The following is a 55,357-nucleotide window of genomic DNA, read 5'->3' as shown; positions in this document are numbered from 1 at the left end:
GTCAGCCTGGACAAGGAGTTCGCCCGCCTGCGCACCGGGCGGGCCACGACCTCCCTGCTCGACGGCGTGCGCGTGGACTACTACGGCACGCTCACGCCCATCGACCAGATCGCCTCCGTGTCCACCCCCGATTCCCGGACCATCACCATCCAGCCCTGGGACCGCAAGGCGTTTTCCGTCGTAGAGAAGGCCATCCTCAAATCCGACCTGGGACTTACCCCGGTCAACGACGGCAAGATCATCCGCATCGGCATCCCTCCCCTGACCGAGGAGCGGCGCAAGGATCTGGCCAAGGTGGCCAAGAAGTACACCGAGGAGGCCAAGGTGGCCGTGCGCAACGTGCGCCGCGACGCCAACGAGGTTCTCAAAAAGCTCAAAAGCGACAAAAAGATTTCCGAGGACGAGCAGCACAAGGGCCAGGAGGAGATCCAAAAGCTCACCGACGCCTACGTGGCCAAGACCGACGCCGCCCTGGCGAAAAAAGAAAAAGAGATCATGGAGATTTGACCCTGAGAGGCGACGACCTGCCCCGCCACGTGGCCATCATCATGGACGGCAACGGCCGGTGGGCGCAAAAACGCGGGCTGCCTCGCAGCGAAGGCCACAAGGCCGGGACCGACGCGGCCAAGGCCGTGGTCACCCGGTGCCGGGAGCGTGGCGTCGGGCATCTCACCCTGTATACCTTCTCCAAGGAAAACTGGGGACGGCCCAAGGAGGAGATCAGCTTCCTTTTCGACCTCCTGACCCGGTTCGTGACCCGCGAGGTCGGCGCCCTGCTTGAACGCGACATCCGGCTTTCGGTGTTCGGGGAGTTGTCCGGCCTGCCCCTGGCCCCGCGCCAGGCCCTGTCCCATGTCATCAAAAAAACCGCCGCCTGCCAGACCATGCGCCTCAACCTGGCCCTCAATTATTCCGGTCGCGAGGAGATCCTGCGCGCCTGTCGGACGCTTGCGGCCAAGGGCCTGCCCCCGGAGGAGATCACGGCGGAGCGGTTCGCCGCCGAACTGTACACCGCCGGGCAGCCCGATCCGGACCTCGTCGTCCGCACCAGCGGCGAATTGCGCCTGAGCAACTACCTTTTGTGGCAGTCGGCCTACAGCGAGTTCAGCTTTCCGGATGTCCTGTGGCCGGACTTCACGGCCTTGGAATTGGACAAGGCCATCGAGGACTACCGGTCGCGACGCCGACGCTTCGGCCTGACCGAAGAACAACTCACGGACGAGTGACGCCCGTGACCCACAAAAGGACGATCCGGCGCGACGGGCCACGCCAGCGAGCGGGCCGCCGGTTGCGATCCTCACCGGCGTGCCGCCCAATCCCAGGGCACGATGCGAGCGGCTTCGGCGTTCTTAAAAAATACGGCCGGACGTGTTCCGGGTCGCCATGCTAGCGGTCGATGAAGTGGGTCATGACCCGGATGAACTTTTCCAGGGATTCACGGCTGTCGCCCTCCACATCATCCAAGGCCTCGCCGTGGCAGCGCACCAGATACCTTTTGAGGATCAGCCCGCTGGCCGCCGTGAGCGCCGAGCGCACGGCCCGCACCTGCACCAGGATGTCCTCGCACTCCTTGCCGTCCTCGATCATCTTCTGGATGCCCCGGATCTGTCCCTCGATCCGCTTCATGCGGGCCAGGACGTTTTTTCGCAGGGCATCCTGCTCTTCCTTGTTGTGCATCGCGTTTCCACCTCATGCCTGAAGGGGGTAAGGGTACTTGTCCAACCCAGGTATCTACCCCCGACGCCACCCTATCCGCAACAGGAGATGTGCCGATGATTCCTCTCGAGCCGATATCCCTTGAAACCAAACTTTTTTTCCTAAGCGCCGTGGAATTCGGCAGCCGCCTCTTTCGCGGGCCGGTGGCCCCAGGCGGTCAGGCCATGGACGACTGGCTGGAGCTGGTCACCCTGGCCCCGGCCGAACTGGTGAACATGCTTCCCGACGACCGCCCCGTCCTCCCCGGCATGGAACCGGACTTCGCCCTGCCCGCGCTCCTGGCCCGGTTGACGGAGATGGACGACGCCACCCAGGCGGGCCAACTGCCCGAGGCCTTCACCCGCCTGTTCGGCCCGGCCACGAGCGCGGCACCTTGCGCGGCGGACGAGGCGGACGGGGCCATGTCGGCCATGGCCCATCAACTCGCCCTGGATCTCGAATACCTGATCGCGCTTCTGGCCAAGGGATTTCTCAGCGGTGCGCCGGACATGGCCTCTCAGGCAGGGAAGCAGTGCCGCGAGGGGCTGGCCCCCCGACTTGCCGATCTGACGGGGCATCTCGCCGCAGCGGATCCCACCGGCGTGTTCGCGGCGGCCGCCGCCGTCATGCTGCATGTTGTCCGCGACCTGGGGCAAAAGCTCTAGCCCGCCGTCCCCGAAACGCCCGCCTGACGACCGATCCGGACAGGCCGACCAGGCGTTATTTGGAGAAACGCGCCGTGAGAACGGCGCACCATGCCCACATCCCGGCCCGTGTCCGCCCCAACCGGCGGGGCGGGCCTTTTTCTGTCTGCTTTCAGGGTAGGCGTCGGACAACCGCTTAACGATATAAAATTATTGTTGCACGATAATTTTTTATTGTTTACATCCTCCTTGCCGTCGGTTTCCAGCCCGCGCGATCCGGACGCGACGGACCGGACACCCCCGTCGGCCACAAGCGCCAACACCTTGGAGGAGACATGAAAACCCTTCTGCTGCTTTTTCTGGCGGGTCTTTTGACCCTGTATTCGTCGGGCTGCGCCACCGTGAAAAAAGGCTCCGACGTGACCGGCCTGGCCCGGACCACATCCCTGTCCGGGCGCGATCTGGGACGCCTGATCATCCTGGCCCGGGTGGCCAATGGAGAAGACACCCCCAACGCAGCGGAAAAGGAGATCACGGCCTTGGCCGCCGCCACCGCCGTCCTGACCTCCCTGGCCACGGCCGTGCCGGTTTCCCGGGATGGCCTGCTGACCGCCCTCGGCGAGCGGTCCTGGCCCGACGCCGGAGATATGGAGCTTACGGCCGCCGCACGGGCCTGCGGCGCGGATACCGTGGCCGTGTTGACCGTCACGGAATATGTGGGGAAACTGCAGATCGGCCTGCCGACCCTGTGGGGGACCGAGACGGCCTTTCGCTACCAGTTGCGGGTGCTCGACGCCGCAACCGGTACCCTTTTGCTCGACGCCAACCGCTTCCGGCTGCGCGGCGGCCCCTTTTTGTGCCGGGGACTTGACGATTTGAACGCCGACTTTCAAAACGACCTGATCGAACTCGTGCGCGGCGACGTCGCCGCCTCGTGACGCTGGGGGACAGCATGGACAACCTTGTTCGCATCCGCAGCGCAAGCCGGGCCTTCAACGCCCTGTGTCTGGCGCTCATGGGCCTTGTGCCCCTTTGCCTTGCGGCCTACTGGTTCTTTCTCAACGAGCTGCCCCACTCCACGTACGCCCCGTTGCCTGTGGCCCCGTCTACGGAACTCGGACACGGCCTGCGCCTGCTGGGCTTTTTCGTCACCATGATCCCCTGCGGCGTTTTGCTCTACGCCCTGTCGCGGCTGCGGCGGCTTTTCGCCCTGTACCGGAAGGGGATCATCTTCGACGCACAAAACGTGGCCTGCTACCGCGACCTGGGCAAGTCCCTCCTGTGGTGGGCCGGGGCGGCATTCGTCCAGACGCCCCTTCTGTCCATGATCATCACCCTGCCCAACCCGCCGGGCACGCGGCTGTTCATGCTCGGCATCGGCTCCGGGGAACTCGACTGCCTGTTTCTGGGCGGACTGGTTCTGCTCATCTCCTGGGTCATGGACGAAGGCCGCAGGCTCGACGAGGAACAGGCCCTCACCGTCTGAAGCGGCGCGCCCATCACCCGCAACGCATCCGCGTTCCCCGGCGCAAACCGACATCCCCGGGGAACGCGGCACGAGCCCACGCCATGTCCATCATCGTCAATCTGGATGTCATGCTGGCCCGCCGCAAAATCTCCTCCAAGGAGCTGGCCGAGGCCGTGGGCATCACCGCCCAGAACCTGTCCATCCTCAAAACGGGCAAGGCCAAGGCCATCCGCTTTTCCACGCTTTCGGCCATCTGCCGGACCCTCGACTGCACCCCGGGGGATATCCTGGAGTTCCAGAAAGACGACGCCGGGCCAGATTGACCGCAACCTGGGCTGTGCTTTCCTTTGTTCCGGGAAAGGCATATGAATCCACCTATGCCGGTCGTCTTGCCCCTCCGCGCGGCCCAGCTTGCAGGCCTTTTTCTCGCCCTTTTCGGGCTTTTGGCCGCCCCCTGTCCCCTGGTTGCGGCCCAGGAGCTCAAAAAGGCCGTGCTCATCCCCCAATGGGAGCCCCAGGCCCAGTTCGCGGGCTACTATGTCGCCCTGGCCAAGGGCTTCTACCGGCAACGCGGCGTGGACATGACCATCCTGCGCGGCGGCCCCAAAAGCCCGCCGTCCAGGCTCCTGGCCGACGGCCGGGCCACCTTCGGCACCTTTTTTCTGGCCACGGCCCTGAGGCTGCGCGCCGAGGGCCTGCCCCTGGTCAACATCTGCCAGATCGTGCGCCGCTCCTCGCTTCTGCTCATCGCCAAAAAAGACAGCGGCATCCGCGACCCCAAAGACCTGGACGGCCGCAAGGTCAGCATGTGGGGGCCGGAGTTTCGGCTCCAGCAGGAGACGTTTTTCCGGGACTGCGGGGTGCGCGTCATCCCCAAGCCCCAGGGATTCACCGTGGATCTGTTTTTGCGCGGCGGCGTGGAGGTGGTCTCGGGCATGCTGTACAACGAATACCACACCATCCTGAACACCGGCCTCGACCCGGACGAGCTCACGGTCTTCCCCATGGACGAGCACGGCCTGAATTTTCCCGAGGACGGCGTCTACTGCCTGGAAAAAACCTGGCATGAAGACCCGGCCCTGTGCCGGGCCGTGGCCGCAGCCTCCCTGGAAGGCTGGAAATGGGCCTTCGAAAACCCGGACAAGGCCCTGGACATCGTCATGAGCCACGTCAACGCCGCCAACCTGCCCACCAACCGCATGCACCAGAAATGGATGCTGGCCCGCATGCAGGACATCATCATGCCTCCGGGCGTGACCGCCGCGCCGGGCTCCCTGTCGCGGGTCGAATTCGACGCCGTGACCCAGGCCATGCACCGGGCCAGGCTCATCACCGACATCCCCTCCTACGAGGCGTTTTATGCCGACCCCGCACAGTAGCGCCAGACGCTTCGGACTCGGGTTCAAGCTGGCCCTTTTCATCCTCACCAGCACCACGCTTATCTTCGCGGCGGCCTTCACCTACAATTATTACAGTTCCCGCCAGCTCATCCTCAAAAACGTGGCCGAGAGCGCCAAGAACCTGGCCCACGACTCCGTGCAGCGCATGGAGACGGTCTTTGCCGGGGTGGCCCGCATCCCCACCTTCTTGGCCTTCAACCTGGACGAATCCTTTCCGCCCATCGGTGACCTCAGGGAATTTCTGCGCGATTTCCTGCACGCCATGCCCGAGGTCTATGGCGCCACCGTGGCCTTTGAGCCCTATGCCTTCGAACCCCGCACCCGGTACTTCGCCCCCTACGCTTTCAAGGACAAAAACGACCTGTCCTTCACCATGCTCGGCGGCGAGGGCTACGATTATTTTCTCCAAGACTGGTACCTGATCCCCAAGGAACTGGGAAAACCCATGTGGAGCGAGCCCTACTTCGACGAGGGCGGCGGCGACATCCTCATGACCACGCTGAGCGTCCCCTTCTTCCGCGACGGCGGCAAGACCTTCTCGGGCGTGGTCACGGCGGACATCTCCCTGGACTGGCTCAAATCCCTGGTGGCCAAAATCTCGGTCTACAATTCGGGCTATGCCTTCCTTTTGAGCAAAAACGGCGTGTTCGTGGCCCACCCGGAAAACCGCTATCTCATGCGCGAAAGCATCTTCAGCCTGGCCGAGGACATGGGCAGCGTGGAACTGCGCGACATCGGCAAGGCCATGGTCCGGGGCGCGGAGGGCTATGCCCGGCTGCCCGAGGCCTTTTTCGGCAAACCGGCCTGGGTCTATTACGCCCCGGCGCCCGCCACCGGCTGGTCCATGGGCATCATCGTGCCGGAAAACGAGCTTCTGGCCGACCTGCACACCTTAAGCCGGGAGATCCTGACCCTGGGGGCCGTCGGCTTCGCCCTGCTTTTCGCGGTCATCGCCGTCATCTCCATCCGCATCACCCGGCCCTTGCGCACCCTGGCCGAAAAAAGCTCCGAGATCGCCAAGGGCAACCTGGACGTGGACCTGCCCACGGTCAAAGGCAGCGACGAGGTCGGGGAGCTGTCGCGCTCCTTCCACAACATGCGCAACGCCCTCAAGGACTACATCGCCAACCTGACCGAGACCACCAAGGCCAAGGAGCGCATGGAGTCGGAATTAAAGATCGCCAAGAACATCCAGATGAGCTTTCTGCCCAAGCGCTTCCCGCCCTTCCCGGACATCAGCCGCTTCGACCTGCATGCGGCCCTGGAACCGGCCCGGGAGGTGGGCGGCGACCTCTACGACTTCTTTTTGCTCGACGAGACCCACCTCTTTTTCTCCGTGGGCGACGTGTCGGGCAAAGGCGTTCCGGCGGCGCTGTTCATGGCCGTGACCAAGACCCTCGTCAAGGGCAACGCCGAGCCGGACATGGACCCGGCGGCCATCCTGTCCAAGGTCAACACGGAACTGTGCGTGGACAACGAGCAATTGCTCTTCGTGACCATGTTCTGCGGCATCCTCGACTTCACCACCGGGGAGCTGGTCTTCTCCAACGCCGGGCACAACCCGCCGGTGCTCCTGCGCGCGGACGGGACCACGCAGTTCCTCGACGTGCCGCGCGGCCTGTTTCTGGGCATCATGGCCGATACGGCCTACCGCACCGGCCGCATCGTCCTGGGCCCGGGGGACGCCCTGGTGGTCTACACCGACGGCGTCACCGAGGCCATGAACGAGGCCGAGGAGCTGTATTCCAGCCCGCGGTTGCTTGAACTTTTGCGGGCGGCCACGGACAAAAGCGCCGTCGCCCTGACCGACACGGTCATGGAGTCGGTCATCACCTATGAAGGCGACGCGCCCCAGGCCGACGACATCACCGTCCTGGCCCTGACCTACACGGGATGACCACGGACGCCGCCCACCTGGCCACGGGCCGACGCGGCGAAGACCTGGCCGCCGACCATCTGGCCGCCGCCGGATATCGCATCCTGGCCCGCAACTGGCGCTGCCGGGCGGGCGAGGTGGATTTCATCTGCGCCTTTGGCGACACGCTGGTCTTCGTGGAGGTCAAGACCCGGGCCGTCTCCCCCCAGGCCGACCCGGCCGGGGCGGTCACCGCCTCCAAACGCTCCCGCATCATCAAGGCCGCCAGCGCCTACCTCACGGCCAAGGACCTGTGGGACACGCCCTGCCGCTTCGATGTGGTGGCCATCATCGAGTCCCCGCACGGGACGGACATCCGGCGCTTCGAAAACGCCTTCGACGCCTCCGAGGTCTCGGGGACGTCGGGGCGGCTCTATCAGCCGTTTTGATGCTGGAAATGGACGGCGACGCCTGTCCTGGCGGCGCAAAGCCCCGGTTTCGAAAAACCGGGGCCTCGTCATCGGTCCAAGGAACGTACCCGCGTATTTCGTCCCGCAAACAATGCGTTACGAGGGGAGAATATTTTCCCGGCGCAGGGTTGCGGCCAGGGTATTGAAGGAAACGGGTTTGGCGACGAAGCAGGTCGCCTGGGCCTGGAAAAACGAAGCGCTCACGTTTTTCACGTCGTCATGGCAGGTGACCATGACCGCCTTGGCCTCGCGGCCGGGAACAATCCCCGCCGTACGCTCCATGTCGCGCATCCGCGCCAAGGCGTCGATGCCGCACAGCCCCGGCATCTGAATATCCATACAGATCAGATCGAAGGGCTCTCCTCCCTCCAGAGCCCCCTTGAACAGATCCACCCCCTCAAAGCCGTCCGTCGCGACGGCGCAGTTTCCATGGTCTGAGAAAAAGCGGAGTAGCGTGATCCTGGACACGACATCATCGTCGACGATGAGGATTTTCATGGACGAAACCTCCCATGGCCGCTTTTCGAATGGCCACATGTCAAAATCTTCCCGATGCAGATTCCAGCCATGCTCTCTATGCAAATATTTTTCATTCCCTGCAACCGGGCAGACCCCTGGGGGGCGATCCTGACCGCGTCCGGAGAACCCTCACAAGGCAGATGACGCCGTCCGGGACTTGACCCTTGGCTTCGGCTCACATCACGAGCCCGCCCGGGACAACACCTTGTCCAGGCAGGCGGCCAGCCGCCGCATGCCGACGTCGATGCGCTCCTCGTCGGAATTGGAGAAATTGAGCCGCATGGTGTTGGCGCCCGTGCCGTCCACGAAAAACGGCCCGCCCGGCACAAAAGCCACCTTTTCCTTGATGGCCGCGTCAAAGACGTCGAAGGCCGAGACGCCCTCCGGCAGGGTGATCCACAAAAACATGCCGCCCTCGGGCCGGGTGCACCGCGCCTCGGGGGGAAACAGCTCCTCGATGCGGGCCACCATCAGGTCGCGCTGCCGCCGATAGGCGGCCTTGATGCGCTCCACATGGGCGCTCAGGTCGTTATCGGCCAGATAGCGCACGAGGATGCGCTGGGCCAGGGTGGAGGTGTGCAGATCCGAGGCCTGCTTGGCCGTGACCAGCTTGACGCGCGACTGGGGGTCGGCCACCAGCCAGCCCACGCGCAGCCCCGGGGAGACGACCTTGGAAAACGAGCCCAGAAGGAAGGTGCGATCCGGGCGCAGGGCGTACAGGGGGGTCTGGTGTTCGCCCAGAAACCGCAGTTCGCCATACGGGTCGTCCTCGATGAGGATGGTCGGGGAATCGGCCAGAAGCCCGGCGGCCAGTTCCCGACGTTCCCGCGACCAGGTGATGCCCGAGGGGTTCTGGAAATTGGGCACGCTGTAAAAGAGCTTCGGCGCACGCCCGGAAAGCGCCGCGCCAAGGGCCTCGGGGTCCGGGCCGTCGTCGTCCAGGGGAACGGAGGCGAATTCGGCCTGGAACAGGGAAAAAAGCTGGATGGCCCCGATATATCCCGGCCGCTCCACGAGCACCCCGTCGCCCGGATCGAGAAACGCCTTGGCCAGAAGATCCAAGGCCTGCTGGGAGCCCGTGGTGATGATGATCCAGTCGGGGTCCACGTCCATGCCGAAGCGCGATTGATAGCGCCCGGCAATGAATCGCCGCAGCTCGGGATCGCCTTCGGTGGTGGAATATTGCAGGCTTTCCGAACCCGACTCGGCGATGACCGCTTCGGCGGCCCGGGCCAGGGCGGGCGCCGGAAACAGGCCCGGCTGGGGCAGGCCGCCGGCGAAGGAGATGATGGAGGGGTCGGCGGTGACCTTGAGAATTTCCCGAATAAACGAACGGCGCACGTTGTCCATGCGCGAAGCGAAAACCCACGGCGTCTGCGGCATAGTCATGACCTTTTTTACGGCCCCGGCGAACGGCTGGATTTTTTCCGCCACCGGGTCTACAAGCACCAATGAAGGCGCGGGCGACGTATGGCCCACCACGCCCAAAATACACACCGACAAAGGGGCTTTTTAGTGGAAAACCTGTCCGATCCTCAAGAACTTTTACTGGACAACGCCTTCAAACTGGCGGCCCGAGCCAGCGAGCTGCTGGACAACCCCTCGCGATTGAGCGCTTCGGACTTAAATCATCTGTCCAGCGCCCTGCTCAATGTCATGGAACTTCTGGCCGCCCTGGAACCCCAGGAGGAGATGGGCGAGATGCAGGGCGATTACTATTGACCCTGCCGCAACGCCCCCTCCGTGGGCGCGGGACCGGTCCCGGCCTGCGCCCGCAGAAGGGAGCACGCCCCGATCAGCCGTTTTCCATGCCCCGACGCCGCCAGTGCGGCGCTCCCTGGAGCGGGGAGGCATAGAGACGTGATGCGAAATAGTCTTTTCAGGCTGTGCCTTTTCCCCCTGACCCTGTTTTTCAGCTCCCTGTGCTGGCTGGCCGTGGGGCTTGGGAAAAACAACAGCTTCTCCCACCGCATGGAATGTCTGTGGGGCAAGTCGCTGATGCGCTGCGGCGGCGTGCGTGTCGAGGCCGACCTGCGCGCCCTGACCCCGGGAAGCACCTATGTCTTTTTGGCCAACCACCAAAGCCATCTGGACATCCCGGCCCTTTTTTCGGTGTTGTCCGACTATAATTTCCGCTTTCTGGCCAAGGACAGCCTGTTTCGCATCCCGTTTTTCGGCCCGGCCATGGCCCGGATGGGACATGTGGCCATCGAGCGGGAGAACCGGCGCAAGGCCATGCAGAGCATCGAGCGCGCCGTGTCCCTGGTGGCCGGCGGCGTGGGGCTGCTCATTTTCCCCGAGGGCACCCGGAGCACGGACTACTCCACCCTCGGCGACTTCAAGACCGGCGGCATGATCGTGGCCCTCAAATGCCGCTGTCCCGTGGCCCCGCTGATCGTCACCGGCAGCGGATCGGTGCTGCCCAAGGGAACCACCCGCCTGCGCCCCGGGACCATCCGCATCACGGCCCTGCCCCCCGTGGACACCCAAGCCTATACCCTGAAGGACCGCGACGCCTTCAAGACCCATATGGAGAACCTTATGAAAAACGCCTACCTGGAGCATACCCAATGAGCCAGAGCCCCTCCGTCACCCTGTATCCCCTGGGCGGCCTGGGGGAGATCGGGCTCAACTGCATGGTCATGGTCAGCGGTGACGACATGGTCATCATCGACTGCGGCCTCATGTTCCCCGACGACTCCCTGTTCGGCATCGACGTGGTCATCCCCCGTTTCGACTTCATCCTGGCCAACAAACACAAACTCAAGGGCATCGTGGTCACCCACGGCCATGAGGACCACATCGGGGCCCTGCCCTGGCTTCTGCCCTATGTGGACGTCCCGGTCTTCGGCTCGCCCCTGACCCTGGCTCTGGTGGGCAAAAAGCTGGAGGAGCACAACCTCAAGGAGTTCGTGACGCTGACCCCGGTGGCGAAAAACCAGCGCATCGAGCTTGGGGTCTTCGCCTTCACCTTCATTGAGGTCTGCCACTCCATCATGCATGGCTACGGCCTGGGCATCGAAACCCCGGCTGGGAAAATCGTGCATTCCGGGGATTTCAAAATCGACCGCAACCCCATGGACGGCCATTTCACGGACCTGGACGCCTTCGCCCGGTTCAGCGCCAGCGGCGTCCGACTGCTTTTGTCCGATTCCACCAACGTGGAGCGCGACGGTTTCTCCCTCAACGAACGCGAGATCAAGGGCGCCCTGTCCGACCTCTTCCATAAGGCCACGGGCCGCATCCTGGTGACGCTTTTTTCCAGCCACATCCAGCGCATGCAGGAGGTCTTCGAGCTGGCCCACGACACCGGGCGCAAGGTGGCCATCAGCGGCAAGAGCCTTTTTTCCAATACCGAGATCGCCAAGGAGCTCGGCTATCTGCGCATTCCTCCGGACTCCGCCTGCACCCTCGACGACCTGCCCGGCATGCCCGACGACAAGGTGGTGCTCTTGGTCACCGGCTCCCAGGGCGAGCCCCTGTCGGCCCTAAGCCGCCTGTCCACGGGCGAGCATCGCCAGCTTCGGGTGCATCCAGGGGACACGGTGCTTTTGTCCTCGCGTTTTATTCCCGGCAACGTGCGGGCCATAACGAGGCTCATCAACCGCCTCTACAAGCTCGGGGCCGAGGTGCTCTACGACAACGTCCAGGCCATCCACGCCTCGGGCCACGCCTACCGCGAGGAACTGGGCATCATGCTGGACACGGTGAAGCCCAAATTCTTCATCCCGGTGCATGGCGAATACCGGCATCTGGTCAAGCACTGCCGCCTGGCCGTGTCGCGCGGGGTGGCCCCGGAGCGGGCCCTGGTGATCGAGGACGGCAACCCCGTGACCCTTTTCGCCGACGGCGGCATCCGCCTGGAAGACGCCATCTCCGTGGAGCACATCTACGTGGACGGCAAGGGCGTGGGCGACGTGGGCCAAAGCGTGCTCAAGGAGCGGGCGCTTCTGGCGGGCGAGGGGCTGGTCATCGTGGTCCTGGTGGTGGACGAAAAGACCGGCGAGGTCACGCTTGGGCCCAACATCATGTCCAAGGGCTTCGTCTTCGAGCAGCAGTACAGCCACGTCCTGGAAGACGCCAAGTGCATCGTCTGGGACATCTTCGAGAACATCCCGCCGGGCAATCCGGAACTGCTCAAGGAACGCATCCGGTCGTCGCTTAGGCGTTTTTTCCGCAAGATCCTGGAACGCGATCCAGTGGTCGTGCCCCTGGTCATCACCCTTTGATCAGGGCCGCGCGGCCCTGCCGGGAGACGCCATGAGAGTGCTTCGCGTGCGCCACCAGGACAAAAGCTTCTATGCCTCGCTTCTTGAGGACCATGTGGTCTGCCTGGATCGAAGCCTGTCCTACGACAAGCCCATCCCCTTAAGCGAAATCCAGCTTCTGCCGCCCGTGGCCCCCACCAAGGTGGTGTGCGCCGCGGTCAACTACCGCTCCCACGCCGCCGAGGTGGGGCGGGAGGTTCCGGACGAGCCGGTGCTCTTTCTCAAGCCGCCCTCGGCGGTGATCCCGGCCGGACAGCCCATTGTGCTGCCCCGGGCCTCGGCCCGGGTGGATTACGAGGCGGAGCTGGCCGTGGTCATGGGGCGGCCGTGCCGAAATGTGCCCCCGGAAAAGGTGGCGGCGCACATCTTCGGCTATACCTGCGCCAACGACGTGACCGCGCGCGACCTGCAAAATAAGGACGGCCTGTACGGCCGGGCCAAGGGGTTCGACACCTTCGCCCCCATCGGGCCGTGGATCGAGACCGAGGCGCCGGACCCGGGAAACCTGGCCATCCGGACCCTGGTCAACGGCGAGGTGCGCCAGGAGGGCGACACGTCGGATATGATCTTTCCGGTGGCGGAACTGGTGAGCTTTATCTCCCGGGTGATGACGCTGCAACCCGGCGACGTGATCCTGACCGGCACGCCGCCGGGCATCGGGCCGCTTGCCGCAGGCGACGAGGTGCGCATCGAGATCGCCGGGGTCGGGGTGTTGATCAATCCCGTTGTGGCCGAAGAAGAGACGGCGGCGGGTGGGTTGATTCAGTAGTGTTTTATTTGCAATCCGTCAGGAATTAAATATATTGATTGGTAAATTTCAATGAAAAAAACTGAGACATCGGCAAAGACACAACAGGCTGGCAGAATATGTCAAAAGAGTTGAAAAATAAACCACTGGTCGAAGCAATTTTCGAGATGAGATGGAAATTGCAAGGCGGTCCGACCGGGCCGCAAATCGATCCTCACTATAAGCTATTTCTAGGACGCTTATATGATAGGTTGCTTCCAGACTACCCAGAACATGAGCAACTTCCGACTGCAAATGTTCCAGATGAGATAGCTGGGCATATTGTACAACATCGTTTTCGTGTTGGAGCAGGAAGCTGGCCTTTAATTCAGATCGGTCCAGGTATTTTTACTGTTAATTCTGCAACGGATTATAGCTGGATGCCTTTTCGCAAGCGAGTTATTGCATCAATTGATAAATTTTACGAGGCGCATCCAAAAGTCTCAGACTTGACTGTCTCCCATATGATTCTTAGATATATCGACGCAGTTAGCTTTGATTTTACGAAAAATAATGTTTATGATTTCTTACGTGAATATCTTAAAATGGGCGTATCCTTTCCGGATAACTTATTTTCATCTACCGGTGTCGAGGCTAAGCCAGCCAACTTTACTTGGCAAACCTCTTTCAATTGCCAGAGTCCAAATGGGTTAATAAGTATCCGTTTTGCAACTGCCCATAAAGATAATACTCCTGTATTAGTTTGGGAAACTATAGTTGAAACAATTGGAAAAGACCTACCAGAATTGCCAGTTCATTTTTGCAAGTGGCTCGATGCTGCTCACAAGATAACGGATGATTGGTTTTTCAAGATGATAGAAGGGGAACTGGAAAGGAGATTCTCTGGTGCTTAACACGAGCCAAGTTGAGAACTCATATGCTTATACTGAATATCCCGGTTCTGTTACAGAGAACTGGGACCAAGGTTACTATAACAAAACACCAGCACTTGATGTTGGAGGATTGACCAAGGCATTTGGATTGGCCATCTCACTCATGGTCTCGCCGATTACAGTAATTGCTGATCCATGGCAGGCTGAACGGCGGAAACGTGATGCGACTGTCACGATGTCTATCTATAAAGAAATATTTGGAAAATCTGTGTCTCGAACTGAAGCGTTACAGATTTCCATGAGGATTCTTGAGCGAGCAGAGCTTGAGCGGCTTTATTTTGCAGATGAGGAAGCTGCTCGGGGTATTCAATGGGAGATTGATTCATGATTTATAAATTTCCATCAACATCTGCCAACATACGCCAGGGGGATATATTTATCGGACTGCCAAGGATTGATTTGTCACTTAAGGAAGTAGTCCTAGCAGATGAAGCAGGAGAACGCATTACACAATGGGCTGAAATAGCTGCGAATGGTGCCCCAGTTAATATTATCGTTCCCGTTCGTCCTGTTGCCGCAATTGTTATTACACAAGACTGTGATGCAGTGCGAGGTAGAGATATTTCGCTTTGCGAGATAAGAAGTTTTAAAGATGTAGAACGCAAAGGGAAAGATACATCTTCTGCAAAAAGCTGGAAAAATTTAATTACCCACCATGCACGCATCAACCAAAAATGGTTTTATCTTCCACCAGATACAACGCTTGGTTTTTCTGGAAAAATGGCTGCTGATTTTATGGTTACCTTACGAGTACCAAGAACTGACCTAGAAGAACTGAGATATCTGCGTAAAGGACGACTTAATGACGTCGCAGATGAACATTTTCGAGAACGACTTAGCGATTTTTATAGACGGTATCCCTATGATGAATGGTACCCGCTTGATAATGCGGAATTAAAGGCATACATGGCTGAATATCCAGAAGTCAGACCATTCCCGTGGCAAGAGGCTATGGCGTCAGAGTGCGAATACAAAGGGGATAGTTGACAACAAAGTAAACCGCCTTTACCTGACTGTATCGCTAAATATACAAAGATAGTATACACAGTGTGTGCAGTGATAGTATGTACAGTGTGTACAGAGATAGTATTCACCTCCCCCTGCCACTCCCCCCCGCCACGGCCCGCTCCAGTGCCGCCCGCAGTTCCTGCATAGCCACCGGCTTGGCCAGGTAGTCATCCATCCCGGCCCCGAGGAACTTCTCCCGGTCCCCGCTCATGGCGTAGGCGGTCAGGGCGATGATGGGCACGCCCGCCTTGTCCCGGCCCGCCTGGCCGTCGCGGATGCGTCTTGTGGCCTCGATGCCGTCCATGACGGGCATCTGCACATCCATGAGCACCACGTCGTAGTCGTTCGCCGACAGGGCGGCCAGGGCCTCCTGCCCGTTGACGGCGCTGTCCGGCCGCATGCCGAACTTCTCCAGCATGACGGTGAGGGTCAGCCGGTTCGAATACACGTCCTCCACGATCAGGATGTGGGGCGTCCCGGCGTCCCGGCGGATCGCCGCCGGGGGATCGGGCTGCGGTTTCGCGGCCTGGGCCGCGCTGTCCCCGGAGGGAAGCCGCAGGGGCAACGAGACGTAAAACGTCGAGCCCTGGCCGGGCGCGGTATCCACGCAGATGCTCCCGCCAAGCAGCCCCACCAGGTTCTTCACGATGGACAGCCCCAGCCCCGCCCCCTGAAAGCGCCGGGTATACGCCCCTTCGACCTGGGAGAACGGCTCAAATATCGACTTGAGCACCTCGTCGGGGATGCCGATGCCGGTATCCTGCACGGTAAAAAGAGCAAAAAACCGGGAGGCGCCGTCCGCCGCCGTCAGGGGCGACAGCTCGACCAGCACCCGGCCCGTCTCCGTGAATTTGATGGCGTTCCCGATGAGGTTGAAAAGAATCTGGCGCAGCCGGGCCTCGTCGCCGACGACCTCCGGCGGCATGTCGGCGGCGATGACAAAATCCATGTCCAGCCCCTTGTCCGCGATGGTCAGGGCGAACAGTTCCAGCGCCGCTTTCCTGAGGTTCGCCGTTTCGAACGTCTCCTCCCGGACGGCCAACTTGCCCGCCTCGATCCTGGACAGGTCCAGGATGTCGGAAAGCAGGTTCGCCAACCGCCTGCCCGACTGGATCGCCACCTCGACATAGCCGTCCTGCTCCTGGCTCAGGGCCGTGATCCGCAGCAGTTGGAGCATGCCCAGGATGCCGTTTAAGGGCGTCCGAATCTCGTGGCTCATGTTGGCCAGAAACTCGGACTTGGCGTGGTTGGCCGCTTCGGCCGCCTCCTTGGCCTTGATCAAGGCCCCAAGGGCCTGCTTGCGCTCGGTGATGTCCCAGTACACAGCCACGGCGCCCCGTATCCCGCCGTCCTCCTCGAAAAGCGGCGAGGCGCTTCCCGCCACATGCACCTGTCGGCCGTCGGGCAACAGATAGGACAGTTCCGCGCTGTCCACCTGCCGCCCCAGGGCGATGGCCCGCTGCATGGGGAGTTCGTCATCCCGGCAGGGAGTTCCGTCGGGCCTGAGGTGGACGATGCTTCGCATCGGGTTCTGTCCCAGGGCCGGGTCCGGGGCGCCGCCCGGGTGAAGGCCCAACCGTTCGTTCACGGCGCGGTTGGCCGTGGTGACCCGACATTGCGGGTCCAGGGCGATCCAGACCATGGCGGGCAGGGTGTCCAGCACGGCGGCGAGTTCCTCGCTGCGCTGACGCAGGGCCTTTTCGATCCCGGCCTGGGTGTCGAGCAGGGAATTGACGCTGTCGGCGATGTCCCGAAACTCCCGCAGGCTCATGCTGTCCGGGGAGATACGGGCCTTTTGCGTAGCGGCCATGGCCAGAAAATCCGTAAGCGAAACCAGTTGGCGGTTGATGCGGCGTGAAATGCCGCCGGTAAGAAGCAGGGTCGCCCCGATCAGGACCAGGCACAGCAGTGCGCCCCGGGCCAGCCCGGCGCGCAGTTCCGTGACCAGTTGGCCTCGCCTAAGGGCCACGGCCGTCTCCACCTCGTCCACATAAAACCCCGCCCCGATGATCCACCCCCAATCGGGAATGCCACGCACGTAGGCGATCTTGGGCGAAGGGGCGGTGCCCTTGAGCTTGCGCCAGGAATAGTCCAGGAAGCCGCCCGTGGACGTGGTTGCAAGGCGCTGTTGCTCCTGGATGATCTTGATCCCGTTCGGGTCGGTCAGTTCCCAGACGCTCGGCCCGCCCGTGGTGATCTCGCCGTTGGTGAAAAGCGGATCGCCGGAAAAGGTCGATCCGAACAGATAGCCGCTTTGGCCGAAACGGACCTGGACCAGCCAGATGAGGGCCTCCTGTTTGAGTTCGGCGGCCTGGTCCTCGACGTATTCCCCCGTGCCGATGAAACAGTCAAACGGCTCGAAATACTTGATATAGGCGATTTTGCGATGCCGGTCCCCCGCCTCTTTGGGCTTGGTCCAGTCGTAAGCGTAAAACCCCTCGCCCTCCCGCCGCACCAGGGCGATCATGTCCCGGATGACGAACGTGCCGTCCGGGGCCTGCATGTCCAGCAAATTGACGCCCTCAAGCTCCGGGCGGTCGGCGAAAAGCAGTTCGGTCCCATCCAGCCGGGTGGCGAAATAGTATCCCCGGCCCTTGTTGAAGCGGATCAGGCGCAACGTGTCCATGACCAGCCGTTCCAGTTCCGCCCGGCTCACGGCCCCGGCATGCTGCTCCACAAGTTTTTCAGCCAGGGCCACGGCGTCCAGCGCCCGCTCCCGGACCATGGCCCGACCCCGGCCTTCGGCTATGGATATCTGGTGATGCAGGTAGTTCGTCGCCGTATCCACCTGATACAGGATCTCCGCCTTGTTGCGCTCGACGAAGTCCCTGCGGATGGATTCGGCCTCATCCTGAAAATCCCGGTATTTCTCAAAACCCCAAAGCCCCATCCCGGCCAGGGTGACCAGAAGCGCCATGCCCGAAACCGCGATGAAGATGATGGTGGAAAAACTGTTTGTCTTTAGCACATGGGAGACCTTGGTTCCACCCGGTTTGCGCAGTTTTGGGCAAAGACATCCCGCCTGGGCCAAGACAATGCCTCACACGCCGCGCCGTCCGTCATCCTATTGAAAGTATTGGTGCATTGTTTCGTTGTATCCCCCTGCTGTTTGTTCATATTTGGCATACCATTCACGCACGGCGTGCCCTCACGATGGCAAATATCTCTTCGAAAAACCTTTCATATATTGGAAATAGACACTCTGCACAGAAGATACAGTTTCTCGATCTAAACCGCCGCGTTCTCTTTTACAACACAAATAGCGTGAAGCATATGGCCGCGCAAGAGGGTACACGCCATTCTTCGTACAAGACACGATCTGTCCGGCATTTTCAGAGGATAGGGCCGTTCTTCCCTGCCTCCCGTTCACCGGACGCAGGGAATGGTCGGTATCTTCCCGAGAAGTGAATTGGCTGGAATGTGGGGAGGATCGCCCGGAAAGGCGGATATCAGGGAGGCGGAATGCGGCGCGGCGGGCGGCGATCCCCCGGGCGGCGGCATGCCGGGGCCTCGCTACGACGGCTTCGTGGCCGCCACGAGGCCCGGCAGCCTCGGCGGCGCTGTCAGCGATAGACGATGGAGCCTAAAATCCCCGCCACCTGGGGGTGGTCGCCGGTCACCGTGACCATGACGAAGATGCCGTTCGCCACGGAAATCCTGGAGAAGCTGTCCACGCCCTGGTCGTTTTGAAAGGTGAAGACATAGCCGTCGTGCGTCGGCCTGGGCGTCGTCCCCTGCAACGGCCCGGACATGGCCTCGGCGATGCTCCGGGCCGTCATTCCATCGGCCGTATCCATGACGATGGAGATGGCCGCGACGTTGTGTGGGCCGAATATCGCGACCACGTTGCCGTCTTCATGGAAGGTCCATCCCTCGGGGATGTCCAGGGCGTATTTCGAAAAGGCCTGCGGTGCGGCATACGACACACCGGCGGCCAGGATCGCCATTGCCGCCAGAAACGCCATCAGCTGTTTCAACATGTCCCATTCCTCCGGGCGGCAGAGCGCCCACACGGCATGCGGTTCATCCGGTCGCCGCCGCTCCCCACGGCCCTGCCGCATCCCGACATCCCGCCAATAAGACGCCCTGGCGGGATGCGACATGCCCGACGTCCCCCCCCGAGAACAGCCTCCCAACGCACCAGCGGGGGCCAAGCGGGCGACCCGCCGTAAACGGGAAGCCCCCTGCCGCAGCGACGAAACGGCAGGGCGATCCGTGGCGGCCGAAGCGGACGACGTATTTGAGCCCCCGAAAACGCCGTCCGGGTCAGGCCACGGCCAACGAATAGGCGTTCTCGCCGTCAGACCCCTTTTTCACGAACCAATACAGCAAAAGGAGAAATCCGACACCGGTCAAGGCGATCAAATACCACCACCCGGAACGGTTCACATCATGAAGCCTCCTGACGGAGACGGACAACACGGGCAAAAACGTCACGACTTGAAAGACGGAGGTCAGGGCCATGGTCGGATTTTCTGAAGAACCGCCCCCGAACAGGGCCTGATCCAGCACCATGCACACCATGGACACCAGCCAGACCGCCAGGACGAAGTACCAGAACTCGGACCTTGAGGCCCTCCCAGAAAATGTCACATATTTTCGCAGGCAGGTTGAAAGCGAGGTCATAAAATCCATGGGCAGCCATCCTTCGTTTGAGGGTGAAAAGGAAGCACGCATCTTCACCGCCCAGGGACAAAACGCAATCGCCCGAAAGGAGGATTTTCAGGTGCGTTCACGCCCCCTCAAAAGGATGACCCCACAAAGCAACCTCATGAAATCCATGAATAAGGCCTCTCGCCGAGGCGACTCCACCCGAGAGAGGGAGATCCTGGGACATCGGTCTGGAAACGGCGGCGGCTCGGAAGGGGACAGCTGTCCGGAGGGCGGAACAACGGATGGCCGGGCGTCGGCCGGGTTTATTCCCAGGAGATGGTGATGGTGCGGTTTCCCCACAGGCGGGCGGCCCGGCGGTCGTCGCCGAAATAGATGTCGATGGTCTTGCGCCAGCGGCCGTGCATCAGGTCCAGCACCTCGTATTCGCCGGGCAGCCCCTCAATGGTCAGCCGGGTCTTGTACCCCAGCCCCGCGTCCACCAGATCCGGCGAAACGGCGATGGCCTTCACGTCCGGCTCCAGGGTGTCGCCCCAGGCCCCGCGCGGATAGCCCGTCTTTTTCTTGCGGCCGTGGGATACGTACGCCTTGGCCTTGACCTCAAGTGTCCGGCGTGGCGGGGAGGCGGCGCGGAAAAGCCGGTCGGGATCGTCCATGGCCCCCAGATCGAAGCAGTCGGACGGGCCTGGGGCGGCCCCGGCAGGGCGGGAGACGACATGGGCCGTCATCGATTGTGCGCCCTCCCCGCCCGTGTGTGCGCAGCCCGACACAAAACCTGCACAGACCAGCACAAACAGCAACAGCCGCGAGGCTGCAGAAAAAACGCTGCGCCACGGGCAAGCGGACGGCACTGCCCCGCCTGGGGCGGTGGGACGGAGGGTTATCGGCATGGGCATAGCGGGCCGGGAGCGCGCCGGACGCGTTCCCGTGACGTTCCTCCTGGCGACGCATAATGCAAGTCGAATGCCATGGGATGTATGAGCAACCCGTTTCGGGAAAAGCCATAAAGCAGAATCGGCGGGAAGATGTCAATGTCGTCCGGACATGTCCCGGGCGGGACGACGGCGGCCTCACCCCCTCCCTGTCCCGACAGGGCGGCGCGTGACGCCCCTGGGAAACCGCGCGCCAGCGGCGGCTCCGCCCTGTGGACGGAACCGCCCTGCGCCGGAACGCGCCCGCCTTGGGGCGTCACTCGTCTGTTTACCAACCCCGGCCGTACCTGGGGGGAGGAGGCGGGCCGCCATAGCCGCCGTAGCCGTGCCTGGGGGGAGGCGGCGGCGGACCGTAGTGTCCGCCGTAGCCGCCACGGGGACCGTAACCGCCACGGGGACCGTAGTATCCCGGAGGCGGGCCGCCGTACCCCCGGCCGCCCGGATATGGGCCGTAGCGATAGGAGCCCCAATATCCCGGAGGCGGCGGTGGCGGTGGCGGCGGCGGGCCATAATACCCGGGTCCGCGCACCGGAAGGTAGGAGGAGGGGCCATAGCAGCCCGGAGAGCCTCCGATCACGAGGGGGACATCCACCCACAGCCCCGGCGCGGCGATCTGGATGGCCTGGGCCTCGGACGCCGCGACGCACAGGGCCAGAAAACAGGCGGCGAAAATGGCGATGCGCTTCATAAAACGCTCCTTGCGGTTTGCACAATCGCGCGTCTACCGGACGCGCTTGCCGTAAGGATTGCCAGGAGCGTGCCACACCGCATCGCCTGTCGCAGGCCAGGAAAATCCGGCCTGCGGACATGCCCCCCCTCCCCGCCAGGTGGCGTCCCTGGCCGCCTTTTCGCAAGGATGACGATATGCCGTCGTTTCTATGCATGGCCGCGCCCGCCTTCAGGCATCCCCGAGATCACGAAATTTGCCGTCATGAGTACGAAAACGGCATCTTTGGCGGCGCCGACCGTCAGAACGTTCCATCCGGCCGTCCCCCTTGCCCGTCCGGGATGCCTGGCGTATGGAGGGATCGTGTGGGGCCATCGAAATCCGCACCCGGAGCACCCGGCATGCTCACCGAAGACACCAAGTGGAGCGTGGTGGAGCAAAACGCCCGTGGCGACGACTCCAGCCTCGCCGAGCTGCAAACCATCCTGGCGGAAAAGCATTTCGCCATGCAGCGGGCCATGGTCCGTATTCCTGATCCCGTGCCCGCCGATCCCGACGAGGCCGTGACCATCGCCACGTACCTGCACTCCGGCTGCGGCGCCCTGGCCGAGAACGTCGCCTGACGACTCCAGGCCGCAAAGCCAGGCCGTCTTCCCACCCGCACACATCCTTATCCGGCCGCTTCCCGGCCAACCTCCAATTGCCCGCCACCCGGCCATGATTGCTGGGTTTGGGCCTGACGCGCCCTTAACCTGGGCCGCTGGCGACACCATCCCCAAAAGGGCTGACAAACGAAAGCGGCGCCCCGCGCCCTGAGCCCAGGCCGCCGATGTTGGTGTCGGTTTCGTAGCCGACCCGCGAGGCCGCGCAGTGTCTGATCACGGCCTCCGCTGCGTCGCCCATGGTTCAAAACGAATGCCGCAGCCCGAGGCCGTAGCCCAGGCCGCCGATGCTGGTGTCGGTTTCATAGCCCACGCGCGAGGCCTCGTTTTCCTTCACCGAGACGTTCACGCCATAGCCCATGGTGGTCACCAACTGCGTGTCCTTCCCGGCGGGCAGGGTGGTGCGTACCCCCAGGGCGTGGCCCTGGAAATCCTCGTCTTTGTTCGCCGCGCCGGACATGATCACTGCCCCGGCGTCGCGATGTTCCGGGGACAGGGCGCCGCCGCCCTTTAAGGGAACCTCCAGGAGCGATCCGCTGCGCGGGGGATCGGGCTTGGGCGGCTCGCCCATGATGGCCGAGGTCTGGTCGTGGATGTTCCACTTGGCCGCCAAGATCTTCGGGGGGACGGCCTCTTTCGCCGGACCCCGCCCCGCTGCCCCGGCCACCGCACATCGGCCCTTTTCGGGGCTGGCCGCCGCCTCGGCGGGGAGGCGCAGGCGCGTTCCGGCCCGGAGTTGATCCGCAGCGGCGATGCCGTTTTCGGCCTGAAGCGCCGCCAGGGACACCCCATAACGTTTGGCCAGGGAAAAAAGGGTCTCGCCCGGTTGCACCACATGCCCCCGGGGCGTTCCCGTGGCCTCGGCCCGGGCCGCAGGCGCGAAAAAGGCGGCCAGAAAACAGACCAGACAGACGGCGGCAAAGGCCGGGGCCAAGTCGCCGGGAAAAGGTATGCGTGCCGTGCCGGTCATGCGGTGCGCCCGTGGTTGCAGTGGTTGTCGGGGCGGGCGAGACTGGTCCCGGCCAGACCTATTCACGATTCGTGCCGTCCCCCCCCTGGCGGTCCAGGCCTCGCCACCTGAGCCTGCATCCCCCCGGCGAAACAAGATTTTTCACGGCGCCACAGCCCGCCAGGAACACGGCCCGGGCCGCGCCGGGCCGGGGCGAAAATCCCGCACCGACCGCGATCCGCGATTTTTCGAATCACTGTGTAAGAAAATGAAAAAACCGCCCGGCAGGCAGGGCGCGCGCCAGACCCGGGCCCAAACGGCAAAATGCCCATCCAGGAGGCGCTCCCCCCCGGATGGACATTGTGCATGATCCCTGACGGGATGGCTGGACGCGTTAGGCGGCCGCGGCCTTGAGCTGGGCGATCTGCTGTTGCAGGCTGGAGATCTGGGCCTGCAGGGCGGCCACAATGGGCTTTTTGGCGCCATCGGGGATCTCCTGCTGCTCCACCTGGAGGATCTTGCCTTGCAGCTCCTCGACCTGGGCCTGGAGATCCTCGATGCTGCTGGACGAATCGCTGCTGCTGGAACCGCTGCTTCCGCTGGCGCCTTCAGCGGATTCGGACGATTCGCTGTCGCTGTCTTCGCTGTCGCTGTCGGTCTCGCTGCTGGTTTCGCTGCTGCTGTCGGACTGGCCCCGGGCGCTGGCCAGAATTTCCGCCAGCTTCCTGGCTGCGTCGGAGATGGTCACGGTGTCGGTCCCGGAGCTGACCGTCGTTCCCGAGGTGTCCTCATCATCCACGGTCTGCGTGGAAGTCACGGATTCGATGGCCGACGTGTAGCTGCTCCCGGACAAAATACTTGAAATATCCATGATGCGACTCCAATGTTATGTCGTGTCCCCCTCTCCTTGGGATGGAAAAAGTTACCGCCTGAAAGCGCATGGTCGTGTTCCCTGACGGCAGAGCATAATCCGGTCCATGGCGTTCGCCCGACCCCGTGACCACGGCGAACGCCGCAAAACATGTGCGAGGACAAGGGATTATCAGTCGCCAGGGGAAGAAAAACGGCTGCAGCCGCCGCCGCGAGAGGTGGGAAAAAACTGCCTGCCAAGGAATCCCGCGCAGGGCGTCCCGCAAACAGGCACACCGGCGTCTCTTCAAAACAACAGGACCATGCGCAAAGCGATCCTCGCGAAATCCTGATTCCCGGATTTCGAAGGACGAGGCGGGGAAGGGTCAGTTCCCGGGCGGTTCGGGAGGATTGTCGAGGCAAAAGGCGTATTGGTAGCGCTCCACCACCTCAAGGACCACGGCGTCGGGCCTTTCCGCAGCCACGATGTCCGGGGCGTAGGCGTGGCTCCACACAAAGACCGCGCTTTGGAAGCGTCCGGCCAGAAAGGGGATCATGGCCGACGAAAAGGAGTCGCGGAAAAAAAGGACCCGGGGCAGCCGCGTGTCCCCGGTCTCGGCCACCACCATGGCCCGATCCGGGTGGTTGGCCGGGTCGGCATAGGGACGGGGCGCGCCGAAGCTGGCCAGGACGCCGGGAGCCTGGGGATTTTTTGGCGTCAGGCGGATATCCGTTTCCCGCCAGATATCCGGCAAAAGGAGCATCCCGGCCAGATCGCCGCCCGGGACCACGGATTCGGTCACGGCGTAGTCGGCCTCATCCAGGGGGGCAATGGCCGGGAAACGCTGCCGCAGGGCGGCCACGATCCGTCTGGCCCCCATAAACGCCCCCCAGTCGTTCCAGTGGGTGTCGGTCTTCCAGTAGGCCCGGCGCACGACCTTGGCCCGGGCCATGTCCGGCCGCAGATCGATAAACGCCACGCCCGCCGCCGTCAGGCGCTCCCCCAGGATGTCCAGCCGGGAACGGGGACGCAGGGGATGGACGTATCCGGGAAGATATTCGGGATAGACCGTGTGCTTGTCCGGGCACACCACCACGTAGAAGGCGATGCCCCGGGCCGCCAGCCGGTCCCGGCGCTGCACCAGGATGCGCGTCATGTCCTCCTGCAGGGCTTCGGACATGTTCATGACGTTTATGTGGTCGTCCAGGGCATGCTCCAGGGAATAAAACAGCCAGCCGTCGCGTCCCAGCATCACCCCGGGCACGGGGGATTCCCCGAAAACGGCCAGCCGCAGCCGGTTCCCGGCCCGGATGAGTGTCTCGCGCAGGGGGAAATGGTCCGCGAAGGCCACCCGCAGGCCCTTGGCGTAGGCCGCCGGGTCGGAAAAAAGCCGGGAGAAGGCCGGAACCTCGGCCATGGGACGGTTTTCGTGGGCCAGCACCCCCACGGGCTCAAGTCCCAGGGCGGCCACGGCCAGGGGGGTGGCGAGCACGGCCAGAAAAATGAGGGTCCGCAGGAGGTCCATGGGGCGCGCGTTCATGGTCAAAACCTGGCGTAGATGAAGGGGGAATAGGTTCCGGCCGCAAGCTGCATGGCCGACAAAACCAGAAGCGCCGCCGGGGCCAGGATCGCCGCCGCTGCGGCCGCGCCCCGGCCGAGAGGGCCGCCGCGTCCGGCCAGGTCCGAGATGGTGCGGACCACCCCGCCCAGGGGCAGGGAAAAGACCACGGCCAGGGCCAGGGCGCACAAGGCCTGGCGGCTGGCCACGGTCATCCAGGTATAGGCGAAGCCCTCGAAGCGAAATGAGAAAAGCGCCCCGAGATAGTTCATGGCCTGGGGCAGGTCGGCGGCCCGGAAAAAGACCCAGCCCAGCATGACCGCCGTAAGGGCGTAGGCATGGCCCAGGGCGGCCGGGGCCCGGTCCAGGAGCCTTCCCGCCCGGGTGCGCTCGAAAACCAGAAAGAGGCCGTGGAAAAGCCCCCAGACCACGAAGGTCCAGTTCGCCCCGTGCCACAGCCCGCACAAAACGAAGACCGCCAGCAGGTTGCCCTGCACCCTGGCCGGGCTGACCCGGCCGCCGCCCAGGGGGATGTACAGGTAGTCGCGGAACCAGGTGGACAGGGAGATGTGCCAGCGCCGCCAGAATTCGCGCACGGAGCGGGAGATGTAAGGGTGGTCGAAGTTCTCCGGCAGGGCGATGCCGAACATGCGCCCAAGTCCCACGGCCATGTCCGTATAGCCCGAAAAATCGAAATAGATCTGGCCGGTGTAGGCCAAAAGTCCAAGCCAGGCCGTGGCCATGTCCAGGGCCCCGCCCAGGGGCCGGGCGGAGAAGGCGGCGTCGGCCACAGGCCCCAGCGTCCCGGCCAGAAGCGTCTTTTTGGCCAGCCCCAGGCAAAAACGCACGGACCCGGCGGCCACGTCCGAAAGGGCCGGGCGCGGCAGGCGCATCCCCGGGAGCATGGTGGCGTAGCGGGCGATGGGCCCGGCGATCAGCTTGGGGAAAAAGGACAGGTACAGGGCCGTGCGCAAAAGATTTTTCTCGGCGGCCACCTGCCCCCGGGAGACGTCGACCAGATAGGACACGGCCTGGAAGGTGAAAAAGGAGATGCCAAGCGGCGGCAGGCCGTAGAGGCCTGCGGGGTCGATGCCGCTCGATTCCAGAAACGGCAGGGAGGCCGCCAGAAAGCCCAGGTACTTGGCCTTGGCGAGATACAGGATGTTGGCCGCCACCCCCAGGGCCGCCAGCCTTTTCCGCCTGACCGTGCGTCCGGCGTCCCGGGCGTTGCCGATGGCCAGGGCCAGGGCGTGGTTGCCGAAGATGGAGGCGGCCAAAACCGGCAGGGCCGACACGTCGCCCATGGCCGTGAAGACCAGGCTGGCCAGGAGCAGGAGAAACGGCCGGAACCGGGTGGGCGCGGCGAAAAACCCGGCCAGCACGGCCGGGAGAAAGGCAAAGAGAAACAGCGGGGAATCGAGGCTCATGTCGTCTTCTTCCATTCGAATCGGCCGGATCGACCGGGGCCGGGCAGGCGACGGCGCTGGACAAGGGGCCGTACTATCCCCTCCCCGCCCTTGGGACAAGGGGAGAGCAAACGCCTTCCCCTGTCCGGGATTTCTCGTTGCAAAGAGCCGACGCGCCCGGCACGGAAACAGCCGGAGTGACAGCGGGCGCGGCCTTTGCTACCACCACTGCCGTCCGGCACGCGCCGGAGGCCCTGGAGGTTCTTTTTCGTGTCCAAGAAAAAACATCGCGACCGCCCGTCCCCCGAGACCCTGGGCCTTGCCCCCGTGGGCATCGACACCCACGCCCATCTGGACATGCGCGGCTTCGAACCCGCCGAAATACCGGATATCCTGGCCCGGGCCAGGGCCGCCGGGGTGGCCCGCATCGGCAACGTGTTCCTGGGACCGGACGCCTATACCCGAAACGCCGCGCTGTTCGCCGCCGCGCCCCAGGTCTTTTTCATCCTGGGCATGCATCCCACGGAATGCTCGGGCTACGCCGAGCCCCTGACTGCGGCCATGGAGGCGGCCTTCCGGGCCGACCCGAGGCTGCGGGCCGTGGGCGAGATCGGTTTGGACTTCTACTGGGACGACGCGCCCCCCGAGGACCAAAAACGGGCCTTGCGGGAACAGTTGGAGATGGCCCGGGGGCTGGACGCGCCGGTGGTCATCCATAGCCGCTCGGCCGAGGCGGAGACCCTGGCGATCCTTGCGGACATGGGGTTTTCCGGCCGCCCCCTGGCGTGGCACTGCTTCGGCGGCGATACGGAACTGGCCCGGCGCATCCTGAGCCTGGGCTTTTTCATCTCCGTGCCGGGCCCGGTGACCTATGCCAAAAATACGGCCCTGGCCGCCGCCGTGGCCGAAATCCCCCTGTCGCGGCTTTTGCTTGAGACCGACGCCCCGTTTCTGACCGCCGAGCCCTGGCGGGGCAAGCGCAACGAACCGGCCCTGCTCGGCTTTACCGCCGCCCGCGTGGCGGACATCAAGGGCCTTTCCCCGGACGAGGTGTGGCGGGCCACGGCGGACAACGCCGTCTCGTTTTTCGGGCTTCCCGATCTCCCCTCCCCGTCCTGATCCCGGCCCGCATCGCCCGACAACGGAAGACGCGAGGTCTGTTGACTTCCCCGGCGAACCTTGTACCACAAAGAACACGCTTTCTTTGTAGCGGATCGCCGTGCGGACATGTCCGCCCGCGTACTGAAATTGCACTCTTTTTGCGGACAAGAGAGGGAACAACGCATGAAACGCCAAACTCTTTTGTGGATGACCGTCCTTCTGTGTCTGTTCGCCGCCTCGGCCCTGGCCGCAGGGGCGGACAAACCCGTGGGCTACGTGCAGGAGGCCAAGGGGGAGGCCCTAGTGGCGCGGTCCGGAAAATCCCTGCCCCTTATGGCCAAGGATCCGGTGCTCGTCGGCGACACCGTGGCCACGGCGGCCGAATCCTCGCTGCAAATCATGTTTTCCGACGGAACCATCCTGGCCATGGGACCGGAGAGCCTTTTTACCGTGGACGCCCTCGTCAACGAATGGGGCCAGGAAAAAACCCTGACCAACACGATGAAGTTCTCCTATGGGCCGGGCGTGTTCCGGGCCGTGACCGGGATCATCTCGGAGCGCAATCCGCGCGCCTTTTCCGTGGACACGCCCCTTGGGGCCATCGGCATCCGCGGCACGGAGCTTGGTTCCCTGGTGCAGACCCCGGCGGCGGTGAACGGCAAGCCCTATTCCGCCGCACTGGCCGAGGTGTTTTCGGCCGGGGCGAATGCGGCGGGGCTTATGGCCTCCCTGCGCGAGGCCGCACAGTTCGGCGTGCCAAGCGAGGCCCACGGCCACATCAGCGGTTGGGACAAACGCCCCCTGGCCTTCACGGACAAACTGGGCAAGACCGTGGACATGGCTGTAGGCCAGGGCCTGACCGTCACCCGGGAACACGGCGCCTCCGACGCCGGGCCCATGCCGGGCGCCCTGGACACGGCGGTCAAAGCCGCGCCGATCAGCCGCTCGGCCAAGGTTCCAGGGGCCTTCAAAAGCACCCTGGGCGACACCCCGGGATCAAGCAACAACGGGGGCAACAACAGCGGAGGCAGCAGCGGCGGCTGCAACTGACGCCTTCGTTTTCCTGAAATGGCGAACGGCCGTCCAGACGATGATTCCGGGCGGCCGTTTTTCTGGCGGCACGCGGTCCTTGCTCATAATCATCCGTCCCCGCCGCCCCCCACTGCGCTTGAACGGGCCTGCGGCCAGGGGTGGAGCGAAAAAGGCTTCCGCCCAGAGACATCACCGGAAAATTATTTATACACGTCCCCGCGAGGCCCAAGCCCCGCGACGACAACCACCTTGTTTTTCTGGTCCACCACGAAAAGAACGCGCCACCGGCCGACCCGAAGCCGCCATCCCTCAAAGCTTCCCTTGAGCCTGGCCACGTCCCCGGCAAACGGGTCGAACTGCATGGCCGACAGGGCATCCAGCAGCCGTTCCCGTTCCTTTCGCGGCAGCCTGGACAGGTAGCGCTTTTCCTTCTCCTGGATGATGACCGACCAGACGGCGGGGGTCTCAGTCATCGCGGTCTTCGAGGAGCTCCCGCCGCACGGCGTCCACGCACTCCCCCTGCCCGGCCCGGTACTCGGCCAGGGCCTCGGCCATCCGATTTTCCTCCTGGGGCGTCAGCGCGTCCTCGGGGTTGATCTTCGCCCACTCCCTATTCACGGCGTCCATGACGATTTCGCGGACCTTGCGCCGGGTTTCCAGCTTGAGCAGCACGACCCGCTTGTATTCTTCAGGCGTCACCCTGACGGTTATCGTCCTGGTCCGGGGTTCGACGGTTTCGCGCATAGGTTGCAACCTCCATCACGCGGCCTGCCGCGACGGCCAAATGTTCAAAAGCAGTCTTTTTATCTGCTCGATTTCACGCAAAGTCAATCGGCGCTAAATCCCCGCCCCGTATTCGAACACCCCCTCCCGGGCTCGGCCCTGGAGCACCCTGGCCCCTGGCGGCACGTCGCGGGTCAGCCACACGTTGCCGCCCACCACCGCGCCCCGGCCGATGGTCACCCGGCCAAGGATGGTGGCCCCGGAATAGATGGTCACCTCGTCCTCCACCACCGGATGGCGCGGGATGCCCTTTATGATGTTGCCCGAGGCGTCCTTGGGGAAGCTCTTGGCCCCCAGCGTCACGCCCTGGTACAGGCGCACGTTGTCGCCGATGACGCAGGTCTCGCCGATGACCGTGCCCGTGCCGTGGTCGATGAAAAACCGCCGACCGATCTCGGCCCCGGGATGGATGTCGATGCCCGTGGCCGAATGGGCCATCTCGGTGATGATGCGCGGGATAAGCTCCACCCCCAGGTGGTGCAGTTCGTGGGCCACCCGGTAGTGGGTCATGGCCGTGATGCTCGGATAGCAGAAAATCGTCTCGCCCGGGCTTCTGGCCGCCGGGTCGCCCTCGAAGGCGGCCTGCACGTCGTCGGCCAGGTACGACCGGATGCGCGGCAGGGCCGCCAGAAACCGCCCGGCCAGATTCTTGGCCCGGTCCTCGCAGGCCTGGCAGCCCTCCACCTGCTCCCGGTCGCAGAAAAAACAGTAGCCGCGCCGGATCTGGTCGGCCAGAAGCCGGGACACGGCGTCCAGGTTCGCGCCGACATGAAAGCGCATGGACTCGGGGGTGATGTCGGAGTTGCCGAAATAGCCCGGGAACAGCACGGCCCGAAGCCGCTCCATGACCTCGCGCAAGACCTTCACCGCAGGCATGGGCTGGTCATGCAGGGGCCGATGGTAGACGGTCGTGTACGAGGCCGGGTCGCACAGCCGTTCGGCCACCTCCTCCAGGCTCAGGGGCTCGGGCTCCCCGGCGTGATGGTCGGTCATCTCCACGGCCGCCGACGCATCCGGCCGCGCCAGCGGGGCGATCAGGTCCGGCATGGCCTAGTCCTCCCCCCGAAAAAGCGCCGTGCTCAGGTACCGCTCGCCCGTGTCGCAGACCACGAACACGACAAGCTTCCCGGCGTTCTCCGGACGCCGGGCCTCGGCCAGGGCCGCATGCGCGTTGGCCCCGGACGAGATGCCGCACAAAATGCCCTCGTCCCGGGCCAGGGCCCGGGCCATGGCCATGGCCTCCTCGTTTTCCACGGTGACCACGGCGTCCACCAGGTCGCGGCGGAAGTTCCCGGGCACGAATCCGGCCCCGATGCCCTGGATGGCGTGGGGACCGGGGCAGCCGCCGGACAAAACGGGCGAGGCCGCCGGTTCCACGGCCACCACCCGGATGCCCGGCTTTTTGGCGCGCAAGGCCCGGGCCACGCCGGTGACCGTGCCGCCCGTGCCCACCCCGGCCACGAAGACGCCGATGTCGCCCGCCGTATCCGCCCACAACTCCTCGGCCGTGGTCAGAAAATGGGCCTCGGGGTTGGCCGGGTTGTCGAACTGCCCCGGGGTAAACGCCCCGGGGGTGGCGGCCACGATTTCGTTCGCCTTGTCGATGGCCCCGCGCATGCCAAGCGCCGCCGGGGTGAGCACCACCCTGGCCCCGTAGGCGGCAAGCAGCATCCGCCGCTCCAGGCTCATGCTCTCGGGCATGGTCAAAACCAGGCGCAGGCCCTTCACGGCGCACACGAAGGCCAGCCCCACGCCGGTATTGCCGCTGGTGGGCTCCACGATGAGCGTATCCGGGCCGATGCGGCCATCGCGAAGGGCCGTCTCGATCATGTTCAGGGCGATGCGGTCCTTGATCGAGCCTGCGGGGTTGCGGGACTCGATCTTGGCCGCCACCGTGGCGCCCAGGCCCCTGGCCAGACGGTTCAGGCGCACCAATGGGGTGCGGCCGATCAAAGACAGCATGTCGTTATGGATGTGCATGGTCTCGTGTCCGCGTTAACAGGTACAGGACGGCTTTTCGTCGGTTGCGGCCGAAAACGGGGACATCTTCCTGAGCCGCTCGATGACCCCGGGCATCTCCCGCAGCACCGTATCGATTTCGGCATCGGTCGTATAGCGCGACAGGCTGAACCGGATGGAGCCGTGGGCGAAGGTGAACGGCACGCCCATAGCCCGCAGCACATGCGACGGCTCCAGGCTCCCCGAGGTGCAGGCCGAACCGGAACTGGCGCAGATGCCGAAGGTGTCCAAAAGGAGCAGGATGGCCTCGCCCTCCACGTACTTGAAGGCGATGCTGGTGGTGTTGGGCAGGCGGCTTGCCGGGTCGCCGTTGACGATGCTGTCCGGGATGGCGGCCACAAGGCCCGCCTCCAGGCGGTCGCGCAGGGCTTTGACGCGGGTGTTCTCGTCCTCGATCCCGGCCACGGCCAGCTCCATGGCCCGGCCCAGGGCCACGATGCCCGGGGTGTTCTCGGTGCCCGCCCGGCGGCCGCGCTCCTGGTGCCCGCCGATGAGAAACGGCCGAAACGGCGTGCCCCGGCGCACGTAGAGCGCGCCTACGCCCTTGGGCGCGTGCAGCTTGTGGCCCGAGAGCGTCAGATAGTCCACGGGCATGTCCGTGAGCGATAGGGGAATTTTGCCCACGGCCTGCACCGCGTCGGTATGGATGGCGATGCCGCGCTCCCGGACCATGGCCGCGATTTCCGGAATGGGGAAGACCACCCCGGTCTCGTTGTTGGCGTACATGATCGACACCAGGGCCGTGTCCTTGCGAAGCGACGCCCGCAGTTCGTCCAGGTCCAGGCGGCCCGCGGCGTCCACGCCCAGGTAGGTGACGGCGACGCCCTGGGTTTCCAGATGCTTGGCCAGGCTTAGGACCGCCGGATGCTCCACCCTGGTGGTGACCATGTGCCGCTTTTCGGGGTTGGCCCGCAGGGCCGAGAGGATGGCCGTGTTGTCGCCCTCGCTGCCGCAGGAGGTGAAGATGATCTCCTCCGGACGACAGGACAGGGCCTCGGCCGTGCGCGCCCTGGCCTTTTTCACCAGGGCGCCCACGGAGCCGCCGAAGGAGTGCATGCTGGAGGGGTTGCCGTAGTGGTCGCGAAGCACGGGAAGCATCTCCTCCAGCACCTCGGGGGCGACCATCGTGGTGGCGTTGTTATCCAGGTAGATGGGCTGCATCAGCGGGCCTCCTTGACGGTGATCTCCGGGTCCACGGTTTCCCGCAGCCTGCGTTCCACGAAATCGGCCAGGGTCAGCTTGCTCGACGGACAGCCCACGCAGGCCCCGCGCAGCGACACGAGCACCACGCGGCCCTCGATGTCCACAAGCTCCAGGTCGCCGCCGTCGTTTTTGAGCGCCGGACGGATCTCCTCGTCGATAACCTTGGTGACCAGGCGCATGCGCTCCAGGTTGGTCAGGGGCTTTTTCCCCTCGCCCCCGGCCTTGGCGGGCGCGGCCCCGGGCGCGACCCCCGAAAGCTCCTCGGCTAGAATCTGGCCGATGCGTTCATGACAGTCGCCGCAGCCGCCCCCGGCCTTGGTGAAGTCCGTGACCTCCTCAAGCGTGGTCAGGCCGTTTTCCCGGATGGCCCGGCGGATCTGCACGTCGGTGACGCCGAAACACTTGCAGACCAGCTCCCCTTCGGGTTCGTGGGCCACAGCGGCCTCGCCCGCGTAACTTTTCAGCGCCGCGTCCAGGGCCTCCTGGCCCATGACCGAACAGTGCATCTTTTCCTTGGGCAGCCCGCCCAGGGCGTTGGCGATGTCCTTGTTGGAGATCTTTTTGGCTTCCTCGAGCGTCTTCCCCTTGAGCATCTCGGTCAACACCGAGCTTGAGGCGATGGCGCTGGCGCAGCCGAAGGTCTGAAACGTGGCGTCGGTGATGACGCCCGCGTCACTTATCTTGAGAAAAAGCTTCAGGGCGTCGCCGCAGGCCAGACTGCCCACCTCGCCCACGGCGTCAGCGTCGTCCATGGTCCCGGCGTTTCGGGGGTTTAAAAAATGGTCCCGGACCTTGTCGGTGTATTCCCACATAGGGCGCTCCTTGTTCGCTTTACCCGGCCCCGGGCGCGCCCCTTTTCGGACACCTCGGCGCGGGTGCGGTTTTCTCCATTCGATGCAGATAATACAGCCTGCCGCGAAGGGGAATGCCCGGAGTCAAAAATATTCCATACTTTTTTACAATGAAAATACTCCACAGCGCCGCCGCCAAGCGCGACCCTGCCACAGTCCGGGCAGGATCGCGCCGGGCGCGGCAGGGCGTCAGGCCAGACCGTTGGCCTGCAACGCCTTACGGATGTACGCCGCCAGATCCCTGGCCATTCCAGGCGCCTTCCAGTTCACCACCCGCCTGATCAGCCATCTGGCGAACCCCTGGTCCATCCCGGCCGCGTACGTCGCGGCCAGGGCCTTGATCCGCCTTTGGATGGGGGCTTCCAGGGAGGCGATGTCCGCCGCCTCCATCAGAATGTCCTGCCTGGGAATCATCTGTTCTTCCGTTGTCTTGAGCCCCCCGCACAGGGGGATGATGGGCAACACGGGCAGGCCCTTGCTGTCCGTGTACGGGGATTTGTTCAAATACTTGTAGTTCCCGAAGACGGGATTTTTTTGCACCGCCTGTATGTTGTGCTGCGTACCCAGGGGCAGCACAAAATGGTCCTGCAGGAATCTCTGGCAGTTGCGGCGGCCGAGTTGGAAGTCGTAATTCCGGAACTTCCGGGACAAAAAGCCGCCGAACCCGCCCAGGCTGGCGGCGGCCATGGCCGGCCAGTTCCCCCCGGCATCCCCTGCGCTCGGGGTCAGGAGAAAACGGCTGTAGGTGTTCTCGTTCAAGGCCAGGGCGATCTCCTCCGGCTTGAACCGGGCCTGGGCCTTGAGGGCGGAGAACATCCACTTGGCCGCCTGCACGATGTCGGCCTCCAGATAGGTCTGCCGCGTGGCCTTCCAGTCCCACTCCGCCTCCGGGAAGGGGTCCACCATGAGCACGGCCCGGCGCACCTCGTCCAGGGTGCGAGGATTGGAGCAGTCGCCCCCGGCCAGGGCCTTGCGGGCCAGTTCGAAAGGCTCGTTGTTCATGAGCCCGCCGTCAACAGCCATGAAGTCCCACTCGGGTTCGGGCGCCACGCCGAGGCCCTCCCAGTCGGGGGTGATGGGGACGACATCGAACTTCACCTTTTTCTTGCCCGGTTCCGGACATTCCACCTCGCGGGGGATGTCCCAGGTGCGCTTGCCGTAGGGGGCCATGGGCAGGGTCATGACCTGGGGGGCCAATCCCACGGGGAAGGCCCCGGTGGCCAGGGCCGCCTTCCGGAAAATGTCCCAATGGGGCCCACGCCGCGCGGCGGCGTTGAGGAAGAGAGCCTCCCCAAGCGGCTCGGCGGGAGGCGTGGTCCCCAGGACGAAGCGGACAGAGTCCTGGTGTTGCACCTGCTCGTGGCCCGACGTGGACCCGCCCTTAAAACCCACCGTGTAGGGTACGCCGCGCAGGTTGGCGATGGTCAGAAAGATATCAAGGTGCTCGTCCACATAGGGGCGGTTGATGCCGGTTGTCTGCCTGCGGGCTGGCCCGAAGGCATAGTCGGCGATGCCGTCAAGGACCGTGGAATCCAGAAGTGACACGACCTTCTTCCCCGGCCCAAGATCCAGGACGCCCAAAAAATGACTGATGTCGATGCGATTCACCCAGCAGTCGTAGAGCTTGTTGTTGGGCGGCGCGGGCTGGCCGGTCGCCAGTCCGGTCACCGGCAAAAACCCTTCGTGCAGCGACGCGGCCAGGACGGCGGCGGTCATGCCCCCGGCAGAAGCCCCGGATAACACCCGAAGCCGGGTCGTGTGCTTCGGGATCGTGTCGTCCCCGGGGTTTGTCGTCTTGGCCTTCTCCCATTCGTCGAGGGCCTGAATCAAAAAATCGACGACCCCGGCCGTATATGCGCCTCCAGATATTGCCCCGGCCATGGCCAGTCCGATCTCGAAAACTCCGGATGCTTCTGCTTCGCTCATGGCGTTTCCCCCGTGTTTGCCGTTTCCCTGCGCCGCATCACCGACGTCGGCCGCGTTGCCCGAAATGGCGACATCATATCCTTTATCTTCTTTTTACCAGATAAAGGATATCACGCAAGAGCGACAATGACCCACCCCTTGCTGTCCATGCCTTTTCTTCACTCACGAGGGGGGCGCCCCGGGGGGATGGTCTGTCCGGCCAGGCCTGCGCCGAAGCCGGAGGCACGCAGCGCAATCCCTCGCCACGCGCCCTTGCCGATTCCCGCGATTCGCGGTAAGGCCGCTGCCTGCGCCGGGAGAAAAACCCTGCCCGGCCTGTGTGGAAAACACCCCGACATGACCTACTATGCCTTCATTGGAGCCGTGGAGCAGGGATTCGTCTATGGGCTGATGGTCCTTGGCGTGTACCTGACCTTTCGGGTGCTCGACTTTCCCGACCTGACCGTGGACGGCAGCCTGCCGCTCGGCGCGGCCGTCTCCTCGGTGGCCGTCACCGCCGGGGTCAACCCCTACCTGTCCCTGGCGTTCGCCTTTATGGCCGGGTTTGCGGCCGGGGCCGTGACCGGCCTGCTCAACGCCAAATGCAAGATCCTGCACCTTTTGGCCAGCATTCTGACCATGATCGCCCTGTATTCCATCAATATCCGGATCATGGGCCGCCCCAACCTGACGCTTCTGGGCAAGCCCACGGTCCTTTCCGCCCTCACGGGACTGGGCGTTCCGGCCCACGCCGCCGGTCCCCTGCTCTACGGCGGCCTGTCCGTCCTGGCCGCCGTCGCCCTGGTGTGGTACCTGTCCACGGAATTCGGCCAGGCCACCCTGGCCACGGGCGACAATCCGCGCATGATCACGGCCCTTGGGGTCAACACCCAGGTGACCGTCATCCTGGGAGTTGGGCTCTCCAACGCCCTGACCGCCGTGTCCGGGGCGCTCGTCGCCCAGAACCAGGGCGCGGCGGACGTGAACATGGGGGTGGGAACCATCGTGGCCGGGCTGGCCTCGGTGATCATCGGCGAGACGCTTTTGGGCAGGGGCGGGCTGGCCCGGACCATCGCCGCCGCCCTGGCCGGGTCCGTGGCCTACCGGCTGGCCATCGCCCTGGCCCTGGACCTGCGCATCGGCAGCCTGGCCGTGACCCCGAGCGACTTAAACCTGATCACCGCCCTGGTGGTGGTCGCGGCCCTGACGCTGCCCACCCTGCGCGCCAGGCTGGCGGGACGGCGATGCTGACGCTCACCGGCATCTCCAAGACCTTTTTCCGGGGCGGCGCCAACGAAGTCGCAGCCCTCGACGGCATTTCCCTGGACATCGAAGAGGGGGACTTCCTCACGGTCATCGGGTCCAACGGCGCGGGCAAGTCAAGCCTGCTCAACTGCCTGGCCGGATGCTTTTTCCCCGACGCCGGACGCATCGTCCTGGACGGCAGGGACATCACCACCCTGCCCGAATACGCCCGGGCCGCGTTTCTGGGCCGGGTGTTCCAAGACCCCCTTTTGGGCACCAGCGCCTCGCTTTCCATCGAGCAGAACCTGGCCCTGGCGAGTCTTCGCGGCCAGCGCCGGGGGCTTGCCCCCGGGGTCAAGGCCCGGGACCGGGAGAGGTTCCGGCGGGCCCTGGCCCGCCTGTCGCTGGGCCTGGAGAACCGTATGCAGGCCGGGGTGCGGCTTCTGTCCGGCGGCCAGCGCCAGGCCCTGACCATGCTCATGGCCACCCTGGCCGAACCCCGGGTGCTGCTTCTCGACGAGCACACGGCCGCGCTCGACCCCAAGACCGCAGCCCACATCCTGGATCTGACCGAGCGCATCGTGGCTGAAAAGCGGCTGACCACGCTGATGGTCACCCACAACATGCACCAGGCCATCCGCCTGGGCAACCGGCTGGTCATGATGCACCGGGGCAGGGTCATTTTGGATGTGCGAGGCGAGGAAAAACAGAGTCTTACCGTCGAGGATCTGCTGCGCCGCTTCCATTCCCTGCGCGACGGGGACGGCGAGGCGGCGGACGACGCCATGTCCGACAAGATGCTTCTGGCCTGACGCGCCGTTTCCGGCGTCCGGCCATCGCCAACGAACCATATAAGCCCAAGGAGTCATGCCGCATGGAACGCACCCTCTCGATCATCAAACCCGACGCCGTGTCCCGCAACCTGGCCGGGGCCATCCTGAACATGATCCAGGACAGCGGCCTCACGGTCGTGGCCATGAAGATGATCCACATGTCCAAGGCCCAGGCCGAGGGATTCTACCACGTTCACAAGGCCCGGCCCTTTTTCGCGGACCTGACGGCGTTTATGTGCTCCGGGCCGGTCGTGGTCTCCATCCTGGAAGGCGACGACGCCATCGCCCGCTACCGCACGCTGATGGGCGCCACCAACCCGGCCAACGCCGAGGAAGGCACCATCCGCAAGCGCTACGCCCTGGATATCGAGAAAAATTCCGTGCACGGCTCCGACGCGCCGGAGACCGCCGCCTTCGAGACCGCCTATTTCTTCTCCAACCTGGAGATCGTGGGCTGATGGCCCCCGTCGTCGGCTTCATCGGCACGGGCAACATGGGCGCGGCCATCATCCGGGGGCTTTCCCCCCTGGGGAAGGCGGATCTGCTCGGCTTCGACCTCAACGCCGCAAAGCTGGCCGAACTGGCGGCGGAAACAGGCATGGCCGTGGCCAAAAGCCCTCTGGACGTGGCCACGGGCGCGGACTACGTGGTTCTGTGCGTCAAGCCCCAGCACATGCGCGAGGTGCTGGAAGCCCTGCGCCCGGCCCTGGCCAAGGGAAAGTGCCTGGTGTCCATCGCCGCAGGCATCACCCAGGAAAAGCTGGCCGCCTGGTCCGGCGGACGCTGCCCGGTGGTGCGCATCATGCCCAACACCCCGGCCCTGGTCGGGGCCGGCTCCTATGCCGTGTGCCTGGACGATGCGAAGCTTGCCGAGGCGCAAAAAAGCCTGGTGCTCGAACTCTTTTCGGCCATCGGCAAGACCTTCCCCCTGCCCGAAAAGGACTTCGACGCCTTCACCGCCCTGTCGGGAAGCGGCCCGGCCTACGTGATGTACTTCATGGAGGCGCTGATCGAGTCCGGGGTGTACGTGGGCCTGTCCCGGGCCCTGTCCACGGACATCGTCATGGAGCTTCTGCGCGGCTCGGTGAAGATGGGCATCGAGAGCGGGCAGCATGCGAGCCTGCTTCGGGAAATGGTCACCTCCCCGGCCGGAACCACCATCGAGGCCCTGTTGCACCTGGACCGCTCCGCCGTGCGCGCGGCCATCATCGAGGCCGTGGCCATGGCCCGGGACCGCAGCATTGAGCTTGGGCGGTAGCCGCCGCCTCCCCCCTTTGCGTCCAAAAAAAGAAAAATCCCCCGCCGGCCCTCACCAGCGGGGGATTTCCCTTAGCAAATACCTGGCTCGGGACTAGTTGCCCCGGACCACGTTGGAGGCTTTGGGTCCGCGTTCGCCCTCAACGATCTCGAACGCGACGACTTCGCCCTCTCGCAGCGTCCGGAACCCCTCGCCCTGGATCGCCGAGTAGTGGACGAACACGTCATCTTCACCCTCGCGCATGATGAAACCGTAGCCCTTCTTGTCGCTGAACCATTTCACATTGCCCTCGAAACTCATGAGTAAGGCCCTCCTTAAGAAATAGACATGATTTCCCCATATCCCTTCCACGCGGATATGGTCAACGATTTTCTCTTTTGCTGAGTGAATTCTGATTTCCAAACAATACGAGCGGGATACGCGAAGACTTCAGCCTGCATGGGGACGGCCGCACGGCCAAAAATCGTTATATCAAAAAAAACATAAGCATCCCGGCCACGGCAAGTCCCGTCCCGGCCCGGGACACCACACGCACCAAAAGCCGCAGATGCGGCCCGTCCCACTGGCCGTCCGGACCAAGGCGCGGCTTGTCCACGGCCTGGCCGAAATAGACCGCCGCCCCTCCCATGCCCGCGCCGCACACCCAGGCTGCGGCGGCCATGGGCCAACCGGCGTTGGGGCTGGCCATGGTCCCGGCGTCGCGGCGAATACGGGACCAGACGCCGACCGGCCGACGACGCATCGCCCACCCGCCGCCCACCAGGGCCAGGGCCGACAACCGGGCCGGGACAAAGGCCAGGGCATCGTCGGCCCGGGCGCAAAACCATCCCAGCTCCCGATAGTGCGGCGTGCGGTAGCCCCACATGGAGTCCATGGTGCTGACGGCCTTGTAGGCCCACAGAAGGGCCGGGCCGCCCAGAACCAAATAAAACAGGGGGGCCACGAATCCGTCGTTGAAGTTTTCGCTGACAGTCTCGGCCAGGGCCCGGCGCACGGCCAAGGCGTCCATGCGGGCCGTGTCCCGGCTGACCAGCCCGGCCAGGGCCCGCCGCGCCCCGGGCAGATCGCCCGCCTCAAGCAGGTGCAAAACGGCCCGGGCCTCGCGCAAAAGGCTGCCCAGGGCCAGCCCGGCAAAGGCGAAATACACGGCGAAAAGCCCGCCCGCCCCGGGCAGGGAGACGCACAGATCCACCACCAGGGCGCAGGCCAAGGCCAGGGCCAGGGTCACGGCCACGCCGTATAGACGGCGTGGGAAGGGCGAGACCGGGGCGGCGCGCTCCAGTCGCCTCAGCCCGGCCCCGATCAGCCGCACGGGATGCGGCCAGCCGGGCGGATCGCCGAGAATGCGGTCCAGTATCGCGGCGACGACGAAAAGCGCCGGGTTCATATCCGCTCCCTCATGGCTTGGACAGGATCGAGACGGCAGGCAGGGCGACGGCAAGCTTGCAGGGGCGGTCCCGGCGCAGCCCCCAGGCCCCCAGCCTCACAGGCTTACAGACTCCCGGTCTTCCAGTCCCATGGTTCAGGCCGGACGACCGCCGCACCATCACCGGGCACGGGCCGAACAAATGGCCCCATCCATGAAAGGGCAGGGCTTCGGGGCCTATTCGCCTTCGGTCGGCAGCCCGTAGACGTATTCCCGCAAGGCCTGGACCCAGGGCCGGGGGGAATATCCGACAACCTGGGCGAACTTCCCGGTGTCCAGCACGGAATAGGCCGGGCGTTTGGCCTTTTGGGGATAGTCGGCCGAGGTGATGGGCAGCACCTCACAGTTGATTCCGGCCGTGGATACCGCCTCGGAGGCCAGTTCGCACCAACTGGCCCGGCCGGAGTTGACCAGGTGGAAAAGGCCCGTCCCCCCGGCGTCGAGCAGGGCTGTGGTGTTGGCCGCCAGATCCAGCGTAAAGGTGGGGGAGCCGACCTGGTCATGGACCACCTTGAGCACGTCGCGGGTCTTGGCAAGTCCCAGGATTTTCTCCACGAAGTTGGTCTTGCCGGGGCCAAAAAGCCAGGCCGTGCGCAGGATGAGATATCGTTCCAGGCCCGTTTCCAAAATGGCCCGTTCCCCGGCCAGCTTGGTCTTGCCGTAAACGCTTTGGGGGGACACGGGATCGGTCTCCAGATAGGGCGAGGTCTTTTTGCCGTCAAAGACGAAATCCGTGGAATACTGCACAAGCCCGGCGCCCGTCTCCAGACAGATGCGGGCCAGATTTCCGGGCAGGACGCGGTTGAGACGCGCCGCCTCGTCGGGTTCGTCCTCGGCCTTGTCCACGGCGGTATAGGCCACGGTGTTGACGATCCAGTCGGCCGCAAACTCGGCCACGGCGGCGCGCACGGCGGCGCGGTCGAAAGGATCGAGGGTGGCCCGGGTGGTGGGCAGCACCGCATGGCCGACATGGCGCAGGGCCTGGGTCAGGGGAACCCCCAAAAGGCCGGTGACGCCGCCGAGCACGATGATTTTTTTGTGTCCGCTCATATGCGCTCCCCGTACCAGGCGGTCATGAACCGGGTGTAGGCGCCGCTTTTGACGTCCTCCATCCAGGCCGCGTGGCCTTCGTACCAGGCCAGGGTTTCGGCCATGCCGCGCATGAAATCATAGGCCGGGGCAAAGCCGAGTTCGCTGTGGGCCAGGCTGAAGTCCATGGCGTAGCGACGGTCGTGGCCGGGGCGGTCGGTGACGTACCTGATGAGGCTGTCGGGCTTGCCCAGGGCGGACAGGATGGTCTTCACCACCTCGAGGTTGGGCTTTTCCGCGTTTCCGCCGAAGTTGTAGACCCCGCCGGGACGGCCCTTGAGCAGGGCCAGCTCCACCCCCCGGCAGTGGTCCAGGACGTAGATCCAGTCCCGCACGTTTAGGCCGTCGCCGTAGACCGGAAGCGGCTCGTCGTTTTTGGCCCGGGAGATCATCAGCGGAATGAGTTTTTCCGGGAACTGGTAGGGACCGTAGTTGTTGGAGCAGCGGGTGATGACCGTGTCGTAGCCGTAGGTTTCGTGGCAGGCCCGGACCAGCATGTCCGCTGCGGCTTTGGAGGCGGAATAGGGGCTGTTGGGGGCCAGGGGCGTTTGCTCGCTGAATTTTCCGTCGGGCCCGAGCGTGCCGTAAACCTCGTCGGTGGAGACATGCACGAAGCGCGGCACGCCCACGGCCCGGGCCGTCTCCAAAAGGATCTGGGTTCCCACGATGTTGGTCTGGATAAACGGCGAGGCGTCGTGGATGGAGCGGTCCACATGGGTCTCGGCCGCGAAGTTGACCACGGCGTCGATCTTGTGGGTGGTCAACAGATGGGCGGCCAGTTCGGCGTTGCCGATGTCCCCCCGGACGAAGAAATAGCGCGTACCGCCATAGGCCTTTTCCACCCCGGCCATGTTGGCCGGGTTCCCGGCGTAGGTCAGCTTGTCCAGGTTGACGATGACCATGTCCGGGTGGGCGCCCAACATGTGGATGATGAAATTGGAGCCGATAAAGCCGCATCCGCCGGTGACCAATATGCGCATATCTCCGCCTTTTTTCTACGTTTTCTTGTCGATTGGGTGGCCTTTGCGCCACGCTCGCTTACGGGGCGTCACAAAATCCTTGCCTCGGCCGGAATTTTCTTCTATCTTTCCAAGTGGGCGGTTAACTCAGCGGTTAGAGTGCCATCTTCACACGGTGGAAGTCCGGGGTTCAAATCCCCGACCGCCCACCACCGAATGCAACACAAAGCCTCGCATCTGCGGGGCTTTCGTTTTTGTGGCGGCCGCATCCTCTCCAGAAGCATTATTGGCCTTCCTTTCCATGCGCCTTAAGCTCCTGAATCTTTCTGTAATAGTCCACGATCTTGGCCTTGTTGGCTTCGATCTCGTCGTTATAGTGCTTTTTTATGATGCGCAACTCGGTACGCCGACGCACCGAAACCGGGTCGTTTTCCACTGTGCGACGCATCTCGACCTCGTATTCCCGAAGCGTCTTTTCGTCCTCGGCAATCCGTTCCTTGCACGTTTCGATGAACTGGTGGTAGCGGATAATGCTCTCCTGCGCCGTGTAACAACGGGCCGTGGAGGGCGCCACCAGGAAGAGAACCGCCAGCGCGGCGGGGATAAAAAGGATTATGCGCATTTTTCCGTCAGAAAAAGCCCGGTTCTCCGGACGCACGGAGCGCCGCGTCCGTGATTGTTTTTTCGCCTGCGGCCATGCCCGGGACGGCCCGCCGAGGGCGATTGACGCCCTCCCCTGCCCCGTCGGGTTCCGCATCGCGCTATAGCGCACAACGCCAGCCTTGACAAATCGGGCCTCACGGGCTTTTTTGCCATCTTTGCCAAACATTTTCCGCTCTGGAGGCGCCTGGTATGAAAGCATTCATGGATCGCGACGCCTTTGGCCGTTTCGTGGGCGTCGAGGCGATTTTCATCGAACCCGGCCGGGCCCGCATGCGCCTTGATCCGGACGACCGGCACAGAAACGGCCTGGGCATGGTCCATGGCGGGGCGCTTTTCACCCTGGCCGACATGGCCCTGGCCGCTGCGGCCAATTCCGGAGACCACTCGGCCGTGGCCATCAACGCGAACATGACCTTTGTCAAACCCGGGAAGAAGGGACCGCTTTTCGCCGAGGCCCGGGAGCTGTCGGCGGGCCGGACCATCGCCGCCTACGCCGTGGACGTGACCGACGAGGATGGCGTGCTTTTGGCCACGTTTACGGCCACGGTCTATCGCAAGGGAAAAGAGGCGTGATCGAGATTGTCCTTTTCAATCCGGAGATTCCCCAGAACACGGGCAATGTGGCCCGGCTGTGCGCGGGCACGGACACCCGGCTGCACCTCATCGAGCCTCTGGGATTCTCCCTGGCCGACCGCTACCTCAAACGGGCGGGCCTGGACTACTGGCCCCACGTCAGGCTTTCGGTCTGGCCGGATTTCCAGGCGTTTCTGGACGCCAGAGACGGCCCCTGCCGCCTGGTTCTGACCACCTCGGGCAACCGGGGGCATGCGGGAACCCCCTACCACCGCTTTGCATTCCACCCGGACGACCTGCTGGTCTTCGGGCCGGAGAGCACGGGCCTGCCGGAGGAGCTTTTGACGGCGGGGCACGCCGCCGTGCGCATCCCGGTCAGCAAAAACGTGCGCAGCCACAACCTGGCCAACGCCGCCTCCATCCTGCTCTACGAGGCCCTGCGCCAGCTTTGCGCCCTGCCGGAATAGCCCCGCCGACGGCCCAGGATGACCTGGCGCGCCCTGTCGCGTTTCCCTGGAAAAACACCCGCGTTTTTTCGAAATCAGAACCGTCCGGCAGGCCGGACTCGGATTGAGGACAAAGCCCCGGAAGGGGCTTTGCGCCGTCAACGGCGGCACTGCTCCGGGCGGAAGGCAACGAAAATCTATCGCTTACGGCGCGGCTGCGCGGCAACCTGCGCGTGATTTTCGAGGCTGTCGCCTTTGTCGGCAGCCTCCGTCCGGCCTGCCGGGACGTTCCCAGCCCCCCTTTCGGGGCGACACGCCGCCGGACACGCCCGGGAAAGGGTTCCTGGAGGCGATGCGTCGCGACGGTCTGGGATTACGGGAGAAGTAACGGAGAAAGAGGGGGGTGGGGTTCGCTTCCGTGCCAACCCCCGTGAAGGCGTCACCGGCCTGGCCGGCATGGAAGCTTACACGTAGGACGAGGTCGAGGACGACGACGAGTCGGACGAGGTTGACGCCGTCACGCTGGCCAGGTTCGACTCGAAAAGCGATTCGAGTTCGCCTAAAAGCCCGCCCGAGTCGTCGCCCGGAGGCGGCCCGTACATGGCGTTTCCGGCGGAATCGGGCGGCCGCAGATCCGGCATCTCGCCCGAGGCGGCGGCCTCGGAGAACTTGGCGGCCAGTTCGGTCAACATCTGCTGCCGTTGCGGATCGGTCTCCGCCTCGGCCTCGGCGGTCAGATCGTCGGCGATGTTCTGGGCCACGGTTTTAAAGGTGTCGTTGTCGCTTTGCTGCAGGCTCGCGAGCTGCTGCAAAAACGACCCGCTCTTTGAAATCGCCGCGGTGTCGCTCGATTCCGTGCCGGTCTCGGTCGTTGACGTGACGGATGAGGTCGATGTCTTGTCAATCCCCAAGATTTCATAGAGATACGATAAAGACGAGGATGAACTGACGCTCTCCGTGGACATGCCCATGGCCTCCTTCGGGTTGCAGGGTTTCGCCGGGGCGGGCAAAAATTTCCCCCGTCGGTTCAAAAGCAAAAAAAGGGCCGCAGGCAATTGCGGGAATTGTCTTGAGCATGTGCCCAGGATTCTTTAGAAGATACAGCATGCACGACGCGCCGTGGTTCGTTCCGTCCGCCCTCTTCGACCCAGGCTGGGTGGATCGCATGCGCAATTCCATCGCAGTCAGCGATTTCTCCCCTGAGGCGGCCATCATCACCGCTGTCTTTTTCGGCGGCTTTGCGGTGTTTGTGGCCTTCGCCTTTCTGGTCAAATCCCGGTCCACCGGCGAGGTCCGCCTGACCCCGCTGACCTGGATCACCCAGCCCGACACCATCCGGGACATCTTCCAAAGCGCCCTGCGCCGTCGCAGCAAGATCCGGCTGACCTTCTCCCGCGATGAGTCCATGGGCGCCTTCACCGATGCGGCCTTAAGCGAGGTGTATTCCGACAGCCTGATCCTTGAACTGTCGGCCGGGGTGCAGGCCAACCGGGGCTGGATCGGCAAGCGCGTGGAATGCGACTTCCGCCTGCGCCAGGATCCGACCACGGAACAGTGGAATTTCTACACCTTCGTGGCCGAGATCACGGACGTCAGGGTGGTTCCCGGACAGTTCGCCCAGATCACGGTATCCCTGCCCAGGTGCCTGGAAATGGAGCAGAAGCGGGCCTTTTTGCGCGTGGAACCCGGCCGGGCCGATGTCCGGGAACTGGACATCTGGCCCGAAACCCACGTGCGAGGCGACCCGCACCGCCCAGACGACCCCGAGACCTGGGGACACCCGGACCTGACCCTGACCGAAACCACGGCCCCGGACATCAACCTGGACAATGTCTCCGGCGGCGGCATGCGCCTGTCCCTGCGCGGCGACGCGTTACGCACCGGGCTGACCCTTTTGGTCCCCGGGCGACGGGTCTACCTGTTTTTGCGTCTGACCGACCGCCAGGCTGCGGACGAAAGCATCCTGTTCCGGCTGGCGTGCCAGGTGATGAACGTCTACGCCGCCGACGCCCCCGACGGGAGCCGGGCCTTCGGCCTGCGCTTCGTGGGGTTCGGCGAACCCGCCGCAGACAACGCCGCCCGCCTGGGTTGGAAGGCGCCCCAGGGTGGCGGCGTGCCCGCCGTGGACGACTGGGCCTACGCCAAACACCTGGACATGTACCGGGCACGCGGAAAATAGCCCCCGGGACCGGATTTTTCCGGTTTGCCCCCCATGGACGCCCCGGAAGGTTCATGCTAATCGCCACAAAACGATGACGAAACGCGCGTCATTCCGGCACATGCGTCCCCTATGCCGGACAGGACGGCAACGCGTCATGGTCGAAAACGTCTACGGGAGGAACCCGTTTTGGAAGACGATTCGGAAAGTACCTTCTGGAACTCCATCACCAAATTTTTCCGCCAGCGTGACGACGCATCCCTTGAGGCCCTGATCCAGGAGGCGCGCACGGAAGGGCGCATCCTGCCTGAAGACGCCTCCATGCTCCTAAACGTGCTGCGCCTTGAAAAAAAGCAGGTGGCCGACATCATGATCCCCCGGCCGGACATCATCTGCGCCGACCTCACGGACGGATTCGACGAGGTCTGCCGCCTGATCGTCACGCACGGGCACTCGCGCATCCCCATTTACAAGGAAAACCGGGATCACATGGTTGGCGTGGTCTATGCCAAGGATCTGCTGAAGGCCATGCTCGCCCCCGAGGGGGCCGACGCCTGCCCGCCCCATCCGAATCTGGAATCCATCCTGCGCGACCCCCTTTTCATCTCCGAGACCCTGAACCTCCGGCGCATGCTGCTCGAATTTCGCGGCCGCAAAAAACACATCGCCATCGCCCTGGACGAATACGGCGGCACCTCGGGGCTATTGACCCTGGAAGACGTTTTGGAGGAGATCGTAGGCGAAATCGAGGACGAGCACGAGCCGAACAAGCCGGAGGAATTGCAGATCATCGATGAGCACACCCTGCTGGTCTCCGGCCGCGCGCCCCTTGAAGATCTCAACGAGCGGCTGGGCATCCGCATCGAATCCGAACAGGTGGAGACCATCGGCGGCTACTTGAGCGAACTGGCCGGCCGGGTGCCGCGCAAGGGCGACACCTTCACCCTGGAGGGATGGCGGTTTACGGTCAGGGAAAGCGACAAACGCCAGGTCCGCTGGATTTTGGTGGAGGAATTATCCCTCTAAGCACCACGCAACACCGACCGGAGATACAGTCGCCTGCCATGTTTTTTCCCATTACGCTCGCCATCGTCGGAACCTGGATAGGTTTCGCCAATCCGGTCTACCGGTTTCCGGGGCTCATCCTCCTTTTCCCCCTGGCCATGGCCCAGGCGGCCTTTGCCGCAAAAACCCCGGGCCAGGCCGCCAAGGCCGGGCTGGCCGCCGGAACCATCGGCGCCCTGGGCGTGCTCTACTGGACGGCCATCCCCATCCGCTTCTACGGGCATCTGCCCTGGATCCTGGCCCTGCCCATGCCCGTGCTCCTGGCCCTGGCCATGGGGGCCTATGTGGCCCTTTTCGCGGCCCTTCTGCAACCGGCGGCCCACCGGCTGGCCCCTCTGCCCTTCGGTCTCTTTGCCGGGGCCCTGTGGACCCTGGTGGAGATCGGCCGGGGCACGCTTTTTTCGGGTTTTCCCTGGCTCAACCTGACCGCCGCCCTGAGCCCCTGGCCCTTCGCCGTGCAGGGCGCGTCCATCCTGGGCGCTTACGCCCTGGCGGGCCTTTTGACCGCCTGTATGGCCTGGGTCGCGGCCGGACGCTATTTCTCGCTGACCTCCCTTCTGGGGGTGGTCGTCCTGGTCGGCGTCGGGGTCTTCGGCAACCTCGAACTCAAGCGGCCCCTGCCCGAGGCCCCGGCCATCCGGGTCGGCATCGTCCAGGGCAACGTGGACCAAAGCCTCAAATGGGATCCCGACTACCAAAAGGCCACGGTGGACACCTACCTCGACCTTTCCGCCAAGCAGGTCGGCGAGGCCGCCACGGATCTTCTGGTCTGGCCCGAGACCGCCATGCCCTTCTATTTTCAGGACGGCGACGTCCTGGCCGCCTCGGTGGCCCGTTTCGTCCGGGAGCGCGGCGTGCCGCTGGTCACCGGCTCCCCGGCCTATGCCCGGGGCGACGACGGCTATTCCCTCTACAACCGGGTCTATCTGGTCACCCCGGACGGCGAGACCCCGGCCCATTACGACAAGGCCCACCTGGTGCCCTTCGGGGAATACATCCCCTTTGGCGAATACCTGCCGTTTTTGTCCAAGCTGGCCCACGGCGTGGGCGATTTCGTAGCGGGCCAGAACGCCGCCCCCCTGCGCCACGGCAATCTTGCCCTGGGGCTTTTAATCTGCTATGAAGCAATATTCCCGGAATTGGCCCAGGCGAGCGTGGAGGCCGGGGCCAACATCCTGATCAACGTCAGCAACGACGCCTGGTTCGGCCGTTCTTCAGCCCCCCTGCAACACCTCGATCTGGCCGCGCTTCGGGCCGTGGAACAGGGGCGATTCCTCATCCGGGCCACCAACACGGGCATTTCCGCCGTGATCGACCCCCGGGGCCGGGTGCTGGCCCAAAGCGGCCTGTTCGCCGCCGAAACCCTGGCCTACAGCGGGGCGGCCCTGTTGACGGAACAGACCCCCTTCCATTCGTATCGCGGCCTGATCCATTGGACCTGCGCCGGGATCGCGGCGGTTTTGGGGACGTTGACCCTTTTGTCCGTGCCGCGCAGGCGTTCGAACAAAATCCGCTGAACCGGCAAAAAACCCCTCCACACGGAAAAATATGCTCCAATATCCGGAATTGCGCACCCAAGCCAAGGAACTGACCGATAAATTCCAAGACCTGTGGAGGCGTCTTTGACATCGATGCCGACCAGAGACGCCTTGAGGAAATCGAACGCGAACTGGTTCGCCCCGACGCCTGGGACAATCCCGAACGCCTGACCCCTGTTTTGCGGGAAAAAAGCCTGATCGTCGCCAGGGTGGACCGTCTGGCGGAATTGCGCCGGGTGCGCGACGACCTGGAGGAATGGCTGGAATTGGCCAAAGACGAGGGCGGCCAGGAGGTGCTTGAGACCCTGTCGGACCAGATCGTCCTTTTGGGCGAGAAGCTGAAAAAAGCCGAGATGGCCGCCTTCTTCACCGGACCCGAGGACACTGCGGACGCCATCTTTGAGATTCATCCCGGTGCGGGCGGCACCGAGGCCCAGGACTGGGCCGAGATGCTCCTGCGCATGTACCGGCGCTGGTGCGAACGGGAGAATTTCGAGGTCAAGTTCCTGGACTTTTTGCCGGGCGACGAGGCCGGGGTCAAAAGCGTCACCCTCCAGATCTGCGGCCCCTATGCCTACGGGCTGTTGCGCAGCGAAAAGGGCATCCACCGCCTGATCCGCATTTCGCCCTTCGACGCCTCGGGCCGCCGCCATACCTCGTTCGCCTCGGTGGACGTCTATCCCGACGTGGGGGTCGACATCGACATCGAGATCAAGGATGAGGATCTGCGCGTGGACGTGTTCCGGGCCAGCGGCCCGGGCGGCCAGCACGTCAACAAGACCAGTTCGGCCATCCGCATCACCCACCTGCCCTCGGGCATCGTGGTCCAATGCCAGAACGAGAAATCCCAGCACCGCAACCGGGAATCGGCCCTCAAGGTTTTACGGGCCAGACTCTACGAATTGGAGCTGCAAAAGATCGAGGCCGAAAAGAAGGTGGACTACGAGGCCAAAAACGCCATCGGATTCGGCAGCCAGATCCGGACCTACACCATGCAGCCCTATCGGCTGGTCAAGGACCACCGCACAGGGGTGGACATGGGCGATGTGGACGCGGTTTTGGACGGGGATCTGGACAAGTTCATCCGTGGCTTCCTGTTGCGGCAAAGCGATGCCAGACAACACTGATCCCGCCACGGCCGAAAACCGTGAGGCCATCCTGGCCGAAATATTAGCCTTGCGTCGACTGTTGGCCGAACGGGCGGTCTCCTGCCCGGGCGGCGCCCCGGGCAAGGAGGATGACGTCGTGCTCTTGCGCCTGTGCAGCGGCCTGCCGCTTGCCGAATGGGACGCCCTGGCCAAGAACTACGACCTGCACGAATGGCTGGTCATGCCCCTTAGGGGACACCCACTGCCGCATCTCAAGCGCATCCAGAAGACGATCCAGGAGCTGGCCCATCTCTCGGACCACGACCATCTGACCGGGCTCGCCAACCGCTCCGCCTTCGAGCGCACCCTGGCGGCGGAGCTTGAGCGCAGCACGCGAAACGGCACGTCCCTGTCCCTGGCCATCCTGGACCTGGACGACTTCAAGGCCGTCAACGACACCTATGGGCACCTGTGCGGCGACGAGGTGCTGCGCCGGGTGGCGACGGTCATCGCCGAGGCCAAACGCACCTATGATTTCGCCGCGCGCATCGGCGGCGAGGAATTCGCCCTGGTCTTGCCGGGGCTCGGCCTTTCCCGGGCCGAAGGGGCGGTGCGCCGCATCATCGCCGCCGTGGCCGGGCTTCGTGTGGACTGTGGCCACTTCGCCTCGGATTTGCGGGTGACGGTGTCGGCCGGACTGGCCTGCACCAAGGGCAAGGTGGCGCTCACCCGCGACGGGCTGTTCGGCCCCGCCGATCAGGCCTTGTACGAGGCCAAGTCCCAGGGCAAAAACCGGGTGGTCAAGGCCCCCCTGGTGGATCTCGCCCTGCCTCCGGAGGATACCCTGGTCGGGGCCGACGAGAAAAAATTCCTGTTTACCGGCTCGTGAAGGATGTGACCTGCCATGGACATCACGGAAAAAAATCCCAACGCCACCCTGAGCGTTTCCATTTTAAGCGGCAAGGGCGGCGTGGGCAAAACCAACATGGCCCTGAACCTGGGCTTTGCCCTGTTCAAGGCCGGACACCGGCTCCTGCTCATGGACTTCGACGTGGGCCTGGCCAACATCGACGTGCTCCTGGGACTGTCCCCGGAAAAAAATCTCCAGGATCTCTTCCGGCCCGGGGCCACGGCCGAGGACGTGGTCTACCCCATCGAGAGCGGCGGGTTCGATTTCCTGCCCTCGGCCAGCGGCGTGCCCGAGCTTTTGGAGATGGACGAGGACATGCGCGAGGCCCTGTTCTCCAAGCTCAACAGCGTTTTTACCCGCTATGACTACCTTTTTCTGGACCATGGCGCGGGGATAAGCTCCAACGTGCTGTCGGCGGCCTCCATGAGCCGCATGCCCATTTTGGTGGTCACCCCGGAGCCGACCTCCCTGACCGACGGCTATGCCGTGATCAAGGTGCTTGCGGCCAAGCACCGGGTGCGGAACTTCCATGTCCTGGTCAACCAGGTCGCCAGCGCCAAGGAGGGCCAGCGGACCTTCGACCGGCTGGCCGCGGCCTGTGAGCGTTTCCTGGGGCTGTCCCTGTCCTTTCTGGGCAGCGTGCGCCTGGACGCCGCCGTGCCCGACGCCGTGCGCCGCCAGGTGCCGCTGATGAAGCACGCCCCCACCTGCCCGGCGGCCCAGGACATCATTGCGGTGGCCGTGAAAATCCATCGCCACCGGCAAAAACTCGGCGCGAAGCTCAAAGAGGGCACTATTCTCAAGAATATTTTGGAACGGGCCTCCTAGCCCTTGACGACCCGCCCCCTTTTTCGGCAAGATTTTAAAATGGATGCATGAATTCGAGGGGTCGATCAGGGGTCGCATGTCAAGGTCACCGGGGCCGAGGGCCGCACGGGACAAAACCGCAAGGGAACGCACAATGAACAAGAGCGAACTCATCAAAAACCTGGCCGAGGCCAGGGAGCTGCATGTGGACGAAGCCTCCGACATCGTCAACGCCTTCATCGAATCCATCAAGCAGGCCCTGGTCAACGACGACCGGGTGGAGATTCGGGGTTTCGGCAGCTTCAAGATCAAAAGCTACAAGGGCTATACCGGGCGCAACCCCAAGTCCGGGGACGTGGTCACCGTGGCCCCCAAAAAGCTTCCGTTTTTCCGTCCCGGCAAGGAACTCAAGGAATTCATCAACCAATAGCCCGGGACTCCCAGTGAAACGCCTCGCGATCCTCTTTCTTCTCGCCGTAGTCTGGTCGATGTGCGGGGTCGGCCATGTTGTTGCGGCCGACTCCCTGGCGGTGATTTTCACGGCCAACACCTTCGGGGCCTTTTCGCCCTGTCCCACCTGAGGCGGCAAGACCGTCGGCGGCATGGCCCGGCGGGCCACGCTTGTGCATCGGGTTCGGGACGGCCTGCCGTCCGACGCCGCCCTCGTCCAGGTGGTCGGCCCCTACGAATTCCTGGAACCGGGTGACGTCCAGGCCCCGGCGGGAACGGCCGGTCCCATGGCTGCGGCCCTGGCCCGGCTGGCCCCGGATGTCCTGTGCCTGGCCCCGGAAGAGGCCGCCATGTTGTCCCGGTCGGGCCTCGCCCTGCCCCAGGGGGCCGTGGTGCTGTCCGGCGCGCCCCAGACCAGGGTGGTTCCCCGGGGCGGGGTGCGCCTGGGTTTCGTGTTTTTTCCCGTGACCGCCAAACCCGGGGCCGACCCCGAGGCCAAGGCCCGGGCCGCCGTCGTCGCCGCCGCCCGGGAGATGCGCGGCAAGGCCGATCTGGTCATCGGGATAAGCCCCTGGGGCAGCATGCCCGAAGAGGCGTTTCTCACCGCCAACCCCGACGTGTTCGACGTGCTTTTGGGCGCCGGCCATGGCTTCGGCACCCCGGCCATGCCCCAGCCCGTGCCCCGGACCCTGTGGGCCCGGTCTCACACCAAGGGCAAGACCATAAGCCGCCTGGACATCTCCCTGCCCGTGAAAAAAACCGACGCCCCCTGGCTTGTTGGGGAAAACCACCGCGCCGAACTGCTCAATCCGGATTATACGGTGCCCGGCGACCCGGACATCGCGATCCTGGGGGATGCGCCCACGGTGGCGGCCACGACGCCCCCGGCGGGAACAGGCACGCCATAAAAGCGTCCCTCCCCTGTCCCTCCTCGCGCTCGTCTTGTCTCATGATTCGGTTCTCATTTGGCACTAAGATTCATACAAATTGTGTCCAAGAAAACCAAATCCGCCTCAAGAAGGCCAATCGGCCTCGAAGGCGGCATGAGCAGCAACCGGACTATAGCTTAACCTCGCCGCAAAACTGTCCAACCATCCGCGACCACCTCAACCTCGCCCCACCCGCATCCATTACTCAAAAAGCCACGATAAGCGAACCATAAAACGTCTCGCCCAGAAAGCTATTCGTGGCGCCCAGACCGTGAAGCCACTTGGTCTCAAACGTGAAATTCTTACTCCCGAGGGGCGCCGTATAGGTGACGGCCGGGCCGATCCCCGCGCCCGAGGAGAAAAATCCGCCCAAGGTCGCACCCGGACCCGAGTCCGGCGTGGTCTGGGTGAAGAGATACCCCACCGCGCCAAAGGCCAGCGCTTCATTGACGTGATAGGCCAGAGTCCAATCCACATGAATCTGGTTCCCGGACAAATAGTGGGTGGCCAAGTTCCCGGTATTGATCATGTACCCGGTATTGAAAGACAGCTCGTATTGCTTTTCATGCAGCCAAGTGAACGCGACGTTGCCGTCGAAGGTGAAGTAATTCATCCCGAGGTCGGTAAGCGTATTTTTATCGTAATAGCCCGTCGGCAAAAAGACCATGGGCATGACGGTCAGATGGCATTCGCCGAATTGCCAGTTTGCGATAAGCGGCATAAGGAAAATGTCGGAAAGCCCCCCCCGATCCCCGCCGCCGCCGAAATCCAGATGATGTTCGGACCTATAGCCGATCCGGCGTGACCTTGCGCCGTAGTCCAAGGCCACGTTGCCGGTGACATGTTCGGTGACGATGAAAGGAAGGCCTACGCCCAGGCCAAGGAAGCCGCCGATGGCCGGAACTTCGAACATGGCGGTGAGGGTGGTGATGTTCATCGCCATGGTCTGGTCGATCCCTGCGTAGACGTGGCCGCCCTTGCTCGCGCCGTCCATATGGGCGGCCATGTAGACCGTATCGTTGCGCACGGAAATACCAGCCCCCGGAACATAGGCCATGAGGAAGTCCCCGTAGGCCCCCTGCATATAGTGGCTGGCGCCGCTCTCAGCAGACAAAGCGTCGCCGGAAAGGCCAAGGGAGCAAAGAAACGGCAGAATGCCGATGTAAAGGCGTAGGCCCCGATACCTCGTACGCATGGCGTTTTCCTTAACGAACCTGTCAGCCCCGCAAGTCCTTGAGTTTACGGGTGGTCAGGTTCATAGCCGGGAAGAGAAACAAAGCGCCGCCGACGGCGAGAAGCATAAGGGACGCTCGTACCGAGAAAATGCGCCCTTTGTTGTAATCCGCGACGATCGCTTCGACGTATTGCCCCTCAATGTTCTTTTTTTTCAAAAATGACCGGACATCGTCGTCCACCACAAAGGCCATGCTGTCGACCATGCGGGAGAGGTCATCCACTGCCGGGGGAAACGACCTGTTCTTCAGTATCTCCGTTTTTGTGAACGTCGTCAGCCCGACCACGAGCACAAGCCCCGCCAGGGCCAAGCCTATGGCCTGGCCGATGTTGCGCGCCGCTCCCTGGGCGCCCGAGGATTGGCCAGCAAGTTGTTTGTCGTGGAAGGCGTCTTCAATGGCCGTGGTGACGGCGCAGGGGGCTTCCGCCGTGACCATGCCGGAGCCCACTCCAAGGAATAACGCTCCGATATACAGCCAGAATGAAAAGCCGTCCGGGCCGATGGCCATGACGATCAGGATCGTGGACGCAACGCTCAGTCCAATGCCCGCGAGGCTTATTCCTCTGAGGGAAAAGTTTTGGCCGAACTTCGGTGTGAACAGGGATCCTCCAATCATGCCCACCGAGACGACGGCGAAAATGGCGCCCGAGATCACGGCATTATACTTGAGAACGATCTGAAGGTAGAGCACCAGGACAAAAGCGGCGCCCATGGCGAGGTAATAATAGAAGCCGGTCATGAAAAGACCGGCCCGGACGCCGGGATTCATCAAAAGCACGCCTCGCAAAAGGACGGCGTCTTTTCCGTATTTTCGCTCCCGCATGCTTTCGCGCCGCGAAAAACTGAACAACACGGCGAAGCCCGCCAGCACGAAAAACAAACATGGGGAAAGGTTGTATATGGAGAACGGAGCCTGCGAGTTCGCAAAAAAAACGCCCCAGGTGCTGGCCTTTGCCAAGGCGAGCAGTATTGTCGTCAGGCCGACAAAAAGGAGCATGAATCCCGCGAAATCGAATCTGGCCGGGAAGCCGGAGGCGGCGGCGCGCGGCGCGAAGACATAAAACCCAAGAAGACATAGGAAAAAGATCGCCGCCAGAATAACAAAACCGGCTTGCCAACTTAGGTACATGACGGCGACCCCGCTGCCGAT

61 protein-coding genes and 1 tRNA gene (1 of these 62 cut by a window edge) are annotated in these 55,357 nt (G+C 63.8%); 34 read left to right on the top strand and 28 right to left on the bottom strand.

The genetic code is table 11. The features are described 5' to 3' along the window. Together frr and uppS are read left to right on the top strand one after the other, a co-directional pair. Positions 1-507 carry the 3' portion of a ribosome recycling factor gene (frr, locus tag V3572_RS09160; RefSeq protein ID WP_332110690.1) on the top strand. 48 nt of this gene lie to the left of the window's left edge, so 507 of the gene's 555 nt are visible here — the last part of the coding sequence; its start codon lies off the left edge, out of view; its stop codon occupies positions 505-507. Continuing rightward, positions 504-1,226: a polyprenyl diphosphate synthase gene (gene uppS / locus V3572_RS09155; RefSeq protein WP_332110689.1), complete on the top strand. Its 723-nt coding sequence runs from the start codon at positions 504-506 to the stop codon at positions 1,224-1,226. Before frr ends, uppS begins: the two co-directional genes overlap by 4 nt. 160 nt (positions 1,227-1,386) lie before the next feature. Here uppS and V3572_RS09150 read toward each other — a convergent pair whose 3' ends face one another. Then, positions 1,387-1,677, bottom strand: coding sequence for a metal-sensitive transcriptional regulator (locus V3572_RS09150; RefSeq protein ID WP_332110687.1), 291 nt, complete (start codon positions 1,675-1,677; stop codon positions 1,387-1,389). A gap of 95 nt (positions 1,678-1,772) precedes the next feature. On the opposite strand from V3572_RS09150, the gene V3572_RS09145 reads away from it, so the two are divergent. From V3572_RS09145 to V3572_RS09115, 7 genes are all read left to right on the top strand, one after another. Beyond that, positions 1,773-2,360, top strand: coding sequence for a hypothetical protein (locus V3572_RS09145; RefSeq protein WP_332110686.1), 588 nt, complete (start codon positions 1,773-1,775; stop codon positions 2,358-2,360). Positions 2,361-2,674: 314 nt separating this feature from the next. Next, positions 2,675-3,277 carry a hypothetical protein gene (locus V3572_RS09140; RefSeq protein WP_332110685.1) on the top strand — a complete coding sequence of 201 codons (603 nt, stop codon included), beginning with the start codon at positions 2,675-2,677 and terminating at the stop codon, positions 3,275-3,277. A 14-nt stretch (positions 3,278-3,291) separates the two neighbouring features. Next, on the top strand, positions 3,292-3,825 hold the full coding sequence (locus tag V3572_RS09135; protein ID WP_332110684.1) for a DUF2975 domain-containing protein: 534 nt from the start codon (positions 3,292-3,294) through the stop codon (positions 3,823-3,825). An 83-nt stretch (positions 3,826-3,908) separates the two neighbouring features. Next, positions 3,909-4,130, top strand: a complete 222-nt coding sequence (locus tag V3572_RS09130) for a helix-turn-helix domain-containing protein (RefSeq protein WP_332110683.1) — start codon at positions 3,909-3,911, stop codon at positions 4,128-4,130. Positions 4,131-4,172: 42 nt separating this feature from the next. Continuing rightward, complete coding sequence (locus tag V3572_RS09125; RefSeq protein WP_332110682.1) at positions 4,173-5,186, top strand: ABC transporter substrate-binding protein; 1,014 nt, start codon at positions 4,173-4,175, stop codon at positions 5,184-5,186. Beyond that, the gene (locus tag V3572_RS09120) at positions 5,167-7,104 is read left to right on the top strand and encodes a SpoIIE family protein phosphatase (protein ID WP_332110681.1); all 1,938 of its coding nucleotides are present in this window, start codon (positions 5,167-5,169) and stop codon (positions 7,102-7,104) included. The genes V3572_RS09125 and V3572_RS09120 overlap by 20 nt, the downstream gene beginning before the upstream one ends. Next, positions 7,101-7,511 (top strand): YraN family protein, encoded by a 411-nt coding sequence (locus V3572_RS09115; protein WP_332110679.1) that lies wholly within the window; start codon positions 7,101-7,103, stop codon positions 7,509-7,511. Before V3572_RS09120 ends, V3572_RS09115 begins: the two co-directional genes overlap by 4 nt. 117 nt (positions 7,512-7,628) lie before the next feature. Here the strand turns inward: V3572_RS09115 and V3572_RS09110 are convergent, their stop codons facing one another. Both V3572_RS09110 and V3572_RS09105 read right to left on the bottom strand, forming a co-directional pair. Next, entirely contained in the window at positions 7,629-8,030 is a 402-nt protein-coding gene (locus V3572_RS09110; RefSeq protein WP_332110678.1) for a response regulator, read from the bottom strand. A 201-nt stretch (positions 8,031-8,231) separates the two neighbouring features. Then, a complete protein-coding gene (locus V3572_RS09105; protein ID WP_332110677.1) occupies positions 8,232-9,434 on the bottom strand; it encodes an aminotransferase-like domain-containing protein in 1,203 nt (400 codons plus the stop codon). A 132-nt stretch (positions 9,435-9,566) separates the two neighbouring features. Here V3572_RS09105 and V3572_RS09100 point away from each other — a divergent pair, with 132 nt between their 5' ends. The 7 genes from V3572_RS09100 (at position 9,567) to V3572_RS09070 (ending at position 14,986) form a co-directional block, all read left to right on the top strand. After that, a complete protein-coding gene (locus V3572_RS09100; protein ID WP_332110675.1) occupies positions 9,567-9,773 on the top strand; it encodes a hypothetical protein in 207 nt (68 codons plus the stop codon). A 141-nt stretch (positions 9,774-9,914) separates the two neighbouring features. Beyond that, complete coding sequence (locus tag V3572_RS09095) at positions 9,915-10,625, top strand: lysophospholipid acyltransferase family protein (protein WP_332110674.1); 711 nt, start codon at positions 9,915-9,917, stop codon at positions 10,623-10,625. Next, positions 10,622-12,280 carry a ribonuclease J gene (locus V3572_RS09090; protein WP_332110673.1) on the top strand — a complete coding sequence of 553 codons (1,659 nt, stop codon included), beginning with the start codon at positions 10,622-10,624 and terminating at the stop codon, positions 12,278-12,280. The genes V3572_RS09095 and V3572_RS09090 overlap by 4 nt, the downstream gene beginning before the upstream one ends. A gap of 31 nt (positions 12,281-12,311) precedes the next feature. Next, a complete protein-coding gene (locus V3572_RS09085) occupies positions 12,312-13,088 on the top strand; it encodes a fumarylacetoacetate hydrolase family protein (RefSeq protein WP_332110672.1) in 777 nt (258 codons plus the stop codon). Between the two features lie 98 nt (positions 13,089-13,186). Next, a complete protein-coding gene (locus V3572_RS09080) occupies positions 13,187-13,960 on the top strand; it encodes a TIGR04255 family protein (protein ID WP_332110671.1) in 774 nt (257 codons plus the stop codon). After that, complete coding sequence (locus V3572_RS09075; protein ID WP_332110670.1) at positions 13,953-14,327, top strand: hypothetical protein; 375 nt, start codon at positions 13,953-13,955, stop codon at positions 14,325-14,327. Before V3572_RS09080 ends, V3572_RS09075 begins: the two co-directional genes overlap by 8 nt. Further along, positions 14,324-14,986, top strand: a complete 663-nt coding sequence (locus V3572_RS09070) for a hypothetical protein (RefSeq protein WP_332110669.1) — start codon at positions 14,324-14,326, stop codon at positions 14,984-14,986. The genes V3572_RS09075 and V3572_RS09070 overlap by 4 nt, the downstream gene beginning before the upstream one ends. A 103-nt stretch (positions 14,987-15,089) precedes the next feature. On the opposite strand, the gene V3572_RS09065 is transcribed toward V3572_RS09070, so the two are convergent. The 5 genes from V3572_RS09065 to V3572_RS09045 form a co-directional block, all read right to left on the bottom strand. Further along, positions 15,090-17,975, bottom strand: a complete 2,886-nt coding sequence (locus V3572_RS09065) for a cache domain-containing protein (RefSeq protein WP_332110668.1) — start codon at positions 17,973-17,975, stop codon at positions 15,090-15,092. A 595-nt stretch (positions 17,976-18,570) separates the two neighbouring features. After that, complete coding sequence (locus V3572_RS09060; protein WP_332110667.1) at positions 18,571-18,987, bottom strand: hypothetical protein; 417 nt, start codon at positions 18,985-18,987, stop codon at positions 18,571-18,573. A gap of 286 nt (positions 18,988-19,273) precedes the next feature. After that, positions 19,274-19,642 (bottom strand): DUF805 domain-containing protein, encoded by a 369-nt coding sequence (locus V3572_RS09055; protein ID WP_332110665.1) that lies wholly within the window; start codon positions 19,640-19,642, stop codon positions 19,274-19,276. Positions 19,643-19,923: 281 nt separating this feature from the next. Further along, positions 19,924-20,346: a hypothetical protein gene (locus tag V3572_RS09050; RefSeq protein WP_332110664.1), complete on the bottom strand. Its 423-nt coding sequence runs from the start codon at positions 20,344-20,346 to the stop codon at positions 19,924-19,926. 472 nt (positions 20,347-20,818) lie between these two features. After that, positions 20,819-21,238 carry a hypothetical protein gene (locus V3572_RS09045; RefSeq protein WP_332110663.1) on the bottom strand — a complete coding sequence of 140 codons (420 nt, stop codon included), beginning with the start codon at positions 21,236-21,238 and terminating at the stop codon, positions 20,819-20,821. Between the two features lie 380 nt (positions 21,239-21,618). On the opposite strand from V3572_RS09045, the gene V3572_RS09040 reads away from it, so the two are divergent. Continuing rightward, positions 21,619-21,840, top strand: a complete 222-nt coding sequence (locus V3572_RS09040) for a hypothetical protein (RefSeq protein ID WP_332110662.1) — start codon at positions 21,619-21,621, stop codon at positions 21,838-21,840. Between the two features lie 283 nt (positions 21,841-22,123). Here the strand turns inward: V3572_RS09040 and V3572_RS09035 are convergent, their stop codons facing one another. The 4 genes from V3572_RS09035 to V3572_RS09020 form a co-directional block, all read right to left on the bottom strand. Next, a complete protein-coding gene (locus tag V3572_RS09035) occupies positions 22,124-22,849 on the bottom strand; it encodes a LysM peptidoglycan-binding domain-containing protein (protein WP_332110661.1) in 726 nt (241 codons plus the stop codon). Between the two features lie 373 nt (positions 22,850-23,222). Beyond that, entirely contained in the window at positions 23,223-23,699 is a 477-nt protein-coding gene (locus V3572_RS09030; protein WP_332110660.1) for a FlxA-like family protein, read from the bottom strand. A 364-nt stretch (positions 23,700-24,063) separates the two neighbouring features. Beyond that, complete coding sequence (locus V3572_RS09025; protein ID WP_332110659.1) at positions 24,064-25,218, bottom strand: alginate O-acetyltransferase AlgX-related protein; 1,155 nt, start codon at positions 25,216-25,218, stop codon at positions 24,064-24,066. Between the two features lie 2 nt (positions 25,219-25,220). Beyond that, a complete protein-coding gene (locus V3572_RS09020; RefSeq protein ID WP_332110658.1) occupies positions 25,221-26,663 on the bottom strand; it encodes an MBOAT family O-acyltransferase in 1,443 nt (480 codons plus the stop codon). A gap of 249 nt (positions 26,664-26,912) precedes the next feature. Between V3572_RS09020 and V3572_RS09015 the strand changes: the two genes are divergently transcribed. Both V3572_RS09015 and V3572_RS09010 read left to right on the top strand, forming a co-directional pair. Continuing rightward, complete coding sequence (locus tag V3572_RS09015) at positions 26,913-27,761, top strand: TatD family hydrolase (protein WP_332110656.1); 849 nt, start codon at positions 26,913-26,915, stop codon at positions 27,759-27,761. 165 nt (positions 27,762-27,926) lie between these two features. Then, positions 27,927-28,793: a FecR family protein gene (locus V3572_RS09010; protein ID WP_332110655.1), complete on the top strand. Its 867-nt coding sequence runs from the start codon at positions 27,927-27,929 to the stop codon at positions 28,791-28,793. A gap of 182 nt (positions 28,794-28,975) precedes the next feature. On the opposite strand, the gene V3572_RS09005 is transcribed toward V3572_RS09010, so the two are convergent. From V3572_RS09005 to V3572_RS08975, 7 genes are all read right to left on the bottom strand, one after another. Next, positions 28,976-29,248: a type II toxin-antitoxin system RelE family toxin gene (locus tag V3572_RS09005; protein ID WP_332110654.1), complete on the bottom strand. Its 273-nt coding sequence runs from the start codon at positions 29,246-29,248 to the stop codon at positions 28,976-28,978. Continuing rightward, entirely contained in the window at positions 29,241-29,519 is a 279-nt protein-coding gene (locus V3572_RS09000) for a hypothetical protein (protein WP_332110653.1), read from the bottom strand. Before V3572_RS09000 ends, V3572_RS09005 begins: the two co-directional genes overlap by 8 nt. Positions 29,520-29,612: 93 nt before the next feature. Continuing rightward, positions 29,613-30,551, bottom strand: a complete 939-nt coding sequence (epsC, locus tag V3572_RS08995) for a serine O-acetyltransferase EpsC (protein WP_332110698.1) — start codon at positions 30,549-30,551, stop codon at positions 29,613-29,615. A 57-nt stretch (positions 30,552-30,608) separates the two neighbouring features. Next, positions 30,609-31,538 (bottom strand): cysteine synthase A, encoded by a 930-nt coding sequence (gene cysK, locus V3572_RS08990; RefSeq protein WP_332110652.1) that lies wholly within the window; start codon positions 31,536-31,538, stop codon positions 30,609-30,611. Between the two features lie 15 nt (positions 31,539-31,553). Beyond that, a complete protein-coding gene (nifS, locus tag V3572_RS08985; protein ID WP_332110651.1) occupies positions 31,554-32,738 on the bottom strand; it encodes a cysteine desulfurase NifS in 1,185 nt (394 codons plus the stop codon). Further along, a complete protein-coding gene (gene nifU, locus V3572_RS08980) occupies positions 32,738-33,592 on the bottom strand; it encodes a Fe-S cluster assembly protein NifU (protein WP_332110650.1) in 855 nt (284 codons plus the stop codon). Before nifU ends, nifS begins: the two co-directional genes overlap by 1 nt. 228 nt (positions 33,593-33,820) lie before the next feature. Next, complete coding sequence (locus V3572_RS08975) at positions 33,821-35,557, bottom strand: hypothetical protein (RefSeq protein ID WP_332110649.1); 1,737 nt, start codon at positions 35,555-35,557, stop codon at positions 33,821-33,823. Between the two features lie 336 nt (positions 35,558-35,893). Between V3572_RS08975 and V3572_RS08970 the strand changes: the two genes are divergently transcribed. The 4 genes from V3572_RS08970 (at position 35,894) to proC (ending at position 38,872) form a co-directional block, all read left to right on the top strand. Continuing rightward, positions 35,894-36,787: an ABC transporter permease gene (locus V3572_RS08970; RefSeq protein ID WP_332110648.1), complete on the top strand. Its 894-nt coding sequence runs from the start codon at positions 35,894-35,896 to the stop codon at positions 36,785-36,787. After that, the gene (locus tag V3572_RS08965; RefSeq protein ID WP_332110647.1) at positions 36,781-37,593 is read left to right on the top strand and encodes an ABC transporter ATP-binding protein; all 813 of its coding nucleotides are present in this window, start codon (positions 36,781-36,783) and stop codon (positions 37,591-37,593) included. Before V3572_RS08970 ends, V3572_RS08965 begins: the two co-directional genes overlap by 7 nt. 62 nt (positions 37,594-37,655) lie before the next feature. Next, positions 37,656-38,072 carry a nucleoside-diphosphate kinase gene (ndk, locus tag V3572_RS08960; protein ID WP_332110646.1) on the top strand — a complete coding sequence of 139 codons (417 nt, stop codon included), beginning with the start codon at positions 37,656-37,658 and terminating at the stop codon, positions 38,070-38,072. Further along, on the top strand, positions 38,072-38,872 hold the full coding sequence (gene proC / locus V3572_RS08955; protein ID WP_332110645.1) for a pyrroline-5-carboxylate reductase: 801 nt from the start codon (positions 38,072-38,074) through the stop codon (positions 38,870-38,872). Before ndk ends, proC begins: the two co-directional genes overlap by 1 nt. A gap of 93 nt (positions 38,873-38,965) precedes the next feature. Here proC and V3572_RS08950 read toward each other — a convergent pair whose 3' ends face one another. From V3572_RS08950 to rfbB, 4 genes are all read right to left on the bottom strand, one after another. Beyond that, positions 38,966-39,172, bottom strand: coding sequence for a cold shock domain-containing protein (locus V3572_RS08950; RefSeq protein WP_163300437.1), 207 nt, complete (start codon positions 39,170-39,172; stop codon positions 38,966-38,968). A gap of 166 nt (positions 39,173-39,338) precedes the next feature. Further along, on the bottom strand, positions 39,339-40,259 hold the full coding sequence (cbiB, locus tag V3572_RS08945) for an adenosylcobinamide-phosphate synthase CbiB (RefSeq protein WP_332110644.1): 921 nt from the start codon (positions 40,257-40,259) through the stop codon (positions 39,339-39,341). A gap of 216 nt (positions 40,260-40,475) precedes the next feature. Continuing rightward, on the bottom strand, positions 40,476-41,348 hold the full coding sequence (gene rfbD / locus V3572_RS08940) for a dTDP-4-dehydrorhamnose reductase (protein WP_332110643.1): 873 nt from the start codon (positions 41,346-41,348) through the stop codon (positions 40,476-40,478). Beyond that, a complete protein-coding gene (gene rfbB / locus V3572_RS08935) occupies positions 41,345-42,367 on the bottom strand; it encodes a dTDP-glucose 4,6-dehydratase (protein WP_332110642.1) in 1,023 nt (340 codons plus the stop codon). The genes rfbD and rfbB overlap by 4 nt, the downstream gene beginning before the upstream one ends. 115 nt (positions 42,368-42,482) lie before the next feature. Between rfbB and V3572_RS08930 the strand changes: the two genes are divergently transcribed. Further along, positions 42,483-42,558, top strand: a tRNA-Val gene (locus V3572_RS08930). 71 nt (positions 42,559-42,629) lie between these two features. Here the strand turns inward: V3572_RS08930 and V3572_RS08925 are convergent. Further along, positions 42,630-42,968, bottom strand: a complete 339-nt coding sequence (locus V3572_RS08925; RefSeq protein WP_332110641.1) for a hypothetical protein — start codon at positions 42,966-42,968, stop codon at positions 42,630-42,632. A gap of 230 nt (positions 42,969-43,198) precedes the next feature. Between V3572_RS08925 and V3572_RS08920 the strand changes: the two genes are divergently transcribed. Together V3572_RS08920 and V3572_RS08915 are read left to right on the top strand one after the other, a co-directional pair. Further along, the gene (locus V3572_RS08920; protein WP_332110640.1) at positions 43,199-43,582 is read left to right on the top strand and encodes a PaaI family thioesterase; all 384 of its coding nucleotides are present in this window, start codon (positions 43,199-43,201) and stop codon (positions 43,580-43,582) included. Next, positions 43,579-44,049: a tRNA (cytidine(34)-2'-O)-methyltransferase gene (locus V3572_RS08915; protein WP_332110639.1), complete on the top strand. Its 471-nt coding sequence runs from the start codon at positions 43,579-43,581 to the stop codon at positions 44,047-44,049. The genes V3572_RS08920 and V3572_RS08915 overlap by 4 nt, the downstream gene beginning before the upstream one ends. Before the next feature lie 443 nt (positions 44,050-44,492). Here V3572_RS08915 and V3572_RS08910 read toward each other — a convergent pair whose 3' ends face one another. Then, a complete protein-coding gene (locus V3572_RS08910) occupies positions 44,493-44,840 on the bottom strand; it encodes a hypothetical protein (protein WP_332110638.1) in 348 nt (115 codons plus the stop codon). A gap of 103 nt (positions 44,841-44,943) precedes the next feature. Continuing rightward, positions 44,944-45,105 carry a hypothetical protein gene (locus V3572_RS08905; protein ID WP_332110637.1) on the bottom strand — a complete coding sequence of 54 codons (162 nt, stop codon included), beginning with the start codon at positions 45,103-45,105 and terminating at the stop codon, positions 44,944-44,946. Between the two features lie 28 nt (positions 45,106-45,133). On the opposite strand from V3572_RS08905, the gene V3572_RS08900 reads away from it, so the two are divergent. From V3572_RS08900 to V3572_RS08860, 8 genes are all read left to right on the top strand, one after another. Then, positions 45,134-46,207, top strand: coding sequence for a hypothetical protein (locus V3572_RS08900; protein ID WP_332110636.1), 1,074 nt, complete (start codon positions 45,134-45,136; stop codon positions 46,205-46,207). Positions 46,208-46,375: 168 nt separating this feature from the next. After that, on the top strand, positions 46,376-47,212 hold the full coding sequence (locus tag V3572_RS08895) for a hemolysin family protein (protein ID WP_332110635.1): 837 nt from the start codon (positions 46,376-46,378) through the stop codon (positions 47,210-47,212). 38 nt (positions 47,213-47,250) lie between these two features. Further along, the gene (gene lnt, locus V3572_RS08890; RefSeq protein ID WP_332110634.1) at positions 47,251-48,768 is read left to right on the top strand and encodes an apolipoprotein N-acyltransferase; all 1,518 of its coding nucleotides are present in this window, start codon (positions 47,251-47,253) and stop codon (positions 48,766-48,768) included. A 31-nt stretch (positions 48,769-48,799) separates the two neighbouring features. Next, a protein-coding gene (gene prfB / locus V3572_RS08885; protein ID WP_332110633.1) for a peptide chain release factor 2 occupies positions 48,800-49,916 on the top strand; the annotation gives its coding sequence in 2 pieces (ribosomal slippage) (positions 48,800-48,874 and positions 48,876-49,916; 1,116 coding nt in all). After that, complete coding sequence (locus tag V3572_RS08880) at positions 49,900-50,766, top strand: GGDEF domain-containing protein (RefSeq protein WP_332110632.1); 867 nt, start codon at positions 49,900-49,902, stop codon at positions 50,764-50,766. Before prfB ends, V3572_RS08880 begins: the two co-directional genes overlap by 17 nt. 15 nt (positions 50,767-50,781) lie before the next feature. After that, positions 50,782-51,615 carry a MinD/ParA family protein gene (locus V3572_RS08875; protein WP_332110631.1) on the top strand — a complete coding sequence of 278 codons (834 nt, stop codon included), beginning with the start codon at positions 50,782-50,784 and terminating at the stop codon, positions 51,613-51,615. A gap of 133 nt (positions 51,616-51,748) precedes the next feature. Then, a complete protein-coding gene (locus tag V3572_RS08870) occupies positions 51,749-52,024 on the top strand; it encodes an HU family DNA-binding protein (protein WP_332110630.1) in 276 nt (91 codons plus the stop codon). Between the two features lie 13 nt (positions 52,025-52,037). Beyond that, the gene (locus V3572_RS08860) at positions 52,038-52,952 is read left to right on the top strand and encodes a UshA-like (seleno)protein family 2 (RefSeq protein ID WP_420705190.1); all 915 of its coding nucleotides are present in this window, start codon (positions 52,038-52,040) and stop codon (positions 52,950-52,952) included. 226 nt (positions 52,953-53,178) lie between these two features. Here the strand turns inward: V3572_RS08860 and V3572_RS08855 are convergent, their stop codons facing one another. Together V3572_RS08855 and V3572_RS08850 are read right to left on the bottom strand one after the other, a co-directional pair. After that, positions 53,179-54,168, bottom strand: coding sequence for a SphA family protein (locus V3572_RS08855; protein WP_332110627.1), 990 nt, complete (start codon positions 54,166-54,168; stop codon positions 53,179-53,181). Positions 54,169-54,190: 22 nt separating this feature from the next. Next, a partial coding sequence (locus tag V3572_RS08850; protein WP_332110626.1) for an MFS transporter occupies positions 54,191-55,357 on the bottom strand: 1,167 nt, incomplete at its 5' end.

The organism is Desulfolutivibrio sp., assembly GCF_036584575.1.
Taxonomy (GTDB): domain Bacteria; phylum Desulfobacterota; class Desulfovibrionia; order Desulfovibrionales; family Desulfovibrionaceae; genus Desulfolutivibrio.
Note: the sequence above shows the minus strand (reverse complement) of the source record. Positions and strands in the feature narration are given on the sequence as shown.

Bases quoted from the DNA above. Each gene is read 5' to 3' on its own strand.
- V3572_RS08900 (WP_332110636.1), top strand. From the start codon at position 45,134: ATGCACGACGCGCCGTGGTTCGTTCCGTCCGCCCTCTTCGACCCAGGC.
- V3572_RS08855 (WP_332110627.1), bottom strand. From the start codon at position 54,168: ATGCGTACGAGGTATCGGGGCCTACGCCTTTACATCGGCATTCTGCCG.
- V3572_RS08975 (WP_332110649.1), bottom strand. From the start codon at position 35,557: ATGAGCGAAGCAGAAGCATCCGGAGTTTTCGAGATCGGACTGGCCATG.
- V3572_RS09050 (WP_332110664.1), bottom strand. From the start codon at position 20,346: ATGACGGCCCATGTCGTCTCCCGCCCTGCCGGGGCCGCCCCAGGCCCG.
- V3572_RS09060 (WP_332110667.1), bottom strand. From the start codon at position 18,987: ATGTTGAAACAGCTGATGGCGTTTCTGGCGGCAATGGCGATCCTGGCC.
- proC (WP_332110645.1), top strand. From the start codon at position 38,072: ATGGCCCCCGTCGTCGGCTTCATCGGCACGGGCAACATGGGCGCGGCC.
- lnt (WP_332110634.1), top strand. From the start codon at position 47,251: ATGTTTTTTCCCATTACGCTCGCCATCGTCGGAACCTGGATAGGTTTC.
- V3572_RS09115 (WP_332110679.1), top strand. From the start codon at position 7,101: ATGACCACGGACGCCGCCCACCTGGCCACGGGCCGACGCGGCGAAGAC.
- V3572_RS09035 (WP_332110661.1), bottom strand. From the start codon at position 22,849: ATGACCGGCACGGCACGCATACCTTTTCCCGGCGACTTGGCCCCGGCC.
- V3572_RS08920 (WP_332110640.1), top strand. From the start codon at position 43,199: ATGAAAGCATTCATGGATCGCGACGCCTTTGGCCGTTTCGTGGGCGTC.
- V3572_RS08925 (WP_332110641.1), bottom strand. From the start codon at position 42,968: ATGCGCATAATCCTTTTTATCCCCGCCGCGCTGGCGGTTCTCTTCCTG.
- V3572_RS09130 (WP_332110683.1), top strand. From the start codon at position 3,909: ATGTCCATCATCGTCAATCTGGATGTCATGCTGGCCCGCCGCAAAATC.
- V3572_RS09000 (WP_332110653.1), bottom strand. From the start codon at position 29,519: ATGCGCGAAACCGTCGAACCCCGGACCAGGACGATAACCGTCAGGGTG.
- rfbB (WP_332110642.1), bottom strand. From the start codon at position 42,367: ATGCGCATATTGGTCACCGGCGGATGCGGCTTTATCGGCTCCAATTTC.
- V3572_RS09105 (WP_332110677.1), bottom strand. From the start codon at position 9,434: ATGCCGCAGACGCCGTGGGTTTTCGCTTCGCGCATGGACAACGTGCGC.
- V3572_RS09095 (WP_332110674.1), top strand. From the start codon at position 9,915: ATGCGAAATAGTCTTTTCAGGCTGTGCCTTTTCCCCCTGACCCTGTTT.
- V3572_RS09045 (WP_332110663.1), bottom strand. From the start codon at position 21,238: ATGAAGCGCATCGCCATTTTCGCCGCCTGTTTTCTGGCCCTGTGCGTC.
- nifU (WP_332110650.1), bottom strand. From the start codon at position 33,592: ATGTGGGAATACACCGACAAGGTCCGGGACCATTTTTTAAACCCCCGA.
- V3572_RS08880 (WP_332110632.1), top strand. From the start codon at position 49,900: ATGCCAGACAACACTGATCCCGCCACGGCCGAAAACCGTGAGGCCATC.
- V3572_RS09125 (WP_332110682.1), top strand. From the start codon at position 4,173: ATGAATCCACCTATGCCGGTCGTCTTGCCCCTCCGCGCGGCCCAGCTT.
- V3572_RS09010 (WP_332110655.1), top strand. From the start codon at position 27,927: ATGAAACGCCAAACTCTTTTGTGGATGACCGTCCTTCTGTGTCTGTTC.
- ndk (WP_332110646.1), top strand. From the start codon at position 37,656: ATGGAACGCACCCTCTCGATCATCAAACCCGACGCCGTGTCCCGCAAC.
- V3572_RS09040 (WP_332110662.1), top strand. From the start codon at position 21,619: ATGCTCACCGAAGACACCAAGTGGAGCGTGGTGGAGCAAAACGCCCGT.
- nifS (WP_332110651.1), bottom strand. From the start codon at position 32,738: ATGCAGCCCATCTACCTGGATAACAACGCCACCACGATGGTCGCCCCC.
- V3572_RS09120 (WP_332110681.1), top strand. From the start codon at position 5,167: ATGCCGACCCCGCACAGTAGCGCCAGACGCTTCGGACTCGGGTTCAAG.
- V3572_RS09005 (WP_332110654.1), bottom strand. From the start codon at position 29,248: ATGACTGAGACCCCCGCCGTCTGGTCGGTCATCATCCAGGAGAAGGAA.
- epsC (WP_332110698.1), bottom strand. From the start codon at position 30,551: ATGACCGACCATCACGCCGGGGAGCCCGAGCCCCTGAGCCTGGAGGAG.
- V3572_RS08970 (WP_332110648.1), top strand. From the start codon at position 35,894: ATGACCTACTATGCCTTCATTGGAGCCGTGGAGCAGGGATTCGTCTAT.
- V3572_RS09030 (WP_332110660.1), bottom strand. From the start codon at position 23,699: ATGGATATTTCAAGTATTTTGTCCGGGAGCAGCTACACGTCGGCCATC.
- V3572_RS09145 (WP_332110686.1), top strand. From the start codon at position 1,773: ATGATTCCTCTCGAGCCGATATCCCTTGAAACCAAACTTTTTTTCCTA.
- cbiB (WP_332110644.1), bottom strand. From the start codon at position 40,259: ATGAACCCGGCGCTTTTCGTCGTCGCCGCGATACTGGACCGCATTCTC.
- V3572_RS09025 (WP_332110659.1), bottom strand. From the start codon at position 25,218: ATGAACGCGCGCCCCATGGACCTCCTGCGGACCCTCATTTTTCTGGCC.
- V3572_RS08905 (WP_332110637.1), bottom strand. From the start codon at position 45,105: ATGCTCAAGACAATTCCCGCAATTGCCTGCGGCCCTTTTTTTGCTTTT.
- V3572_RS08870 (WP_332110630.1), top strand. From the start codon at position 51,749: ATGAACAAGAGCGAACTCATCAAAAACCTGGCCGAGGCCAGGGAGCTG.
- V3572_RS08950 (WP_163300437.1), bottom strand. From the start codon at position 39,172: ATGAGTTTCGAGGGCAATGTGAAATGGTTCAGCGACAAGAAGGGCTAC.
- V3572_RS08965 (WP_332110647.1), top strand. From the start codon at position 36,781: ATGCTGACGCTCACCGGCATCTCCAAGACCTTTTTCCGGGGCGGCGCC.
- V3572_RS09110 (WP_332110678.1), bottom strand. From the start codon at position 8,030: ATGAAAATCCTCATCGTCGACGATGATGTCGTGTCCAGGATCACGCTA.
- V3572_RS09150 (WP_332110687.1), bottom strand. From the start codon at position 1,677: ATGCACAACAAGGAAGAGCAGGATGCCCTGCGAAAAAACGTCCTGGCC.
- V3572_RS09135 (WP_332110684.1), top strand. From the start codon at position 3,292: ATGGACAACCTTGTTCGCATCCGCAGCGCAAGCCGGGCCTTCAACGCC.
- rfbD (WP_332110643.1), bottom strand. From the start codon at position 41,348: ATGAGCGGACACAAAAAAATCATCGTGCTCGGCGGCGTCACCGGCCTT.
- V3572_RS09055 (WP_332110665.1), bottom strand. From the start codon at position 19,642: ATGGATTTTATGACCTCGCTTTCAACCTGCCTGCGAAAATATGTGACA.
- V3572_RS09070 (WP_332110669.1), top strand. From the start codon at position 14,324: ATGATTTATAAATTTCCATCAACATCTGCCAACATACGCCAGGGGGAT.
- cysK (WP_332110652.1), bottom strand. From the start codon at position 31,538: ATGCACATCCATAACGACATGCTGTCTTTGATCGGCCGCACCCCATTG.
- V3572_RS09140 (WP_332110685.1), top strand. From the start codon at position 2,675: ATGAAAACCCTTCTGCTGCTTTTTCTGGCGGGTCTTTTGACCCTGTAT.
- V3572_RS09080 (WP_332110671.1), top strand. From the start codon at position 13,187: ATGTCAAAAGAGTTGAAAAATAAACCACTGGTCGAAGCAATTTTCGAG.
- V3572_RS09090 (WP_332110673.1), top strand. From the start codon at position 10,622: ATGAGCCAGAGCCCCTCCGTCACCCTGTATCCCCTGGGCGGCCTGGGG.
- V3572_RS09020 (WP_332110658.1), bottom strand. From the start codon at position 26,663: ATGAGCCTCGATTCCCCGCTGTTTCTCTTTGCCTTTCTCCCGGCCGTG.
- V3572_RS08875 (WP_332110631.1), top strand. From the start codon at position 50,782: ATGGACATCACGGAAAAAAATCCCAACGCCACCCTGAGCGTTTCCATT.
- V3572_RS09085 (WP_332110672.1), top strand. From the start codon at position 12,312: ATGAGAGTGCTTCGCGTGCGCCACCAGGACAAAAGCTTCTATGCCTCG.